The organism is Peribacillus sp. SIMBA_075, assembly GCF_046534585.1.
In genome coordinates this window covers 1-57,671 of sequence record NZ_JAWRYN010000002.1, presented here as the reverse complement: position 1 = coordinate 57,671, position 57,671 = coordinate 1, and the positions used below count along the sequence as shown (strand labels likewise).

65 protein-coding genes and 2 riboswitches (1 of these 67 running past the window's edge) are annotated in these 57,671 nt (G+C 40.7%); of the genes, 13 read left to right on the top strand and 52 right to left on the bottom strand.

The genetic code is table 11. The features are described 5' to 3' along the window. The 14 genes from accC to SB775_RS01960 all read right to left on the bottom strand — a co-directional run. On the bottom strand, positions 1-716 hold the 5' portion of the coding sequence (gene accC, locus SB775_RS02025) for an acetyl-CoA carboxylase biotin carboxylase subunit (protein WP_284470244.1). 637 nt of this gene lie to the left of the window's left edge; the window shows 716 of its 1,353 coding nt (coding positions 1-716); it begins with the start codon at positions 714-716; its stop codon lies off the left edge, out of view. Between the two features lie 14 nt (positions 717-730). Next, on the bottom strand, positions 731-1,228 hold the full coding sequence (gene accB, locus SB775_RS02020) for an acetyl-CoA carboxylase biotin carboxyl carrier protein (RefSeq protein ID WP_410860374.1): 498 nt from the start codon (positions 1,226-1,228) through the stop codon (positions 731-733). A 623-nt stretch (positions 1,229-1,851) separates the two neighbouring features. Beyond that, a complete protein-coding gene (locus tag SB775_RS02015) occupies positions 1,852-2,445 on the bottom strand; it encodes a SpoIIIAH-like family protein (protein WP_089361489.1) in 594 nt (197 codons plus the stop codon). 14 nt (positions 2,446-2,459) lie between these two features. Further along, on the bottom strand, positions 2,460-3,128 hold the full coding sequence (spoIIIAG, locus tag SB775_RS02010) for a stage III sporulation protein AG (protein WP_410860373.1): 669 nt from the start codon (positions 3,126-3,128) through the stop codon (positions 2,460-2,462). A 7-nt stretch (positions 3,129-3,135) separates the two neighbouring features. Beyond that, positions 3,136-3,744, bottom strand: a complete 609-nt coding sequence (gene spoIIIAF / locus SB775_RS02005) for a stage III sporulation protein AF (protein ID WP_061466141.1) — start codon at positions 3,742-3,744, stop codon at positions 3,136-3,138. Positions 3,745-3,762: 18 nt separating this feature from the next. Continuing rightward, the gene (gene spoIIIAE / locus SB775_RS02000) at positions 3,763-4,971 is read right to left on the bottom strand and encodes a stage III sporulation protein AE (RefSeq protein WP_089361490.1); all 1,209 of its coding nucleotides are present in this window, start codon (positions 4,969-4,971) and stop codon (positions 3,763-3,765) included. A 33-nt stretch (positions 4,972-5,004) separates the two neighbouring features. Further along, positions 5,005-5,385: a stage III sporulation protein AD gene (gene spoIIIAD, locus SB775_RS01995; protein ID WP_089361491.1), complete on the bottom strand. Its 381-nt coding sequence runs from the start codon at positions 5,383-5,385 to the stop codon at positions 5,005-5,007. A 23-nt stretch (positions 5,386-5,408) separates the two neighbouring features. After that, positions 5,409-5,612, bottom strand: coding sequence for a stage III sporulation protein AC (gene spoIIIAC, locus SB775_RS01990; protein ID WP_034308319.1), 204 nt, complete (start codon positions 5,610-5,612; stop codon positions 5,409-5,411). 21 nt (positions 5,613-5,633) lie between these two features. After that, on the bottom strand, positions 5,634-6,149 hold the full coding sequence (gene spoIIIAB / locus SB775_RS01985) for a stage III sporulation protein SpoIIIAB (RefSeq protein WP_061464004.1): 516 nt from the start codon (positions 6,147-6,149) through the stop codon (positions 5,634-5,636). Then, the gene (gene spoIIIAA, locus SB775_RS01980) at positions 6,142-7,074 is read right to left on the bottom strand and encodes a stage III sporulation protein AA (protein ID WP_061464005.1); all 933 of its coding nucleotides are present in this window, start codon (positions 7,072-7,074) and stop codon (positions 6,142-6,144) included. Before spoIIIAA ends, spoIIIAB begins: the two co-directional genes overlap by 8 nt. Positions 7,075-7,776: 702 nt before the next feature. Beyond that, entirely contained in the window at positions 7,777-8,334 is a 558-nt protein-coding gene (gene efp / locus SB775_RS01975) for an elongation factor P (protein ID WP_034308328.1), read from the bottom strand. A gap of 26 nt (positions 8,335-8,360) precedes the next feature. Then, positions 8,361-9,422 (bottom strand): M24 family metallopeptidase, encoded by a 1,062-nt coding sequence (locus SB775_RS01970; protein WP_410860372.1) that lies wholly within the window; start codon positions 9,420-9,422, stop codon positions 8,361-8,363. After that, positions 9,423-9,869 carry a type II 3-dehydroquinate dehydratase gene (aroQ, locus tag SB775_RS01965; protein WP_061464007.1) on the bottom strand — a complete coding sequence of 149 codons (447 nt, stop codon included), beginning with the start codon at positions 9,867-9,869 and terminating at the stop codon, positions 9,423-9,425. A gap of 95 nt (positions 9,870-9,964) precedes the next feature. After that, complete coding sequence (locus SB775_RS01960) at positions 9,965-10,474, bottom strand: YqhR family membrane protein (RefSeq protein ID WP_410860371.1); 510 nt, start codon at positions 10,472-10,474, stop codon at positions 9,965-9,967. Positions 10,475-10,807: 333 nt separating this feature from the next. On the opposite strand from SB775_RS01960, the gene SB775_RS01955 reads away from it, so the two are divergent. Both SB775_RS01955 and SB775_RS01950 read left to right on the top strand, forming a co-directional pair. Further along, the gene (locus tag SB775_RS01955; protein WP_410860370.1) at positions 10,808-11,770 is read left to right on the top strand and encodes a DUF1385 domain-containing protein; all 963 of its coding nucleotides are present in this window, start codon (positions 10,808-10,810) and stop codon (positions 11,768-11,770) included. A gap of 138 nt (positions 11,771-11,908) precedes the next feature. Beyond that, positions 11,909-12,283, top strand: a complete 375-nt coding sequence (locus SB775_RS01950; protein WP_061464010.1) for an SA1362 family protein — start codon at positions 11,909-11,911, stop codon at positions 12,281-12,283. Between the two features lie 21 nt (positions 12,284-12,304). Here SB775_RS01950 and SB775_RS01945 read toward each other — a convergent pair whose 3' ends face one another. Then, on the bottom strand, positions 12,305-13,186 hold the full coding sequence (locus tag SB775_RS01945; protein WP_061464011.1) for a patatin-like phospholipase family protein: 882 nt from the start codon (positions 13,184-13,186) through the stop codon (positions 12,305-12,307). An 83-nt stretch (positions 13,187-13,269) separates the two neighbouring features. Continuing rightward, a complete protein-coding gene (gene splB / locus SB775_RS01940) occupies positions 13,270-14,295 on the bottom strand; it encodes a spore photoproduct lyase (RefSeq protein ID WP_061464012.1) in 1,026 nt (341 codons plus the stop codon). Between the two features lie 136 nt (positions 14,296-14,431). On the opposite strand from splB, the gene SB775_RS01935 reads away from it, so the two are divergent. Then, positions 14,432-14,614 (top strand): hypothetical protein, encoded by a 183-nt coding sequence (locus SB775_RS01935; RefSeq protein WP_289320071.1) that lies wholly within the window; start codon positions 14,432-14,434, stop codon positions 14,612-14,614. 131 nt (positions 14,615-14,745) lie between these two features. Here the strand turns inward: SB775_RS01935 and SB775_RS01930 are convergent, their stop codons facing one another. Beyond that, positions 14,746-17,316 carry a vitamin B12-dependent ribonucleotide reductase gene (locus SB775_RS01930; protein WP_410860369.1) on the bottom strand — a complete coding sequence of 857 codons (2,571 nt, stop codon included), beginning with the start codon at positions 17,314-17,316 and terminating at the stop codon, positions 14,746-14,748. A 391-nt stretch (positions 17,317-17,707) separates the two neighbouring features. Further along, a complete protein-coding gene (locus SB775_RS01925) occupies positions 17,708-18,544 on the bottom strand; it encodes a lipoate--protein ligase family protein (protein WP_089361497.1) in 837 nt (278 codons plus the stop codon). Between the two features lie 204 nt (positions 18,545-18,748). Here SB775_RS01925 and SB775_RS01920 point away from each other — a divergent pair, with 204 nt between their 5' ends. Next, positions 18,749-19,132, top strand: coding sequence for a rhodanese-like domain-containing protein (locus SB775_RS01920; protein ID WP_076365383.1), 384 nt, complete (start codon positions 18,749-18,751; stop codon positions 19,130-19,132). Between the two features lie 161 nt (positions 19,133-19,293). Here the strand turns inward: SB775_RS01920 and gcvPB are convergent, their stop codons facing one another. From gcvPB to gcvT, 3 genes are read right to left on the bottom strand one after another with little or no spacing between them, the layout of a single operon-like run. Continuing rightward, positions 19,294-20,751 (bottom strand): aminomethyl-transferring glycine dehydrogenase subunit GcvPB, encoded by a 1,458-nt coding sequence (gene gcvPB / locus SB775_RS01915; RefSeq protein ID WP_061464017.1) that lies wholly within the window; start codon positions 20,749-20,751, stop codon positions 19,294-19,296. Further along, positions 20,744-22,090 carry an aminomethyl-transferring glycine dehydrogenase subunit GcvPA gene (gcvPA, locus tag SB775_RS01910; RefSeq protein WP_089361499.1) on the bottom strand — a complete coding sequence of 449 codons (1,347 nt, stop codon included), beginning with the start codon at positions 22,088-22,090 and terminating at the stop codon, positions 20,744-20,746. The genes gcvPB and gcvPA overlap by 8 nt, the downstream gene beginning before the upstream one ends. Positions 22,091-22,107: 17 nt before the next feature. Further along, positions 22,108-23,214: a glycine cleavage system aminomethyltransferase GcvT gene (gene gcvT / locus SB775_RS01905; RefSeq protein WP_377381726.1), complete on the bottom strand. Its 1,107-nt coding sequence runs from the start codon at positions 23,212-23,214 to the stop codon at positions 22,108-22,110. Positions 23,215-23,350: 136 nt separating this feature from the next. Continuing rightward, positions 23,351-23,433, bottom strand: a riboswitch (glycine riboswitch). Positions 23,434-23,436: 3 nt separating this feature from the next. Further along, a riboswitch (glycine riboswitch) is annotated at positions 23,437-23,524 on the bottom strand. Positions 23,525-23,896: 372 nt separating this feature from the next. On the opposite strand from gcvT, the gene SB775_RS01900 reads away from it, so the two are divergent. Then, entirely contained in the window at positions 23,897-25,585 is a 1,689-nt protein-coding gene (locus SB775_RS01900; RefSeq protein ID WP_089361501.1) for a DEAD/DEAH box helicase, read from the top strand. Beyond that, positions 25,563-26,360: a YqhG family protein gene (locus SB775_RS01895; protein WP_289320067.1), complete on the top strand. Its 798-nt coding sequence runs from the start codon at positions 25,563-25,565 to the stop codon at positions 26,358-26,360. Before SB775_RS01900 ends, SB775_RS01895 begins: the two co-directional genes overlap by 23 nt. Positions 26,361-26,409: 49 nt before the next feature. On the opposite strand, the gene SB775_RS01890 is transcribed toward SB775_RS01895, so the two are convergent. From SB775_RS01890 to SB775_RS01850, 9 genes are all read right to left on the bottom strand, one after another. Further along, complete coding sequence (locus SB775_RS01890; RefSeq protein ID WP_061464022.1) at positions 26,410-26,595, bottom strand: YqzE family protein; 186 nt, start codon at positions 26,593-26,595, stop codon at positions 26,410-26,412. A 122-nt stretch (positions 26,596-26,717) separates the two neighbouring features. Further along, positions 26,718-27,104 carry a competence type IV pilus minor pilin ComGG gene (comGG, locus tag SB775_RS01885; protein WP_410860366.1) on the bottom strand — a complete coding sequence of 129 codons (387 nt, stop codon included), beginning with the start codon at positions 27,102-27,104 and terminating at the stop codon, positions 26,718-26,720. Continuing rightward, complete coding sequence (gene comGF / locus SB775_RS01880; protein ID WP_061464024.1) at positions 27,097-27,576, bottom strand: competence type IV pilus minor pilin ComGF; 480 nt, start codon at positions 27,574-27,576, stop codon at positions 27,097-27,099. Before comGF ends, comGG begins: the two co-directional genes overlap by 8 nt. Continuing rightward, on the bottom strand, positions 27,524-27,862 hold the full coding sequence (locus SB775_RS01875) for a hypothetical protein (RefSeq protein WP_089361505.1): 339 nt from the start codon (positions 27,860-27,862) through the stop codon (positions 27,524-27,526). Before SB775_RS01875 ends, comGF begins: the two co-directional genes overlap by 53 nt. Next, positions 27,849-28,292, bottom strand: a complete 444-nt coding sequence (gene comGD / locus SB775_RS01870; protein WP_410860365.1) for a competence type IV pilus minor pilin ComGD — start codon at positions 28,290-28,292, stop codon at positions 27,849-27,851. Before comGD ends, SB775_RS01875 begins: the two co-directional genes overlap by 14 nt. 7 nt (positions 28,293-28,299) lie before the next feature. Continuing rightward, positions 28,300-28,608 (bottom strand): competence type IV pilus major pilin ComGC, encoded by a 309-nt coding sequence (gene comGC, locus SB775_RS01865; protein ID WP_286140731.1) that lies wholly within the window; start codon positions 28,606-28,608, stop codon positions 28,300-28,302. Positions 28,609-28,685: 77 nt separating this feature from the next. Further along, the gene (comGB, locus tag SB775_RS01860) at positions 28,686-29,738 is read right to left on the bottom strand and encodes a competence type IV pilus assembly protein ComGB (RefSeq protein WP_410860364.1); all 1,053 of its coding nucleotides are present in this window, start codon (positions 29,736-29,738) and stop codon (positions 28,686-28,688) included. Further along, positions 29,704-30,780: a competence type IV pilus ATPase ComGA gene (gene comGA, locus SB775_RS01855; RefSeq protein WP_410860519.1), complete on the bottom strand. Its 1,077-nt coding sequence runs from the start codon at positions 30,778-30,780 to the stop codon at positions 29,704-29,706. Before comGA ends, comGB begins: the two co-directional genes overlap by 35 nt. 102 nt (positions 30,781-30,882) lie before the next feature. Then, positions 30,883-31,263, bottom strand: coding sequence for a Spx/MgsR family RNA polymerase-binding regulatory protein (locus tag SB775_RS01850; RefSeq protein WP_410860363.1), 381 nt, complete (start codon positions 31,261-31,263; stop codon positions 30,883-30,885). 214 nt (positions 31,264-31,477) lie between these two features. Between SB775_RS01850 and SB775_RS34665 the strand changes: the two genes are divergently transcribed. Both SB775_RS34665 and SB775_RS01835 read left to right on the top strand, forming a co-directional pair. Then, the gene (locus tag SB775_RS34665) at positions 31,478-32,179 is read left to right on the top strand and encodes a helix-turn-helix transcriptional regulator (RefSeq protein WP_089361509.1); all 702 of its coding nucleotides are present in this window, start codon (positions 31,478-31,480) and stop codon (positions 32,177-32,179) included. 85 nt (positions 32,180-32,264) lie between these two features. Next, positions 32,265-32,507 (top strand): DUF2626 domain-containing protein, encoded by a 243-nt coding sequence (locus SB775_RS01835; RefSeq protein ID WP_053346950.1) that lies wholly within the window; start codon positions 32,265-32,267, stop codon positions 32,505-32,507. A 56-nt stretch (positions 32,508-32,563) separates the two neighbouring features. Here SB775_RS01835 and SB775_RS01830 read toward each other — a convergent pair whose 3' ends face one another. After that, positions 32,564-33,661 carry a class I SAM-dependent methyltransferase gene (locus tag SB775_RS01830; RefSeq protein ID WP_089361510.1) on the bottom strand — a complete coding sequence of 366 codons (1,098 nt, stop codon included), beginning with the start codon at positions 33,659-33,661 and terminating at the stop codon, positions 32,564-32,566. A gap of 328 nt (positions 33,662-33,989) precedes the next feature. Further along, the gene (locus tag SB775_RS01825; RefSeq protein WP_061464054.1) at positions 33,990-34,616 is read right to left on the bottom strand and encodes an MBL fold metallo-hydrolase; all 627 of its coding nucleotides are present in this window, start codon (positions 34,614-34,616) and stop codon (positions 33,990-33,992) included. A gap of 231 nt (positions 34,617-34,847) precedes the next feature. Between SB775_RS01825 and SB775_RS01820 the strand changes: the two genes are divergently transcribed. Then, entirely contained in the window at positions 34,848-35,021 is a 174-nt protein-coding gene (locus SB775_RS01820; protein ID WP_081108857.1) for a DUF2759 domain-containing protein, read from the top strand. A 41-nt stretch (positions 35,022-35,062) separates the two neighbouring features. Here SB775_RS01820 and SB775_RS01815 read toward each other — a convergent pair whose 3' ends face one another. The 5 genes from SB775_RS01815 to SB775_RS01795 all read right to left on the bottom strand — a co-directional run bounded on the left by SB775_RS01815 (position 35,063) and on the right by SB775_RS01795 (position 40,964). Beyond that, positions 35,063-36,235 carry a YqgU-like beta propeller domain-containing protein gene (locus SB775_RS01815; protein ID WP_410860361.1) on the bottom strand — a complete coding sequence of 391 codons (1,173 nt, stop codon included), beginning with the start codon at positions 36,233-36,235 and terminating at the stop codon, positions 35,063-35,065. A 166-nt stretch (positions 36,236-36,401) separates the two neighbouring features. Then, complete coding sequence (locus tag SB775_RS01810) at positions 36,402-37,568, bottom strand: M14 family metallopeptidase (RefSeq protein ID WP_410860359.1); 1,167 nt, start codon at positions 37,566-37,568, stop codon at positions 36,402-36,404. A gap of 158 nt (positions 37,569-37,726) precedes the next feature. Continuing rightward, complete coding sequence (locus SB775_RS01805; protein ID WP_410860357.1) at positions 37,727-39,580, bottom strand: LTA synthase family protein; 1,854 nt, start codon at positions 39,578-39,580, stop codon at positions 37,727-37,729. Between the two features lie 188 nt (positions 39,581-39,768). After that, positions 39,769-40,740 carry an ROK family glucokinase gene (locus SB775_RS01800; RefSeq protein WP_410860517.1) on the bottom strand — a complete coding sequence of 324 codons (972 nt, stop codon included), beginning with the start codon at positions 40,738-40,740 and terminating at the stop codon, positions 39,769-39,771. A gap of 14 nt (positions 40,741-40,754) precedes the next feature. Next, the gene (locus tag SB775_RS01795) at positions 40,755-40,964 is read right to left on the bottom strand and encodes a YqgQ family protein (RefSeq protein WP_061464059.1); all 210 of its coding nucleotides are present in this window, start codon (positions 40,962-40,964) and stop codon (positions 40,755-40,757) included. Between the two features lie 238 nt (positions 40,965-41,202). On the opposite strand from SB775_RS01795, the gene SB775_RS01790 reads away from it, so the two are divergent. Beyond that, complete coding sequence (locus tag SB775_RS01790; protein ID WP_410860355.1) at positions 41,203-42,060, top strand: hypothetical protein; 858 nt, start codon at positions 41,203-41,205, stop codon at positions 42,058-42,060. On the opposite strand, the gene SB775_RS01785 is transcribed toward SB775_RS01790, so the two are convergent. The 6 genes from SB775_RS01785 to SB775_RS01760 form a co-directional block, all read right to left on the bottom strand. Beyond that, a complete protein-coding gene (locus SB775_RS01785; RefSeq protein ID WP_410860354.1) occupies positions 42,055-43,593 on the bottom strand; it encodes a rhomboid family intramembrane serine protease in 1,539 nt (512 codons plus the stop codon). The two genes, SB775_RS01790 and SB775_RS01785, sit on opposite strands and share 6 nt — an antisense overlap. A 172-nt stretch (positions 43,594-43,765) precedes the next feature. Continuing rightward, a complete protein-coding gene (locus SB775_RS01780) occupies positions 43,766-43,954 on the bottom strand; it encodes a hypothetical protein (protein ID WP_061464062.1) in 189 nt (62 codons plus the stop codon). A gap of 78 nt (positions 43,955-44,032) precedes the next feature. Continuing rightward, the gene (locus SB775_RS01775; protein WP_061464063.1) at positions 44,033-44,605 is read right to left on the bottom strand and encodes a 5-formyltetrahydrofolate cyclo-ligase; all 573 of its coding nucleotides are present in this window, start codon (positions 44,603-44,605) and stop codon (positions 44,033-44,035) included. Between the two features lie 197 nt (positions 44,606-44,802). Further along, entirely contained in the window at positions 44,803-44,952 is a 150-nt protein-coding gene (rpmG, locus tag SB775_RS01770; RefSeq protein ID WP_028391797.1) for a 50S ribosomal protein L33, read from the bottom strand. A 117-nt stretch (positions 44,953-45,069) separates the two neighbouring features. Further along, positions 45,070-45,678: a hypothetical protein gene (locus SB775_RS01765; protein WP_061464064.1), complete on the bottom strand. Its 609-nt coding sequence runs from the start codon at positions 45,676-45,678 to the stop codon at positions 45,070-45,072. 161 nt (positions 45,679-45,839) lie between these two features. After that, entirely contained in the window at positions 45,840-46,019 is a 180-nt protein-coding gene (locus SB775_RS01760; RefSeq protein WP_410860352.1) for a hypothetical protein, read from the bottom strand. A gap of 78 nt (positions 46,020-46,097) precedes the next feature. Between SB775_RS01760 and SB775_RS01755 the strand changes: the two genes are divergently transcribed. Next, positions 46,098-46,487 (top strand): hypothetical protein, encoded by a 390-nt coding sequence (locus SB775_RS01755; RefSeq protein ID WP_089361517.1) that lies wholly within the window; start codon positions 46,098-46,100, stop codon positions 46,485-46,487. Continuing rightward, entirely contained in the window at positions 46,480-46,935 is a 456-nt protein-coding gene (locus SB775_RS01750) for a hypothetical protein (RefSeq protein ID WP_317777839.1), read from the top strand. The genes SB775_RS01755 and SB775_RS01750 overlap by 8 nt, the downstream gene beginning before the upstream one ends. A gap of 70 nt (positions 46,936-47,005) precedes the next feature. Here SB775_RS01750 and phoU read toward each other — a convergent pair whose 3' ends face one another. The 9 genes from phoU to SB775_RS01705 form a co-directional block, all read right to left on the bottom strand. Beyond that, positions 47,006-47,659: a phosphate signaling complex protein PhoU gene (gene phoU, locus SB775_RS01745; protein WP_089361519.1), complete on the bottom strand. Its 654-nt coding sequence runs from the start codon at positions 47,657-47,659 to the stop codon at positions 47,006-47,008. Positions 47,660-47,679: 20 nt separating this feature from the next. After that, positions 47,680-48,507: a phosphate ABC transporter ATP-binding protein PstB gene (gene pstB / locus SB775_RS01740; protein WP_061464069.1), complete on the bottom strand. Its 828-nt coding sequence runs from the start codon at positions 48,505-48,507 to the stop codon at positions 47,680-47,682. A gap of 15 nt (positions 48,508-48,522) precedes the next feature. After that, entirely contained in the window at positions 48,523-49,401 is an 879-nt protein-coding gene (gene pstA / locus SB775_RS01735) for a phosphate ABC transporter permease PstA (protein WP_089361520.1), read from the bottom strand. A 3-nt stretch (positions 49,402-49,404) separates the two neighbouring features. After that, a complete protein-coding gene (pstC, locus tag SB775_RS01730; protein ID WP_410860516.1) occupies positions 49,405-50,304 on the bottom strand; it encodes a phosphate ABC transporter permease subunit PstC in 900 nt (299 codons plus the stop codon). A 138-nt stretch (positions 50,305-50,442) separates the two neighbouring features. Next, on the bottom strand, positions 50,443-51,405 hold the full coding sequence (locus SB775_RS01725; RefSeq protein WP_410860351.1) for a PstS family phosphate ABC transporter substrate-binding protein: 963 nt from the start codon (positions 51,403-51,405) through the stop codon (positions 50,443-50,445). Positions 51,406-51,605: 200 nt separating this feature from the next. Further along, positions 51,606-53,774, bottom strand: a complete 2,169-nt coding sequence (locus SB775_RS01720; protein WP_410860350.1) for a peptidoglycan D,D-transpeptidase FtsI family protein — start codon at positions 53,772-53,774, stop codon at positions 51,606-51,608. A gap of 191 nt (positions 53,775-53,965) precedes the next feature. Then, positions 53,966-55,186: an MFS transporter gene (locus tag SB775_RS01715; RefSeq protein WP_289320054.1), complete on the bottom strand. Its 1,221-nt coding sequence runs from the start codon at positions 55,184-55,186 to the stop codon at positions 53,966-53,968. Positions 55,187-55,390: 204 nt separating this feature from the next. Further along, a complete protein-coding gene (gene sodA, locus SB775_RS01710) occupies positions 55,391-55,999 on the bottom strand; it encodes a superoxide dismutase SodA (protein WP_034308436.1) in 609 nt (202 codons plus the stop codon). 145 nt (positions 56,000-56,144) lie between these two features. Then, positions 56,145-56,630, bottom strand: coding sequence for a DUF456 domain-containing protein (locus tag SB775_RS01705; protein WP_089361524.1), 486 nt, complete (start codon positions 56,628-56,630; stop codon positions 56,145-56,147). A 165-nt stretch (positions 56,631-56,795) separates the two neighbouring features. Here SB775_RS01705 and SB775_RS01700 point away from each other — a divergent pair, with 165 nt between their 5' ends. Next, positions 56,796-57,563: a DUF1189 domain-containing protein gene (locus tag SB775_RS01700; RefSeq protein WP_410860349.1), complete on the top strand. Its 768-nt coding sequence runs from the start codon at positions 56,796-56,798 to the stop codon at positions 57,561-57,563. The last annotated feature ends 108 nt before the right edge of the window (positions 57,564-57,671 follow it).

The window sequence follows — 57,671 nt, the reverse complement described above, 5'->3', positions numbered from 1 at the left end:
ACAAGTTTTTGCAAACGGCGCTGAACCGTACAATCACGCTCGCCTAAATGTATGGCGTTGCCATGATTATCTGCCATGACCTGGATTTCAACGTGACGGAAGTCCTCAATGAACTTTTCAATATACACGCCTGGATTCCCAAATGCCGTCGCGGCTTCCTGTTGCGTGATGTTTATGCCTTTGATGAGATCCTCTTCGGTCCTTGCAACGCGGATACCTTTACCGCCACCGCCGGCAGTAGCTTTGATGATGACTGGATAGCCCATTTCGTTAGCTAGGGCTACACCCTCATCCGTATCTTTAATTATGCCTTTAGAACCGGGAACGATCGGTACACCGGCTTTGCGCATGGTTTCCCTTGCTACGTCCTTTGTTCCCATTTTATTGATGGCTTCTGGGCTAGGACCGATGAAAATGATATTACATTCACGGCATAGCTCAGCAAAGTCGGCATTTTCAGCAAGGAAACCATATCCAGGGTGAATCGCATCAGATCCCGTTTTCTTGGCTGTACTGATTATGTTTGTTGTATTTAAATAACTGTCTTTTGATAATTTAGGACCGATGCAATATGCTTCATCAGCAATTTGAACATGTAATGCTTCTTTATCCGCTTCTGAATAGACCGCTACAGTCTCGATCCCTAACTCTTTGCATGCCCGGATGATTCGGACTGCAATTTCCCCACGATTGGCAATCAATACCTTTTTAATCATTTAGAAACAGCTCCTCATTCCGGCTTTACTAAAAATAATGGTTGGCCATATTCTACAAGTTGACCTTCTTTTACAAGGACTTCAACGATTTCACCGGTTACTTCGGCCTCGATTTCATTGAAAAGTTTCATAGCTTCCACGATGCAGACAATGGAATCCCCTGTTACTTTATCGCCTGCTTTTACATATGCAGGAGAATCCGGTGATGGAGATTGGTAGAAGGTCCCTACCATCGGAGAAGTGATTTTATGTAAATTTTCCTGTTCCGTGACGGCAGCAGCCGGTTTTGCAGGTTCAACAGCTTTTGGCACTACAGGGGCAGGGGCCGCTGCGGGCTTGACCTCTACAGCTCCATTGGCTTGAACAACTTCTGGAGCAGCTGCTGGGTGTAATACTGTACCCGCTTCAGTTTTTTTCAATTTAATTTTCGTTCCTTCATTTTCAAAAACGAATTCACTGATATTTGATTGATCGACTAGCTTAATTATTTCACGAATTTCTTGCACTTTCATTTTGTGGCACCCCTTGTCTAATTTAATATGAGTTTGTGAGGCAATAATATTTTATGTAACCTTTTACCTTTAGCTTATCCTACCTTGTCCATTTATGCACAAAGTAGTCGCTTTCTCCATGCGAAAGCGAATAAACTGAATACACTCTCATCTGTATTATAACAGATGTTTCACTTTCTCAAAATATTGTTTCCTTTAGAAAATTGAAAAGTTTATGACCAGCTTCTAACATCATACAATATTAGCTTATACAAATTCAATGATAGATTAGTTGCAGCTTGAAATCCATACTTCTATATTACACCTATATTATAATATTGTGAATAATTATAAACTGGATCCCCTCAGCGTTTTCACCTGATTTTTGCGAATTACCCCTGAAATAACAGCTATAAATTTTAGTATAATTACTTTTCTAGAATATTACTGAGAATTATAGTCACCATTTCTATTTGAGTTCTTGATATAAATAGACATAAAAAAACTTTTCCTCTAAAGTTTCCCGATTGGATGATCGCGAAAAAAGCTTAATAAAAAAAGCCACCCTTTTTTTATTAAGGGGGACTTTCACATTTTCATGATTATGAACTGTTGTGCATCAGCTCTTTCATCTGTATGTGAGATTACTTTTCCGGTTGAAAATCGACCACTACATTTTGTGCATCGCTCACTTCTTTCCTTACGAGGCGGATAATGTTATTGGCCTCTGTTTTCGTCTGTTTATCGGCCTTGACACTCACCTTTACATCCGTTCCATCCACACGGACAAGTGCGGCATTGTAATCCATGGCCACTATTAAGTTTTCGATGATATTTTCTTTTACCTTCGTTTCACTTAATTGTTCGATTTTCGCATAGGCCTCGTCCCTTTCCTCAGAGGAAAGCTCTGTGTTGCCCATCTTTGCAGTCAATTCTTCATTCAGCTTCGCCCGTTCATCTTCAATCTGCAACCTTAACGATTCAAATTCATCCCCTGATGCAATGGTTACAGAAGAACCTTCTGTATTTTTGGCCGTTTCTTTTTCACTTTTATTTTCCCCTTTTGGATCAGCTTTGCTTTCTGTTTTACTTTCTGTTTTATTTTCTGCCTTTTCCATTTGTTCTGTTGCCGTCATATCTGCGGCATTTTCCTCTGGAGCGGTTAAATAATAGACTGAAAGTACAACGACCAGACTTAGCATAGTCAATAACCAAACGGTTTGTTTTTTTAATAACATGTAGATTTTCCCCCTTATTTTTTAGGCATGACAGAAACCCGGTGACTCGGTACATCCAGTGAACGTGTGACAGCTTCGATGATCCACTTCTTTATTTGAATGTTTTCGGCTCCTTTAGCGACTACGAGGACTCCTCGTACACTAGGCTTTTTCGTTTCCGAAATGATCGGTCCTTCTTTTTCACCGCTTTTTACCAAAACGAGCTGTTCATCAACCGATAAGTCTTCGACCGTCCTTTTGCCGCCTTCCTTGTCGGTTTCTTGTGTGACTTGTTTTTGGGTGACTTTGTTTCTTTCATATACTTTTTTCTCGGATGCATCCACATAGATTACGACTTTTACATCTTGGACGCCTGCGATGGATTCAAGCGCTTCCTTCATTTCATTCTGAAGATATATTTCATAATCTTTTGTCGTCTTGAATTCGGATTTCTTCTGACCGAATGTTTCAACCTCCCCTTCATCGTCCTGTTTATCATTATTGAATACAGTCTTCACTTCAGGTGTTTGTCCCGTCTGGTTGGTGGTTAACAAATTCCCGGCCATCATAATTCCCGCTCCCAAAAGGACAACTATTAGAGCATAGACATACAGGGAAGGTTTTTTTTCCTTAGGTTCTTTTTGGTCAGGGTCTTTATTTAATAGTTTTTGCAGCCAGGATAACGGACCTTTGTCTTTGTTCAATACTCAGTCACTTCCTTTCCCCGGCGATTTCAATGATCTCTTCATCAACGGACCAACTTGTTGCCAGAAACCTTTTCACAGCATCAAGATTGGCATCATTCGAAGAGGATAGTTTCTCTGCATTGATATCAACCTTCGCTACTGCCTCTATCCCCGAGTCTTCTTTCCCTTCTGCCTTTTCCAATGATATCGTTATGTTTTGCAAATCATCAGCGCTCGGTTCTTCCTCATTTTTGACCCCTACATCAATTGAACTAATCTTCATGTTATAATCCACCATCAGCTCCTCTTCCACTTCTGCCTGTAAGTCAACAGCCATTTGTTTTAAAATATATGCACCCTGGGTAGCTTGTATTTCTTTTTTCTTCATTTCTGTCAAATTTCCTAAATCTTTTTTTTTCTGCTCTTGAAATTCACTTGTAGCCGCAGAGAGGATTTCGTCGAAATCCTTATTGAATAATCCCAATATAGGAGTGATGATGATTGCAATCAGTAAAAGTCCGATTACCATTTTGGCATACTTCTGTAAAGCTGAATTCGGAAGAAGCATATCGATCACAGTAGCCAGCAATACAAATATGATGATGTTAGATACCCAGCCAGCTAAAAAACTCACCAAAGCCCTCCTCCTTTCTTAACGAACCATCAGTGTAATGTTTCCAGAAGCGATAATTACAGTGATACTTAAAAAGAACATGAGTGAGACAATGGCCAGTGCTGCGAAAATATAGATCATGCTTTTACTTATAACATCAAGACATTTTATTACAGGCCCTCCGCCCAGCGGCTGCAAAAGACTCGCTGCCAACTTATAGACAAAAGAAATCATCAAGATTTTTATTGCTGGAAATGTGGTTATGAGCAAGAGAATTATGACACCTGACAAGCCCACTGTATTTTTCAGCAGAACGGAGGCACTAATGACCGTATCCGTTGCATCAGTAAACATGCGCCCTATTACCGGTATAAAGTTACCTGTCACGAATTTGGCCGTCCTGATCGTCACTCCGTCTGCTACAGCGGAGGATGCTCCTTGAACGGATATGACACCAAGGAATATGGTCATGAATGCACCTAGTATCCCGATAGCAAAATTTCGGAGAAGTTGTGCCAACTGTGTCACTTTATAATGTTCGGTCAATGTGCTGACAATGCTTAAAATCGCTGCAAAGAATAAAAGAGGGAGGACGACAAACTGGATCAAGATTCCGCTTGTATTCATTAAAAACATTAAGACCGGGTGAAAGAAAGCTGCTGATACAAGTCCTCCTGAAGCGGCAATTAAGGCCAAGAGTAAAGGGATGAGCGCCATTAAAAAGGAAATCATCAAATCTATCGTATCCTTTGTATATTCAATCGCCACATGAAAACTGTTAAGTGCCAAAATGATCAGCACCATATAAACGATTGCATAAGCGACCTTACTAACGGAGCTTTGTTCGAACGCGTTCTGCAAAGACTGCAGGAACATGCTGAAAACGGTTAATAAAATGAGTGAGCCCAGCAGCTTACCATTCACAAGCAGTTCATGAAAAATGAATTTTGTAATTCCCTTTATCCATTGGTCAAAGGAGAATTTCTTATCACCGCTTACAAAATCCATGAAGCTCCCCTTCTGGCTTTCCGGTAAGAACCCTCCATATTCCGTAACGATGTCATCCCAATATTGTTTGAGCTCATCGACACCCAGCCTGTCTATTTGGGCTTGTACCAATTCGGTCTGCATGATCGGCTCTTGATCGATTTCACCATTTTCTGGATTTTCGGCGGCTTGTCCAATAGATGGATGCAAAAAAAAGAGTAAAACGAATAGAATGGATAAGTAAGGCATCCGCTGCTTCATACATTCACCTCATTGACTAGTAGGAGTGATCCGTTAACTTGGGAGCATCTGCAAAATCGTTTCGATAATGACCGTCAAAATCGGAATCGCCATGGCAAGAATCAAGATTTTCCCGCTCAATTCTATTTTGGAAGCGAGCGACCCTTGCCCTGCATCTTTTGTAATTTGAGAAGCGAATTCAGCAATATAGGCAATTCCGATTATTTTTAAGATGGTCTCTAAATACACGCTATTTACATGCGCATTCACTGCAATTTTTTCTAACATTAAAATGATTTCGTATATTTTATCCGCTAAAAAAAGAAAAATGGAGCAGCCTACAAAAATGACGAGCAGGAATGCGAAATTTGGTTTTTGCTCTTTGACGATCAAGGCCAAAAAGGTGGCAACTAGGGCAATGGCCACGATTTTTATGATTTCAATCGCGAATCCCTCCCTTACTGAAATAGGAATACAGATTTAATTTTTTGAAATAAATCCTCCACTACAGAAGCTACCATGAATAAAATATAGATAAATCCGAAAAGTGTCACCCACTGGGCATATTCCTTCTTCCCAACCTGATCGAGTATTGTGTGAAGAAATGCCACAACTAGCCCCACACCTGCTATTTTAAATATGATGTCCACATCAATGCCCATTTTCATTCCCCCCACATATTCCTACATCAGCAAAATGATCAATAATAGCCCTGATAAAAAACCAAGACTTTTCATCATTTTTTCATACTTTACCTGTCGGTCGAGCGCATCGCTCTCTTCTCTTTCCAAGTGTGCCATCGTTAGCATGATTTGCTTTTGCTGATGATATTTATCGCTTTTTCCAAGCGTCTCCCCAAACTGTGAAAGTATCTCGAATTCCCCCTGTTTTAAAGCAAGGGATTGCCATATTTTCTTCAAACTATCAACCCATGCTTCTTTGACGGTGGTCTCACCTGACTCGAGTCGAGTTGCAAAGGTCTCGAAAAAGATGGATAAAGGTTTGGCCATCTGCTTAGACAGTTTCCTCGCTGCCTCTTTCAAAGGTGTATGACCATACATGATTTCAGCTTCGAGCGATTGCATGGCGACTTTCAGCTGTCTCAATTGACGAGGCCTCATACTTAATTTTTTCGCAGCTTCGAAACCCGCCCATGTCGTTGCTATAATGATTATCGCTGCTCCAATTATCTTAAACATGCGGGTTCACACCTTCTCCCAAGAAAATAGGAACCCCCGCTGCATCAAGGACTTTATAGCTCCTTTTTCCGGATTTGCTTCTCTGTAATTCTATAAAACGTTCAAAGATGTTTTGCTTTAATATTTCGGCGATAAAAGGACGCTTCTTAATTTCATCCAATGTATGGCCATGTGTAGTTATCATGAGTTTAATACCTGCATTAACTGCTTCGAGCACAGCTTGTGTATCCTCAGCGCGGCCTATTTCATCCACGATCAATACATCCGGGGACATCGAACGGATCATCATCATCATCCCTTCCGCTTTAGGACATCCATCGAGCACATCCACCCTTGTTCCAAATTCGAGCTGCGGCACGCCATGAACACATCCGGCAATTTCTGAGCGCTCGTCCACTATTCCCACCTTTTGAGGGGGAATTCCCCGTTTTTCATTTCCACTGGATATCATTCTTGCAATATCACGCAATACGGTCGTTTTTCCTGTTTGCGGAGCACCGATCAACATTGTATGTTGCCATTCCCCATTATATAAATAAGATGTTAGCGGTTCAGCAGCACCTATTTTTTCACGTGCAATCCGAATATTGAATGAGGAAATGTCCCTGATCGCTTTGACCGACCCATTTTCCAGGATCACCTTGCCAGCAAGACCCACCCGGTGTCCGCCCGCTATAGTTATATATCCCCGCTTTAATTCTTCCTCAAGTGTATATAACGAAAATTGACCGATTTGATTCAATAATTGATCTGCATCCGAATGGGTCACTTCATAGGAAAAGAAGAAAGGTTCCCCACCCACAATGACCTCAAGCGGCCTTCCAACTCGAATCCGCAGCTCTTCCATCTTCTCGATCATCATCGGTGTCATGCCCCGGAGTTGCTCGTATAATTTTTTAGGTAAAAATGAAAGAATCGTTTCCATTTTGACAATCCTCCTGTATACACCACTTTCAATAAAATATATGCCGACCAAACCGTAATGATGACAGGCTAATAAAGAAACAGACCATTTATTGAACTTTTTTATATCCTTCGGAATAAGGACCAAAAAAAGACCGAGAAATTAATCTCGATCTCAAGCTGTAGACAAATTCGAAGAAAGCGAGTTTGTCTAAGTTTTTTTATGACTTGTACAATTTGGACGTTGATTAAACGTAGGGCACTCGCTTTCCGCGGGCGGTCCACCCTCGGCGCCATTGCGCCTGCGGGGTCTCCCTTGGACACGCTTTTCCCTTAGTAGTCTCGTACCTTCCGTTCCCAATCAACTTTGGTTTAACATTAAGATAGACCTACAGTCTTTTAAAATAGATGGATGAAAAAACTTGAGGTGAAAAGGATTCTTTTTAAGCAGCGGCTTCAGCTTGAAATGATTACTTTAGACCGACTGGTGCCAGCTTGTAAAATGGAGATTAAACTGATGGTCTTTACTTTCTGTACACTGTGATAAAAATGAACAAGTTGCACAAAAGGTAGTGACACGCCATATTTGGCAAGAAGAAGCAGATCATCTGCGTCATCATGAAGTCCAATCCAATAAAAAATCAAAAAGGTTTCGGAATGAGACCATTCCGAAACCTTTTTGTCTACAACTGAAACCGAGATATTAATCTCGGCCTTCTTTCATTTATGCACGTGATACGTAAGAGCCTTCATTTGTATTGATCAATAATTTGTCACCTTGGTTGATGAAGAATGGAACTTGAACCGAAAGGCCCGTCTCAAGTACGGCTGATTTCGTTCCGCCTGAAGATGTATCGCCTTTTATTCCCGGCTCAGTTTCCGCCACTTCCAGTTCTACAGTGTTCGGAAGCTCTACCCCAAGTGTTTCGGCTTGGAAAGTCATGATATGGACTTCCATATTTTCTTTAAGGAATTTCAATTCACGTTCAATGCTTGAAGCTGGCAGCTCGATTTGGTCATATGTTTCGTTATCCATGAATACATGGCTATCACCACTTGCATAAAGGTACTGCATCTTGCGGTTTTCGATATGTGCTTTAGCGACTTTTTCACCAGCACGGAATGTTTTCTCTTGGATTGAACCTGTACGAAGATTACGAAGTTTAGAACGTACAAAAGCTGCACCTTTACCAGGTTTAACATGTTGGAACTCAATAACCTGCCAAATTCCATTATCTACTTCAATCGTAACACCCGTGCGAAAATCGTTTACAGAAATCATAAATTTGTCCTCCTACATGTACATGTTTACAGAATGATTAACTCTTTCGTTGAATGAGTAAGTGCTTCGTTACCTTCAATTGTAACGATTGTATCATCTTCAATCCGAACTCCGCCAACACCCGGTAGGTAAATGCCCGGCTCGACGGTTACGGCCATACCTGGTTCTAAAATGATATCAGACCTTAAGGATAATGCAGGACCTTCATGGACTTCCAGACCGATTCCATGTCCAGTCGAATGTCCAAAATACTGCCCGAATCCCTTTTCTTCAATTAAATTACGAGTTAGTGCATCCGCTTCCCTGCCCGTCATCCCAGGTTTAATCCCAGCCATTCCGCGCAGTTGCGCTTCTAAAACAATGTCATAAATGTTAATAAGTTCTTCACTCGGCTTGCCAACTGCTAATGTCCGAGTTATGTCAGACACATACCCGTTATAGTATGCTCCGTAATCCAATGTGACAAAATCGCCTTTTTCAATGATTTTATCCGTAGCCACTCCATGCGGGAGAGCTGACCTTACGCCAGATGCTACGATAATATCAAAGGAAGAGGAAGTTGCCCCCTGTTTCCTCATAAAGAATTCAAGTTCATTGGATACATCCAGTTCTGAAATCCCTGGACGCATGTAATCCAGAATATGTGTAAAGGCAGCGTCAGCAATAGCAGCCGCTTCCTTTAATATCTTAATCTCTGATGAAGTCTTTATCAAGCGTAAATTCTCAATAACTCCAGACACCGGCAAAAGTTGTCCTTCAATGGCCGCTTCGTATGCCTTATATGTGGCAAAAGTCAGATGATCTTGCTCAAAGCCCAGTGTGCCGATCTTCATTTCTTTAACTTGCTTACCGACCTCTTCGGTGATGGTTCCTTTGTGCTGGACGATTTCATAGCCCGTAGCCTGCTTTCCTGCTTGTTCCACGTATCTGAAATCAGTGATGAATTTAGCTTCATTTTGGGAAATCAGGACGACGCCTGCACTTCCGGTAAAATTGGTCATGAATCGGCGGTTATATGTATTGGTGATCAATAAACCATCAATGCCCACCTTTTCCATTGAGGCTCTTAAGCGCATTAGTTTATTCATTTACTTTCTCCCCTTTGCAATCTTTGTGATCGCCTGCAACGCCAATTCATATCCGTGTATCCCCAAGCCGACAATCTGTCCCGCCGATACCGGCGCGGTCACCGATTCATGCCGAAAGCTTTCACGGGCATGTATGTTCGAAATATGCACTTCCACAACTGGAACATCAATTCCGGCTATTGCATCACGAATCGCATAGCTATAATGAGTAAAAGCTCCAGGATTAATGATAATCCCGTCGATCCCCTGATCCTCTGACCAATGGAGCTTGTCGATAATCGCCCCTTCATGGTTAGTTTGAAATGAGGTTAGTTCCACATTTAACCCTTGAGCTTGCTGATGTAATAGAGCTTCCACATCCGCAAGTGTCGAGGATCCATAATGCGCAGGTTCCCGCTTCCCCAAGCGATTTAAATTCGGACCATTGATTAGTAAGATTTTTGTCATCATCAAACACCTGCTCATCATTAAAAGAATGCTTTCCATGAACATTCTATCATAATTACAAATTGTCTTACTACTTTTTTACAACCAAGAAGCAATCAGCTTTCCGATTGCTTCTCGGCCTTGTTTTTATGACGTAGATATTCCTGATGATCATATGATATGGAATACCCTACAAAAAGACCGTATAAAATAAAAATGCAGACACTGGTTATAATCGAATTTGACGACATTTTTGAAATGGTTGGCAAATCGGCGAACATCGGTTTCAGGACAAATACCAGCAAAAACCAGCAAACCACTCCAAAAAAAATACCCGAAAAGATACTCTTCACCCTTTTAAAAAGACTATAGTAGATAAAAGCGATCCCCACGGATAAAATTCCGAACAAAAGTATGGTCATTACCGTACCAAGCCAGTGATCGATCCAGGCCATATTCGACCACGACGTAAGTATGAATTTTGGGCTAAACCCCATAAAATTGACATAATGGGCTATGATTCCAATTAAACTGGCTGCAGCCCCCCCAACGAAACCGATAGCTAGTACATTGTAGATCGCACCTTGATTTTCCTGTTGAATTTGTCCATTTACATTAGAAGACATATCAAGCACCTCCGCTACGTAGTATGCCCTTTGTTAAATAGAACTATTTTTTTTTATTCTTAGGGAGGAGAATCACTAGAGGTTTTGTGATTTATTCTGTATGATTAAATCATAAATAATGTACTTTTTTCAGAGGAAAATACCCATCCTCTGTTGAAGTTTATAATGTACACAGGATACTACCTTCCTGTGATTCAACATTCATAAAGTAATTGCAGGGATAAAGCCGCCATTTAAATTTTGGAGACCGTCTTTATCCCTTGTGATACTTGATAATAAACATGTTAGCACCCAAGAGAGAGCTACGTGAATAACTATTAGGTTGGTGTAGAAATGTCTGAGGTCCAAAAACCCGTTTATGGAGGGCAGGCTGTTGTGGAAGGCGTCATGTTTGGCGGCAAACATCACACAGTCACTGCGGTACGCCGCAAAGATTCAACGATTGTATATTATCATCTGCCGCGTGAAACGAAACCTGTTGTCAACCGCTTAAAAAAAGTACCGTTTCTAAGGGGTCTCGTATCACTGATTCAGTCAAGTGCCATCGGTGCAAAACATCTGAACTTTTCCACTGAACAGTATGAAGAAGAAGAAGAAGAAGAAGGGGAAAAGCGGGACGAAAAGAAAAAAGAAACTAAAGAATCTTCTAAATTAAGTGTATGGCTTGGAGTTGCCGTAATCGGTGTCCTTTCCTTCCTATTCGGGAAGCTGCTTTTCACTTTGATTCCCGTATTTCTTGCCGCATTGACAAGACCCATCTTCAGTGGCCAAATAGAACAGGTTTTAATCGAAAGCTTGTTCAAGTTGATATTATTGCTGGTATACATTTACTTGGTATCCATGACTCCATTGATCAAGCGGGTCTTTCAGTATCACGGTGCAGAGCATAAGGTGATCAATTGCTTTGAAAGCGGAAAAGAATTGACCGTAGCAAATGTGCAGGCAAGTTCACGCCTTCATTATCGCTGTGGCAGCAGCTTTATTTTATTTACAGTCATTGTTGGCATGTTTGTCTATATGCTTGTTCCAATCGATCCATTATGGCTCCGTGTCGTGGATCGCGTTTTGCTTATCCCCGTAGTGCTTGGCATAGCCTTCGAGGTATTGCAGTTGACCAACAAAGTAAGAGATATTCCAATTCTGCGTTACCTTGGCTACCCTGGCCTTTGGCTTCAGTTATTGACAACCAAAGCCCCTACCGACGATCAAGTCGAAGTTGCATTGGCATCCTTCCATGAACTGTTGAGGATGGAAAAAAAGACCGAAAAAGGTTTAGAATCCGATGTTATTGTGTAAAACACCTATACACATTTTGATGATGAAAAGTCATATACTAAATTAAGGGAATAATCTTCATTAATTTCTAGTATTTTACATGGGTAATGTTTAAAATAAGCAAAAAATGCTTATGATGCTCTTAAGGAGGTGTCTTTGTTGAAACGTTTCATATCTTTCATGATATACGGAATCATTGCCCTCGGAGTCCTCGGACTAATGAGCCGACTATTTAATGACCCGATTGGCTTTTTTAGAAACATTCTCATAATAGCCATTGTCGCAGGGATTATTTATATGATTTATACCGGATTAACAAAGGGAAAACCAGTAAAAAAAGAGCAGCAAGCATTCCGAAAGGCTGCACGCCAATCGAAAAAAAGGCTAAAAAACCGAACTTCGAAAAAGGATAATGTGGCTAGCTTTTCTGCAGCAAAATCATCAAAAAAAATAAAAGTGAGAAAGAAAACGGATAGTCACTTAACTGTCATTGAAGGAAAAAAAAATAAAAAGAAAAATCGGGCTTCTTTTTAAGAGCCCGATTTTTTATGATTATTAATATGACCATCTCTTAAGGAATTCTTTCGTACACTGTCTGCCCTGATTCATCAATTCTCCCTTTTTTTCATCATTCAGATTGAAATCCATTGCCGAAATTCCCCTCATCGGGATAAATACAATATTCTGGACGTGTTTCTTGGAAATATAACGTGCATCATGGGCATCTTTCATCGTTTTGAATAGTGCGGAGAACAATTCAAGCGCATTATCCACCACATGCGGTTTCCATATCTCATCGACACTTAGTCGCAAGCCTATGACCGGTCGTTCCTTTCTTACATGATCTGAATTGAATAACCACATTGGAAAATTGCTTAACACACCTCCATCAACAAAAAGGACCCTGCTTTTTCCGACATCAAGTTTGACTGGCTCAAAGAAATAGGGGATGCTACAACTCATTCTTACTGCCTTTGCCACCGGAAAAGTCATCGGATCAATTCCATAGTTAGATAAATCATCAGGCAGCACCACCAATTTCCCATGTGTAATGTCAGAGGTTATGATACGGAGAGATTTCGGCCGAACATCCTTAAAGGTGACTACATTCCTTTCGGCAAGTTTAGCGGCAATCCATGCTTCCAAAGCGTCACCTTTATAAAGGCCCAGTTTCCAGTATAAAAGGAGCCACTTGGCAAGCGGGATAGGCAAAAGACCACGCCTTTTATCCAGCATGCCGATTAAATCTATATCAAGAAAAAGCTGTTCCATTTCTTTTCCTGTGTACCCAGCGGCTACGAAAGCTGCAATTATGGAACCTGCACTTGTACCGGCTGTCCTATGGAATACAAATCCTCGCTCCTCTAATTCCTGCAGGGCACCCACTAAACCGTAGCCTTTTATCCCGCCTCCGGAAAAAACGCCGTCAATAATCATAGCTGCCCTCCCCTAATCCGGTCTTTACATTTCTAAGCAGGATTAGAGCGATTTATGACAGTTTTATATGGAAAATGCCTTCATCAGGTAAAATACTGAATTTCCGCTTTAGGGAAAAATTCCGCTATATACCCACGAATGGTCGTTTCCAGTTCTGCGGCTTCTTCGGTTTGGTAAACATATTTGCCAATTCCATATCGGCCCCATTTATATTTGCGCTTCGTTTCGTCCAGTTCCAATTTTGTTTTCGGATAGTTTTTTTGAATTACTTTTTTAGCAGGGCCCGTAAATCGATGCTGGATTAGTTCAAAAGTCAAGTCAGGGATATCCACCCCTTTTAACGCCTCACTTAACCGTTCGAATAATTCATGGTAGCCCTCCTTCCACGCTTCATGACGATATATTGGAGCTACGATAAAACCTAAGGGATATCCGGCACCTGCCACTTTACGTGCCGCTTCCATTCTTTCCTCGAAACTCGAAGTTCCGGGCTCGAAATTCTTTATTACGTAACGTGAATTTATACTGAACCGAAATCTCGTTTTTCCATTATGTTCAGCATCCAACAGGTGGTCGACATGATGAAATTTAGTTACGAACCTCAAAACCCCATATTCACTTTTTCCAAAATACTCTATAGCCCTTTTTAACGAATGTGTCAAATGATCAATTCCAACGATATCTGACGTACAGGCCGCCTCAAAACGAGTAATTTCAGGCTTTCTCTCATTGATATATTTTTCAGCTGCCTCAAAAATCTCCTCGAGATTCACATATGTCCTAATGTATGGCTTTGTTCCGAGAGTCGTCTGTAAATAACAATAATGACAATGCCCCATACATCCGGTAGCAAGAGGGATGGCATATTCAGCGGATGGCTTTGAAGAATCGAATTTCAATGTTTTTCTGATGCCCACCACAAGCGTCGACTTGGCGACACGATATTTTTGCTGATCATTTTCTCCAGGAAGATCCCTAATTTGGTTATGTGATGTGGTCTCACGGATTTCAATGTTCAAATCCTCGAATTTCTTTTTCAATTCCCGGCCAAGCGGGTATTCCAATGCCCTAGGCTCGATATATACTAACTGTGGCATAAATGGTTTCATTTCGTTCTCCATTCTTTTATGGATTTGTTCATACTTTCAATCGAACTAGACAATCTAATTAATAAGGATAGTTTTTCTTTATTCTGTTATCCTCATGATTGTTTTTAATTGGAAATCCAAATGAAGGAGATGCAAAATGGCTAATAAACGAGAATTCTTGACAAACGGGGGGAAACAAACGATTACCGTCCAAACAGATAATAAATATCCTAATCCTAGGAATATTCCTGGAGACTCGGTCGATGAATTTTCGGTATTGAAGGATGGAAACCAATACCTGGCCGAAAAGGAAATAGGCCAACAAAATGAAAATGGTTGAATGAACTTAAAAGAGAAAGCCGGATTCGGCTTTCTCTTTTAATAAGTTTAAAAACTACTCGCCCGCTCTTTTAAAAAAAAAGCCGTTAAGATTAGCTTTTCAGCATACTTAACGACTTCCCTTCTATTAGCTTATAGCCCACATTTTAATTGTGCTCCGCAATTCGTGCAAGTATTACATCCGCCCATTTCCTGGACTTCGCCTTTACGGCAGACCGGACAAGTGTTGCCCACTTCCGACCCAATCGTAACATTCGTCGAACGCAGTTCATTTATCGTATCGACCAATACGACTTTTTTCTTTACTTCCACATCTGTCAATTCGTCCATTTCGAGCTGCTCGTCCATTTGGTTTTCTTCCGCTTTGAGCGTGAGAACCTGACTGTCACGGCTGCCATCCACATATACTGTACCGCCTTTTGCTCCGCCTTTATATAGACGTTCATATACTTTTTCAACTTGTTCGACAGTATATCCTTTTGGAGCATTGACCGTTTTACTGATCGAGCTGTCAATCCAGCGTTGAATGATGCATTGAACATCTGCATGGGCTTCAGGAGCTAATTCCATAGCGGAAATGAACCATTTTGGAAGCTCTTGTGTATCAGCTTCTGGATGACGGTCCAAGTATTCCTGAACAATATCAGCCTTAACTTCAATGAATTTGCCAAGACGGCCACTGCGGAAATACGTGAAGGAAAAATATGGTTCAAGACCTGTTGATACCCCAACCATCGTTCCTGTGCTTCCTGTAGGAGCCACTGTCAATAAATGAGAGTTACGGATGCCATATGCAGCAACGCTTTCCCTGATATCTTCCGGCATTTTTTCCATAAATCCAGTTTGTGTGAATCGTGTTCTAAGCTCATCGGTTTCTTTATCCGTTGATCCGATCAGGAACGGGAAACTGCCTTTTTCTTTAGCAAGTTCCACGGATGCCTTGTAAGCTGTAGTCGCAATCGTTTCAAACACCTTGTCAACCAGAATATTTCCTTCTTCAGATCCGTATTCCGTTTCACAGTAGATCAACAGGTCATGCAGACCCATTACACCAAGTCCAACCCGTCGCTCGCCCAGTGCCTGTTTTTTGTTTTCATCCAAGAAATAAGGAGTTGCGTCAATGACATTGTCCTGCATACGCACACCGACTTCGACGGTCTGCTTAAGTTTCTCGAAATTAACGGTTTTGCTATCTTTATCAGCCATTTCAGCCAAATTGACAGCAGCAAGGTTACATACTGAATATGGGGCCAATGGCTGTTCGCCACATGGGTTCGTAGCTACGACCTGTTGACCGTAGGCTTTGGCGTTTGTCATTTCATTAGCATTATCGATAAAGAAAATACCTGGTTCTGCAGAGTATGTTGCACAAATGTTTATTAAGTTCCAAAGCTCTTTAGCTCGGATTTTACGGTAAACACGGACTTTGTGCCCCATTTCCTCCCATTTACGAACATCACCGACTTTATGCCATTCTTGATTATAAGTAGCCATTTCTTCGGCATCATAGCTTTCAACATCAGGAAAACGCAATTCGTATTCCGCATCTTGTTCTGCCGCTTCCATAAATTCCTTTGTCAAGCATATCGAGATGTTGGCGCCCGTAAGAAATTCAGAATTATGGACACTGTACGTTCCGCCTGTACGGATCTTTTCCTCTGCATCCCTAATGATTTTTTCGCTAAATCCACCTAGACCGGGAATTTCCTTATAGTTGATGATTCCTTGATACATAGCCGTTTCCTGTTCGGTGTGCGGCGTGAATTTCAATTTATCCGTTGCATATTTCTTGATTGCTTCATCTTTAGTGTTTTCCACTAGGTATCGAAGGATCCTTGGATTTTGCATTTTAGAAATGATGAATTCTGCAATATCCGGATGCCAATCAGCCAGCATGATCATTTGTGCACCGCGTCTGCTACCGCCCTGTTCAACAAGATGCGTCAATTTCGCGATATCATCAAGCCATGATACTGAACCAGAGGATTTTCCATTAACCCCTTTGGCCAAAGTGTTTCTTGGACGCAGTGTCGATCCGTTCGTACCCACTCCGCCTCCGCGGCTCATGATTTCCATCACTTGTTTCCTATGTTCTGAAATCCCCTCACGTGAATCCGGTACGAATGGCATCACATAGCAGTTGAAATAAGTAACATCCGTATTGGAACCCGCACCATATAATACGCGTCCTGCCGGAACAAAATTAAGGTTCTTTAGTTCTTCATAGAATTTATTGAACCATTCCGTTCTTTTTTCTTCCGTGGTTTCCACTGAAGCCAAGCCCGTTGCATTACGTTTCGCAATTTGTTCATAGTATATTTCAAGCGGCTTTTCGATAATATCCAGCGGACGGTTTACAATCCCCGTCTCCACTTCTTCCGGATTATCCAATACGCCACGGAATTCTTCATCCACCAATACTTTGGCTTTTTTCATTTCCCAATCTATTTCAACGATGTAACCGAGACCCCTTGCCGGGAATTTCGGATCTTCCTTAATCGTCAACACTACGAAATCGCCTGCCGAGAGTGTGATTTTTTCAGTATCCTTAAAAGAATAGCGGTCAAGCATGACTAGACGGGACACGCCCTTATGCGCCATTTTCATATCAGCAGTTACAGGGTGAACCTGGGGAAATAAAGAAATATCCTTATTCAACCTTTCTAGATCAACCTTTAAAGCTTCTTTTATTACAACCGACATAATTCCCTCTCCTTTATATGTTTCAAGATCCGTTCTTGCTGCCGCAAAAATCTATATGTAGCCTTACATGTCCGTTTCGCTTAACAAGTACCCTAAATTTATCATAGCGAAACCCAAAAATCAACATATAGTGTCGCATTAAATATTTCAACTACTATATATTGTGTTTGTTTTGAATAACATTTAATTTTGTCAAACGATAAATCAATTAATATAGTTAGCAAAAGGGAGGAAAATGTCGATTTATAATAATTTTTCATCAGATTTCAATTAATTTGGGCCTTGCTTTTTCCCCATGCCTTTTAGGGCTTATCCCTGCAAGGAATAGCTTATTTGGTCAAACAAATCTGAAAAAACTTTTTTATTATCCACTTTAATTATCCTGCTTTTTCTATCTCATGAAATTCCATTCATCGCTTTCATATTTACTTTCTGCAATGGCCTTCACTTCCTGCAATTGCTTTTCAGTTAGGACGTATGGCTCTAACTCGATCGAAAGTCCTTCGGCAAAACCTTTTTCAAAAGCTTCTTTCGCTTCAGGAATGGTAACCTTTCTTCCGGCAATGTCATTTATGGCCACAGCTTTATTTTTTAAGCTTTTTTGCATTCTCTCCTTAACCCTGTCATTTGAGAATTTAAATACGCTAAAGAGCTTATCATCATCAAGTTCAAGCAAAATGGAACCGTGCTGAAGGATGACGCCCTTTTGCCTGGTTTGAGCGCTGCCAGCGACCTTCCTGCCCTCGACGACCAGTTCATACCAGCTTGGAGCATCAAAGCAGACGGAAGACCTGGGCGTTTTTAAAGCCGCTTTTTCCTGATCGGTTCTAGGCACGGCAAAATAAGCATCCAATCCCAGATTCCTGAACCCCATTAATATTCCTTCAGAAATGACACGATATGCTTCAGTAACGGTAGTTGGCATTCCCGGGTAGGATTCTGGAACGATTACACTATAAGTCAATTCATGCTCGTGCAGTACCGCTCGTCCTCCTGTTGGTCTGCGAACAAAACCAAGGCCCTGCCTTTTGACCTCTTCCATATCGATTTCCGCTTCTGCCTTTTGAAAATAACCAATCGACAATGTCGCTGGGTCCCAACCGTAAAAGCGTATGATTGGCGGAATTTCCCCTTTGCTTTGCCAGTTTAGCAGTGCTTCGTCCAGCGCCATATTAAACGCCGGTGAACAATATCCAGAATCTATAAAACCCCATTTTTCTTTAGTCATCCTTACCCCTCGTTTCAATAGACTGTTTTTCAATACCCCACAAAAAAACTCACATGTAGTAGTTTAACAGACTTTAACACTCTAAAAAAGAAAGTGCTATCAAGTCGATGAAGAATTTGATGAAAATTCTTTTTGATTATTGGGTAAAGCAATTATATAATAAAGATTGTCTGTATTCGTTAAGGTAGAAGGGAGTTTTTATGTTTGGAAATATTATATACACTGCTCATCATCTTAGGAGTGGTTATTGCGTATTCACTTTTTAATTGGTACCGCCAGCGTAAAATCGTTAAAACATTAACACAGGACGAATTTATCGCTAACTACAGAAAAGTGCAGCTAATCGATGTGCGGGAACCGAATGATTTCGATAATGGCCATATCTTAGGCGCAAGAAACATCCCTATGACGCAAATGAAAACCCGCTTGGTCGAAATTAGGCCGGACAAGCCTGTATATTTGTACGCTCAAAGCGAAATCATCAGCGGAAGAGCTGCAGCCATGCTATACAAAAAGGGCTACAGGGAACTTTTTCACTTAAAGGGCGGTTTCAAGATGTGGACCGGGAAAATCAAAGCAAAGAAATAAGACCCCATCTCCGCATGGGCTCTTTTAAATTAAAAAGCCTTCATACGCATCATGCGTGCTCCAGGAAAATGAAAGTTAACTGTTCGACTTTAATGAATTCTTACATAAACATGAAAAATCCCCGCCGGCAGGCAGGGATTTTTTTCGTGTAAGCTATCAGTCTATGCTTGATAGCGCAGAATAGGTTTTCTTGCAGCAAGAGTTTCATCAAGCCGCTTAATAACGGTTGTATGCGGAGCTTCCTGAACGATTTCCGGGGTTTCTTCCGCTTCCTTGGCAATCTGGATCATTGCATCGATGAATGCATCCAGCGTTTCTTTTGACTCGGTTTCAGTCGGTTCTATCATCATTCCTTCTTCCACGTTCAACGGGAAGTAAATGGTTGGAGGATGATACCCGAAATCCAGCAATCTTTTTGCTATATCGAGGGTCCTTACCCCTAATTTCTTTTGCCTGCGTCCGCTTAATACGAATTCATGCTTACAATGACGATTATATGGTAAGTCAAAAAATGGTTCCAACCTACGCATCATATAATTGGCATTGATGACCGCATTCTCTGTGACGGCTTTAAGGCCATCAGGACCCATTGAACGAATGTACGTATAAGCTCTAACATTTATCCCGAAGTTCCCATAGTATGGTTTTACCCTGCCAATGGATTGCGGGCGGTCATAATCAAGAACGAATTGCTCATCTTGTTTTACAACAAGCGGTTTAGGCAAGTAGGGAATCAAATCCGACTTTACCCCTACAGGGCCGGAACCCGGACCGCCGCCGCCATGCGGACCTGTGAATGTTTTATGGAGATTTAAGTGAACCACATCAAAGCCCATATCACCCGGGCGTGCTTTTGATAGGACTGCATTCAGATTGGCTCCGTCATAGTAAAGCTTCCCACCTGCATCATGGACAAGTTGTGCCATTTCCAAAATGTTCTCTTCAAACAATCCCAATGTATTGGGGTTCGTCAGCATCAAGGCCGCCGTATCCGGTCCGACAACACGCTTTAAATCTTCAAGGTCGACTAACCCATTTTCATCGGACTTCACTGTAATCGTTTCAAGTCCGGCAACAGTTGCAGATGCAGGATTCGTACCGTGTGCAGAATCAGGTACGATCACTTTCGTCCGTTCTGTATCGCCATTCGCTTCGTGAAAAGCGCGAATCATCATCAACCCTGTCCATTCACCGTGTGCACCTGCTGCAGGTTGTAATGTCACTAGATCCATTCCTGTGATTTCCGTTAAATGTTCCTGCAAATCAAATAATAGTTCCAAGGCTCCCTGGACTGTAGTCGGGTCTTGATATGGATGGATATGGGCGAAACCGTTATAGCGTGCCACATTTTCATTTATTTTCGGATTATATTTCATCGTGCATGAACCCAGCGGATAAAAACCCGAATCCACCCCATGATTCCGTTTGGAAAGTGCTGTATAGTGACGCATGATATCCAGTTCGGACACCTCAGGAAGCTCTGCCTCTTCTTCACGGATGTAGTCGGCAGGAAGAATTTCTTCGAGCGGAATAGTTGCAACATCCATTTCTGGCAGACTGTACCCGATTCGACCGGAAGTGCTGATTTCAAAAATGAGTGATTGATCTTGATTATTCATGTTGATCCCCCAATTCCTGCGCAAGTGCATCGATTTCTTCTTTTGTTCTAAGTTCCGTTACCGCAACCAGCATATGGTCTTTCAGCTCAGGATAAACCGTCCCTAAATCGAAGCCGCCAATCATCCCTTTTTCAAAAAGGTTTTTATTGATTTCTGAAAACGAAGCAGGCAGTTTAATGACAAATTCATTGAACGAAGGACCGTCGAACATCACTTCTATCCCTTTTGCCTTTATAGCTTTTTTCGCATAGTGTGCTTTTTGAATATTTTGCACGGCCATTTCTTTGACACCCTTTTTCCCAAGCGCCGTCATTGCAACAGAAGCTGCCAAGGCATTCAACGCTTGATTGGAACAAATGTTGGATGTGGCCTTATCACGGCGAATGTGCTGTTCACGAGCTTGAAGCGTCAACACAAAGCCCCTTTTTCCATTTTCATCCACCGTTTGACCGACGAGCCGGCCCGGAACTTTCCGAACAAGTTTATTAGTAACGGCAAAATATCCACAGTGAGGTCCCCCGAATGCCGCTGGAATGCCGAATGGCTGAGCATCTCCCGTTACGATATCTGCACCGAGTGAACCTGGGGGTGTCAAAGCCCCCAGTGCAAGCGGATTACTGGAAACGATAAACATGGACTTGGCGCCATGAATGATTTCTTCCATTTCTTTCAATGGCTCTATCCGTCCAAAAAAATTCGGATATTGCACAATCACTCCTGCAATGTCATCATTCATTAATTCCTTTAAAGCAGCCATGTCCGTCACACCGTCTTTATAAGGAATTTCAATCACTTCCACGCGTTGCCCTTTCGCATATGTCTTCACAACTTCTCTTGATTCAGGATGAACTGCTCCTGAAATGAGAATCTTCTTGCGCCGAGTCTGACCTGAAGCAAGCATGGCCGCCTCAGCCAGCGAAGTCCCGCCGTCATACATGGAGGAGTTAGCTACGTCCATACCCGTCAACTCACAAATCATCGTTTGATATTCAAAGATGGCCTGCAGCTCACCCTGTGAAATTTCGGGCTGATAGGGAGTATAAGCCGTATAAAATTCAGAACGGGAAAGAACGTGATCGACGATGACCGGTGCATAATGGTCATAGACACCCGCACCAAGGAAGGAAGCATAGTTTTTAAGATCCGCATTCTTGGCAGCAAGCCTTGATAATTCTTTCATTAATGCAGGTTCCGATTTAGCAGGTTTGATATCGTATTCTCCTTGAAAGCGAACACTTTCAGGGATATCATTGAAAAGTTCTTCAACAGCAGGTACCCCTATAACTTCCAGCATTTCTTGTTTATCTTGCTCTGTCATGGGTAAATAACGATGTTTCATCTAATGACCATTCCCCTCTATTTACGTGGTTTTTTATAAAAAGGTGTTTGTATTATAACGGCTTTCAAACGTTTGGAACGGATTTCCACTTCAATTTCCGCATCCAGCACCGAATATTCCTTATCGATAAGTACCAATCCTACGTTTTTCTTCAACGTTGGTGATTGGGTACCAGTCGTGACCTCCCCAATGACTTTGTCCCCGCTGTAGACCTTATACCCATGACGAGGAATGCCACGGTCAATCATTTCAATTCCCACAAGCTTCCGGGGTGCCCCTTTCTCCTTTTGTTCAGCAAGAACGGCTTTCCCGAAAAAATCGGCTTCCTTATCCACTTTTACCGCAAAACCAATCCCGGCTTCTATTGGAGTAATGTCCGCTGAAAGCTCCTGCCCATACAGCGGCAGTTTCGCTTCAAAACGCAGGGTATCACGAGCACCTAAACCAATCGGCTGTATCCCTTCTTCCTTTCCGGCATCCATTATCGCCTTCCAAAGGGCAGGGCCGTTTTCACTGTCGCTATATATTTCAAAACCATCTTCACCAGTATATCCAGTACGGGATACCAATGTGGAGATACCATTTATCATGACATTCTCCTTGAACTTGAAAAATCCAATTTCACTTAAGGCAGTATTTTCTGAAAGTTTTTGCAATATCTTCTCTGCAGATGGTCCTTGAAGTGCTAGCTGTATATAGTCACTCGATACATTCGTAATCTGGGCATCTTCCGTTAGATTAGCTTGCAGCCAATCGAAATCTTTTTCTGTATTCGCTGCATTGACCACGAGCAGATAGTCGTCTTCCGCCCTTTTATAAACGATGAGATCATCAACCGTCCCGCCGTTTTCATAACACATGGCCGAATATTGGGCACCGCCCGTTTGCAGCTTTGATATATCATTAGTCAGCATCTTCTGTAAAAAGGAAAGGCTCCCAGGACCCTTAACATCAACTTCCCCCATATGCGATACATCGAACAGACCCGCTTTTGTACGTACGGCTTCATGTTCGTCCTTTATACCCGAAAATTGGACAGGAAGTTCCCAGCCGCCAAAATCAATCGTTTTCCCTCCGTATTCACGATAAACCTCAAATAGTGGTGTTCTTTTTAAATTGGTCAAAAAATGACCCCCCTCAGATTTTTTAAAATTAAATTGGCTTCATTATCAAAGCTTTTTGTCCTTACGCATCAGATATTCTGATTCATGATGTAAAAAAAGCACAAAAAAGGACAGAGAAAGCCCGTTTGAGCTTTTTCTCTGTCCTGAAACCTGAAAGTTTACCTATATAATAGGTTTTCCCCTTTGGTGGCCGTCCCAAACGGGCGGCGCTCTCCAGAGTTGCGTCCAATAAGAGTTCTTTTGCCTGAGAGATTCACTGCTAAGTTTGCTCCTTCGGCGCTACATCCGTAGTCTCTCCCCTTATCTTCACCCGCATATTATGGTCTACCAATGAAATTAAGCGAATAAGCCCCACCCATTAGTAAAACCTTTGAGCATCATAGAATGCATTCTCTGCCAAATCTCCAAAAACTCCAGAAAAACGTTTAAATGATCTCCTTCGGTAATCTTGGATAAAGCAGGTACCTATAGCCCATACTAAGAAAACGCGAATTGCAAATCGATACAAAAATTCTTTTTAGCGTTTGGAAATTGGAATTTTCTAAATATACTTATATCCTACCCTAAGAAACTTATCTCTGCAATATCTTTTGAAGAGAAATATTTTTCTTACTTCACATATGAAATGTTCGGTTTTTGACCTTATATTAAGGAATTTATGATTTAAGAGGGAGTTATTTCTATGAAAATCAATATATCCTTCAATTCTGAATGGAATGACGAGTTTTTACAAAAGGTGGAAAATGATGGTCCATGGGGAAATTGGGAGCTTTATAAGTTGGCGGTTAAAATGGAGGAAAATCTCATCATTCCTGATTTTGAAGGTTTACAGGCACCCAAGCACCTTCCTCAGTTAACCCCGCTTCCCCATCAATTGGAAGCTGCAAAGCAAGTGGTGGAAAAGATGAATGGAAAGGCCATTTTAGCAGATGAAGTAGGTCTCGGAAAAACAATTGAAGCCGGCTTGATCCTAAAGGAGTATATGATCAGAGGCCTTGTAAAGAAGGTATTGATCCTTGTACCAGCTTCCCTTGTAACACAATGGGCTTTTGAATTGAATACGAAGTTTCATATTCCGGCAGTCGTTCAGAGAAAAAGTTATGTATGGGACTCCTGTGATGTGGTCATTTCATCCATTGATACAGCGAAACGCGCTCCACATCGTGATATCATTTTCAATCAGGAATATGACTTCATCATCATTGATGAAGCTCATAAACTTAAAAATAATAAGACGAAGAACTATGAATTCGTCCAAAATCTGAAAAAGAAATTTTGTTTACTCCTGACAGCTACTCCCATTCAAAATAAAGTCGAGGAAATTTTTCACCTCGTTTCGTTATTGAAACCAGGCCACTTGGGAAATGCCTCACTCTTTTCGGAAAAATATAAAGGGAAAGGACGGAACATAATTGAAGATGAACACCTAAAGGAATTGGTCAACACTGTGATGATTCGAAACCGGCGGGCCGATACTGGTATTGAATGGACAAAAAGGCATGTGGAAACCATCACCATTGAATTTTCTCCAACCGAGCAGGCATTGTACGATGCAGTTTCAAAATTCAAACCTATTTCTGATGGAACAAAAGGAAGCGCCTTTTCAGCTCTCACTCTCCAAAGAGAAGCCTGCAGCAGCAGAGAGGCGGTCTTTTATACTTTAAAAAACATGAAAGCCAAATACGACCAGCCTACCCCTGACTTTTTGGCAAAGCTTGATGATTTATTTACAAAAGTGAATGAAACGGTTCAGAATTCAAAGGCTGAAAAAGCTTTGGAATTGATCAAGAAAATTGATGACAAAGTGATTATCTTTACAGAATACCGAGCGACTCAGCTTTATCTACAATGGTACCTTCAACAGAATGGAATTTCTTCAGTCCCATTCCGAGGCGGATTTAAACGTGGAAAGAAAGACTGGATGCGAGAATTATTCCAAAAGAAAATTCAGGTATTAATTGCAACAGAAGCTGGCGGGGAAGGGATAAACCTTCAGTTCTGCCATCACTTGATTAATTTTGACCTGCCATGGAACCCCATGAGGCTTGAACAAAGAATTGGGCGGATTCACCGCCTTGGACAGGAAGAGGATGTCAGGATTTATAACTTTGCCACGAAAAATACTGTTGAAGAACATATTCTAAAGTTACTATACGAAAAAATTAATTTATTTGAAAAAGTAATTGGTGAATTGGATGATATTCTAACCAAACTGGATATTAACAACATTGAAGAATATTTAATTGATGTGGTCGGCGAGTCCAAAACAGAGGGCGAAATGAAAATCAAGATGGATAATTTTTCATCGATGATCCAATTCGCTCAATCCATGAAGGAAGGTGAGGTTCATGCAGCAACAGGAAATTCATGATTTTTTAATAACTTACTTTAAAGCCAATGAATGTGAAATACTGGATAATAAACCAACCCACCTTACAGTTCAACTAACGATAGAAATGGATAAAGAATTAATGAACCGGCCCTTTTATTGGCACTACCTGGAAAAAACGGGTGGCATTCCGAACCCAGCCCAGATGACTTTCATTACCGATCCAGAACAAGCCCCACCCGACCTAAAGGGAGAAATGATTCATTTTGGCTCCCCTCGGCTCCATCAGATTATTCAATCAACAAAAAAGCTGGCAGGGTATACTAGACTTTTTGAAGATACTCCTCCATCAATGGGCGGGAATAATCCATTGTTCCCATGGCTTACCCTGAATGTGAAAATATCCTACCAATGCGATCGTAAAAAAGATACTTTTATGTCCATCGGATTGAATTTAATTTCAGGAGAAATCATGGAAGGATTTCACCATCGGGTTTTACCGGTTAAGGTCACCCCAAAAATACCGGATTACTCGTTTACGCTTTCACCGCTCATCATGCCGAAGAGTGGATTGGCAAGACTGGATACATACATTAGAAGGAGCTTCGAGGATGATGACCATTCTTGGGCGGAAGAAGCCATGCTGCGCTGGCAGAATGACTTGAACTTATTGGAGCATTTTTACAAGGACATGGACGAAAAAAGTGAGAGTTATTTTACCGAAAAAGAAGCCTTAAAAGCTCAATACGAACCGAACATCCGAATATCCATCATCAACGGAGGTTTGTTTTACCTTTCAGATAGGGCGTTGGGATAGTAAAAACCATACTTAAAAAAACAGATGTCCTAAGTTTAGGACATCTGTTTTATTTTTTGATATTTTTCCTTACGAACATCGACAAAGCAAAAGGGACAATGCCAAACCAATGGGATATACCATGATTTTTATCCTCTTTTCTATGACGGCGCTTTTCTTTTCGTTCTTTTTTGGTCAGATTAAAATACTCGACAAGCTGTTGCGTCAGATATTTAATATAAGCGTTTGTAGACATTTAAAATCACCCTATGCAAAGTATGCCCGGCTAGCGCTTCTTTTAATCCTTCTCTTGTTCGTTAAACACGTAAATCGTTGAAAATGGGTCAGCGTTTTAAAAAGAGAGTTGATCTTTGAGTATTACATAGCCTGCTTTTCTATCCATTCTATCACTCTCCCCGCTTCTTTATCATATTGAATGATGACCCTGCCAACGCGGCCATTTTTAGTTGTGGAAGAAAATTCGAGATAGACGTAAGGACCGTCTTGCTTCGTTAAGGAATACTTCACCACACCATTTGGGTATGAGATTTCCCCCTGAATGATGTCCAGGATCACTTCCCCCAGCTCTTCCGTCACATCCTTAACGGCGAGATGTACAAGATGGTCGGCCACAAGCGATTCTTCCACTTCTTTATAAAACCTTTTATCGAGGATAAATTGATCGATCATCAATATCGTCAACATGATGAAAACACTTGCTACAATCATTACCATCGGGAAAACGACTCCTTTTTGATTATTCATCGACTTTCTTCACATTTTTAAAGAAAGGATGAAATCTTCGACTGAAAGTAGTCCCTGCTTTATCCGTTATATTTAAAACAATGACACCGCCATCCTTCTCGACCTGGAATTCCGAAATGTTCTGCAAGATGACCTCATGCCCCATACCATTCACTCGCCTTCGGACCTTATCCTCATATTGTTCAATGGATGATAATTGCTCACCTGAAAGCAAATATAATTTATTTCCCATTACATCCTGATCTATTGAACTCCGGACCTCCTGCTGCATTTGCATAGTAAAGACCTCCCACTCTTTAGGATGTAACTTGTCAATGGACCTCACCTGGGTATGAATGGTTGAAAAAAGTTCTAATACAAAAAGAGACGTCGTCATTAAGATCATTAAAGAAAAAAGCATTTCGATCATCGTAAAACCATCATTTTTTCGCAGCATCACAAATGGATTCATATTTACCAGATTCATCTTCATAACATACACACCCTTCAATCATCCCAGGGAAATCCCCATGGTCCCTCCATATCAATTCATAGGATTTTCTTCGGTAAATGATATCCTGTCCAACAGCTTGTATCTCCCCATCGATGAACGCCGTCAATCTTTCATATAATAAATGGTGGGCTTCTGTCCTTATGACAATATTTTTACGATGTGTCATCAACTCTTCAAGAATCGGTAAAATGGAAAGGACCACGAAAATACAAATGGAAAATGCGGCAATAATCTCAAGGTAGACGTAACCCTTACAATTTCTCAATCCTGAACCTCCCTTTACCGATATTGAGGACCAATTTGTACTTTCCTTTTGAAGTGTCAACCATCATCGTTCCAGCTTTTGAAGCATTTCCATACTGATTAAAATGAAAGCTGAACCCTAATGTTCCACTTAAGAACTGTATATCCTCTGGTATGCTTCTCTCTAGAAGAGTTCCCTCCTTATATGACGAAACACTATAAAACTTATTGGTATTATCAATATGGAGGTAAATCAAGCTCTCATGACTGATGGCATACTGTTGTGCGTAGAAAAGATCTTCATGGAATTGAGAAAGAAATAACCTGATTTCCATCCCTTTTGTGAAGCTTGGATATAAATTTGGGCTGATGGAAATCAGGAGTATAAAAATAACGAGGACAATAAGGGTTTCAGACAGGGTATACCCCCCATTGGAATGCCGTATATTCACTTTTCTCCTACTCAACGACCGTTACCTTTCCTTTGTTATCCAAACTAATAGCATTCCCATTAGGACAAGATGTCTGTTTGAGATAGCCTTGACTTTCCAATTCATCGATACTTGCGGGCAATTTAGCATTGTCGATCTCATATGCCTGAACCTGTGCTTGAGCCATCTTAACGAATGCTTCACACCCTTTAGACTGGATTGTAGATTGATTCTTCGTGATATTTGGGATTGTTATAATCAAAAGAATGGATATTACAAGTAAAACAATAAGCATCTCAATTAGTGTAAAACCTCGTTCATTCATCATTTTCTTCATCATATCATCCTGCCCTGAAACCATTTGGCACCATTTGATTTCAGGGCAATTTCACCTCCTGAATGCAGTGCTAAACACTATATACCTTCGAGCAGAGAGAACATTGGCAGCAAAACCGCTAAATAAATGGAAACGATCAAAAGACCTATCAAGGAAAACATAAGAGGCTGAATGATTTTCAAGATTGCATTCATTCTCTCTTCAATTTTCTCGAGTAAAAAACGACTGTAATGATGCAGCTCTGCATCAAGTCTGCCGTATTTTTGACCATTTGCAGCAACCACCGGTAAGTTTCCATCGAAATAGGGGAGCTCCTTAAAGATCATTTCAAGCGATCTTCCCTCAGTCAGATCATCCTTGATGATAGAGCATAGTTTTTGGTAAAAAGGCTGTTGCTGGTTTTTAGAGAATAATTTGATGCTTTCGTTAATCGAAAGCCCTCCGGAAAGCAAACCGCTGAATTGGCTTGCAAAGAAATAAGTTTCGTATAACTTGATGAAGGTCCCGAATATCGGAATGCCCATCAAAATCCGCCGCTGCCTTAATGGGCATAATTCATTGAACCAAAATCGTTTGAGCACATACAGGAATAGGAGCAATCCAAGCAATATGAAGGGGAGGACTGGGAGAATGAATGTAGAAGCTGACATTAATTTCAAGATTGCATTCTGATCGACATCCATCGTGAAATAGATTGCCTGAAATTTAGGAAGGAGAACACTCTGAAGTATATAAAAAACGATGCTTACAAAAATGACTAAGAATACGGGATAGACCATTAACTTTTTTACTTTATCCATATCCTCCGTTCTTTTCTTCCAATATTGCCCTCCTTCTATCAACGCCCGATCCAGGTCGCCGTATTGCTCTCCATAAAATATATAACTTACAAGCTGCGGATGAAAATTAAGGTGAATTAGCACCTGGTGCAACGGATATCCATTCCTTAAATCCTTTATGGCCTGAGCGAAATCTTCCGCTTTCTTCTTCGATTCCTGGAATTCCAGAAAATGTAATGCGTCCACCAAGGGATAACCATGACTTAATAATTCCCCTAGTTTCGAAATAAAGACCGCCTGTTCTTTTAGCTGCCATTTACTTTTTTGCTTCATCGTATACCAGCCGTTCATATTCCAGGGAATCCACATAGCCCATTGCAACCGCTTTTCCTATTTCATCCTTCAATTGGCGGTAGCTTACCGTACCCCTTCCTTTTTCATCCCCCATCATCCGAAGGACATTGGCCATGCTTTTTCCATAAAGCAATTCATACACACTTGCCCTTTTGTTCCTGGCAGTCATTTGGCAAGCAATAGCACAGTCGCCTTTACATGGTACACAGCTTAATTCAACCAGCCGCTGTGCTGTCACGCCAATCAAACTCTGTTCAATTTCAAGCAGGCTGACACCAAATTCAAGTAACCTGGAGATAGCGCCCTGTGCATCCCTTGTATGCATGGTTGTAAGTATCAAATGACCGGTTAGTGCAGCACGAACTGCAATTTTGGCCGTTTCGGCATCCCTGACCTCCCCAACCATGATCACATCGGGATCATGCCTTAGCACAGCTTTTAGTCCGACAGAATAAGTAATGCCTGCCTTTTCATTGATTTGGACTTGCAGTACCTTTTCGGATACATTTTCAATGGGATCTTCAAGTGATATGATATTTCGATTGATCATCTCATGGGCATGATGAAGCAGGGAATATAGTGTGGTGGTTTTTCCACTTCCGGTTGGACCGGTAAATATGAGCATGCCATGGGAATGCTTCAAAAGTGCAATCAATTTTTGAACGGTGTTTGGAAATAAGGATAACTGTTCTAGAGGAAGGATATTCTGTTGGGGTATTAAGCGGATGACCAAGCTTTCAAGATAGGCAGTGGGTAAAGTGGAAAGGCGGAGTCCAACCACTTGGTTAGCCAAATTGATGGTGATAGCACCACTCTGTGGCCTCCTTTTCTCGCCTATATCCATTGCGGCAAGGAACTTCAAATGGGCTATCAGCCTTTCAGCTTCAAAGAATGATATGGTTTCCTGAGGAACGAGCTTATTGTCTATCCTGAATTGGATGAGGGGCCCCTCCCTGCGAAAAAAAATGTGGATATCCGAAGCCGATGACCGTATGGCACTGGTAAGTATTTTTTCTGCGGTCTTTTCAATCGATATCAAAACATTCATCACCTCCTATGTTTCTTGTGGATGAATTCGACAATCCACGACAAATTCCTGCTTAAGAATAAAAAAATCCTCGAAAAAATTTCGAGAATCGATTTACATGCTCATTTTCAAACCAAGCCTTTGTGAAACCAAATTTCTTAATGCGTCCTCATTATGACCAATCACCAGTTTTTTCCCGTCGATGAGGATGGGCCTTCTTAATAACTTCGGTTCATTTGTTAATAATTGGATGACATCAGAAAGCATCATTTCGTCAATATTAACATGTAAGCTTTTGTAAGCTTCACTTCTTGTTGCTGAGACTTCATCAAGTCCTTCCGTTGTCAATTCAAGAATTCGTTTTAATTCTGCTTCTGTTGGAGTCTCTCTGAATAAATGTCGCTCATCGAAGGAAACATGATTGGCTTTTAACCATTTTTTTGTTTTTCGACAAGATGTACAACTTGGGTACGAAAAGAAAGTTAACTGTTCCATACTAATCCTCCCCGTTCACATTTTGTATATATTTATAATCTTTATAATGACTGTATAACATTTGTATAATTATTGTACATCCATTTACCTTATAAGACCGTTTAAATTGTGAATTTTTTTTAAACTAAGGGGAGTTTGCCATATCTTTTATTCCATTTTTTTCTGCCTGCATTATAATGAACATAGTTAAACTATGGAACCGCAGGAGGAAATAATGGAACAAACGTTAAAAATAACAAACGTGTTAGCAGATCCCACCAGATATTATATATACCAACATATTGTGGACAATCATGGGGATGTATCCGTACAGCAAATCGCCGATTCCTTTAAAATCCATCCAAATGTTGCCCGCCTACATTTGTCAAAACTGGAGGATGTGGATTTGTTGACATCGGATGCCCGTAAGACAGGGAAAGGCGGCCGCCCTAGCAGACTTTATCGTTTGTCTGATAAAGTCATTCAGCTTCATTTTCCATATAGGGACTATCAACTGCTTTCAAGGATTGCAATCCAGACGATGATGAAATTAGGGGAAAAAGGAAAACAAGCTCTTTATGAAACGGGAAAAGTATTCGGAGAGGAATTGATCAATCAGCAACTAGCATTGAACTCAACGCCGATTGATAGACTTGCTTTTGCGGAAAGAGTCAACATGCTTAAAAATGCTGCCACCATTGCTGGTTTATCACCCGAAATACAAGCTAGCGAAGAAGAAAATAAAATATACTTTCGTATCTTCAATTGCCCATTTAAGGAAGTTACCGAAGTAGAGCCAGGTACAATCTGTTCCATGCACAATTCATTTTTAAAAGGTATGTTCGAAGCCTTGTTTGACAATGTCAATATTGTGGAATTAGAAAATATGATGTCTAATTGCACAACGTGCTCATATCAGGCATCGGTTCTCACATAGAAACAAAAGGCATCCTTTACATTACCTTACAATTTCATTTATAATTATTTAGAATGTACACGACTAGACATAAGGAGGGATTCGGATGGAACGCATGTTCAGAGTATGTGGATTTTGGACAGGGATTATGGCAATTTTCTTTTATCTTGGCCATATGCATCAAACGTCTTTACTTTTCTTTGCACAAACCGGCTTTTTTGTACTTTTAAGTTATTTGAAATTATCTGAGCGCATGTATATTTATGTTTTCGGCGCCTATCTTACCGTTTTCTTTGCAGGATTTTCCTACTGGAGCGTATTTATGATGACTCCGGGTACTGCCCATTAAGAACAAGCAATATTACATAACCCATGAATTTTGAATTCATGGGTTTTTACCTGTCCTCATTCAGGAAGGATCCTTGCTTCTTCAGCTAAATTCTTCGATTGAAGCAACACTCTGAAATGTTCACTATATCCCCCTGGAAGGATCAGCCCCCGAATTGCACGGTTACGCTTCGCCGTCTTGGAAAATGGATCAGTCTCTTTGTGGTCCTTCAATTCCTCAAGGATCCCCGTTTTAAGCAGGAATTCATTTTGAATATAAAGCCCCTGATCAAAAAATCCCCTTCTTTTTCCAATTTCAATTAATGTGTCAAAATGGATATGTGTCGTCAAATCCATATCACCTGGATACATAAGTGCATCTTTAATCATTTCATGCTGATAATAGCCCCTCAAGCTCCCTTGAAGATGAGCTGGCTCCTTCCATTCCCTTTCGATATAACCATAATCAATTGTAAGGAGAATACCCGATTCGATACGGGAAACGATCTTCTCATATTCCTCGACCATTTTTAGCGGAACTTCGTATCGTTGTTTTTCAATTAACGTGATAGCCCGATCTGTAAGGTAAGCGAGTATATCAGGGTTGACCAATGGTTCCCTCACTTCCACCAAATCGCCATCCTTTTCAGTGACGAATATCTCTACAAGGGCCCCCTCATACTTTTCAATGACATGTACAGGCAAAGCATCGAAAAGTTCGTTTGAAAAGACGATTCCATTTACATTCGTCCAATTTTCCAAACTGGCAGCAGAAACTGCCTGTTTGAACATCCCCACACGTTCTTGCTGAATCTTTCTGTGATACGGACTGCCATCCACAAGGATATAAGTCAGAGATTCCCATATCAGCGGTTCCGTTTCTTTAATGAAAACGAGGATATCATAAGCCAACTTACCGTCTCCTGCGCCTACTTCGATGATTCTTGGCGATAGTCCGCACATTTTTATCAAATAAACGAACCATCTGGCCAGTGACCTCCCAAATGCATCCCCAACATTACCGGACGTATAAAAATCCCCTTTTGAGCCAATCTTCTTTTTTTGACGCACATAGTAGCCTATATTTGGTGTATACAAAACAGCATCCATATAATCATGATAGGAAATTCCCTTTTGGGGGCTGCTTGCAATCAATTCCTTCAAGTGACCTTTCAACACAATGCCTCCGTCTCTATTAATTCATACTATATATTTAAAGTTCATAAAATGTTCAATTTTTCATGACAACGTTCATAAAAGGTGCACCACTATCAATGAATGTTTCCCCTTTAAAATAGGCATTTTTCAAAGTAAGAAATATTCCACTCCCAGGAAGGCCCTTAAATTCCCGTGAGCCTTTTCATCACCCGCCATTCCCAAATCACCAAAAGAGACAAAATGTTTTTTATATTCAGTATAGTCCCGGAAATGATCCATTTTAATATTTTTACATTATAAGGACTTAAAATAAAACAGGTGCCATCTATGGCACCTGTCATAGTCATTATCTCAAAAAGGGATTGGTATTCTTTTCATCTAAAATGGTCGTGACCGGCCCATGACCGGGAAAAACGATGGCATCATCAGGAAGTGTCAGCAGCTTCGTATCAATGCTTTTCAACAGCACTGCCTCGCTTCCGCCTATTAAATCAGTTCTGCCAACGCTTCCCTGGAACAAGACGTCCCCTGAAAAGAGGAGACGTTCCTCCTTCACATAATACGAAACGCTCCCTGGAGAGTGTCCGGGGGTTTCGAATACTTCAAAAGTGAATCCACCAATAGTAAGTTCCTGCTCATTTGCCAGGATATGATCGGCAGGCTTCATTCGCATTGGATTTTCAGGGAACCAGTTTTGGGAACCATTCAAAGCGGGATCAAGCAGCCACTTAGCCTCTTTTTCGTGAATATATGCTGGGATCTCATAATAATCCCTAATAGCATCAAGGGCACCGATATGGTCAAAATGTGCATGCGTCAATAAAATCGCTAAAGGCTTTAATTTTTTTGTCTGTATGTACTGTATGATTTTCTGAGGCTCTTCACCCGGATCGAAAATGATGCAATCCTGTCCATTGGAAACTACATAACAATTCGTTTGCAGCGGTCCTAGAGGAATTTGTGTCCATTTCATTTCCATCACTCCAATATGATTTTCTATCTACATCTTACACCAATTCACGCACTAATGTTAATCCAGTTTACTCAAGTCATAGAAGTATCACCTTTTAAACCTCGACAAATAATTAAAAAAATATTAAGATATTAACAAATGCAATCTTTTCTACATATTTTTGGTAGTTGCTTTATTCTCTGGGTATATTATTAGAGATTAGGTATTCATTACGAAAAAGGGGGTTTTGATATGATATTAATGGTTGTTTTCGGACTTGTGGCTATCTTAGGGCTGGCAGCTGTATTTACCACATTAAAAAAGAGAAACTTCTTAGGATTCATTTTTGCAGCCGGCAGTGCAGTCGTGTTTGGCTGGTTCACTGTCATGACTGTCATCAACAGCGGTTTTCCTGTTGCCCATTAAAGAAAAAGCTCGCCATCCGGCGAGCTTTTGTATTTAGGTCATTATGTTTGTTTGAACAATCTTTGTATTTGATGGGTTTTCATATCAATCATTTTCTCAAATTGATATCCATATAAGCAGAGGTTGCCATCAAGCGAACAGCTTAATGGTTCATTTTCCATGTCCTTCATCAATTCTTCTTGTGTGCCTTTTGCCCAATTAAATTTAGTTAAGGTAAACCTTCCCTCATATTGGTCTGCATCTTTTGATTCATTAGGAATAAACGTTATGAATTCCTTGTTTTTTTCAATGATATCATAAGATGGAATCACCCAATCTGAAAAGCTTTTCAATAGTGGCACGGAAAAAGAGTGGATCGGCTTGTTTGTTGAATCATAAAAGGCATATGTACCCCGATCTTGTTTTTCTGTCTCCACTTGAATCGTCATCAGCGCTTGTTTCATTTTTTTAAAGTGAATGACATCGAGCATAAGGCTGTCCGCCCCGTCACCATTCAGCGCCTTTCTTTCTAAGGGAGCCGTCAAAGCAGGTTCTTCCTTATCCCAATCGAGAAACATCAATTCCTTTTCGCCTGCCCATTGTGCAAAGGGCTGCGGAAAGTCCAATGTTTCCATCGTTTGATCATCTGGATTCAACACATAGCTGCTGTAAGTCCAGTCTTCATAAAAACTCGATAAAAACAACATGCCATCTTGATATGAATTCCACTCATAAGCTAATTCATAAGCTGGGATTGAAACCGAATAAAGCGGATTTCCTGTTTTATCAAGTATTGTGATTGATGCTTTCCCCGAAGATGTGAAGGACGATACCAAAATATGCGTACCAGACGGACTGATTGATACTTCGGAAAACGCAAAAGCCGGCTGATAGAAAACGGAAGTGTCATTCGTCTCCAAATTCCATGCCATCAACTGGGATACTTTACTACCATCCCGCTTCACAGAATATAAAATGGTTTTAGAATCCAGCCATCCATAAATGGCTTCGATTTTTTCCGTTTCTGCAGTCGGGACCTTTAAATTGCTTACTGAAGTTTCCAGTTTAGATTGGGATTGTTCTTTTTCCGTATCATTTACGGGTTTACTAAGGTCCTTGGAAGGCTCACAAGCCGTGATAAGAAGGATAGTGGAGATAAATAATGGGATGAAACACAACATCTTACAGATGGAAAGCCGCATACAAAGTGCTGCTTTTGATACTTTAATCCCCACACACCTCCCACTTCAAAAATAAACGCCTGGCATATGTGAGCGAGACATTAGAAAGAGAGTAAGGATTACCAATCGAACCCTTACGACTTTCATTATAAAGTAAAAAAGAGAAAAAGTGGCGATTAATTACCTTGTATTTTTTTGGAAGTATATTAGAAAAATGTCATCACATATACAAGCCTGCCATCAAAATCTTAACGGTATCTTTATATATACCAGGTAAATGGGATAAGGGAAGTGGATTGATGCCTTTTCCCAGCTCAATTGTGAACCCGCCACGTTTAAATTCCTGAATGAACCAATCTTTATACCCAGCATGGCTGTCAATGTATTGAACCGCCCGATATCCGCTGCGCTCCTCAAACTCCCTTGCAACATTCGCCGCCTGTTCAGGTTCATGTCCTTCATATCCCCAATAAAATTCCTTTCCCTGTGTGTGAAGTGCTAGCACTCTTTCAAAATTCCGTCTTTTTGCTAGCTCCTTCATGGCCAATGCTTCTGGCTCTGATAAAGCGGTCTCTCCTGGATAATCCCTCGGAGCAGGGACTTTAGGAATTTTCCTTTGCTTTTCAATCTCCCAATTGGCCGGATATTGATTATTCAGGTCTACACCACGGATATTGGCTTTCCAAGCATAAAAAGCAGGATTACCATTATTCATTTTTAATACATCAAATTTCCCCTCTGCCGCCTCCTCCCCCTTTAGGACTAGCTCGACTCCATCAGGATTCACCATTGGAACCATCGAAATAGTAACTTCCCGATAGAAAGGCATACAATCCATTCCGCATAATGTACGATCATTCGTTACTGCCAACAGCAAATCATTCAGCCATTTCATCAAGACCGCCGATGTGATCCATTCATTTGCATGAAACGAACCATTATAATGTATGAGCTTATCACCTTTACCGACCCTCACCTCATGAAGTTCTTTTCCTAATACACTCCTCCCAATCGATTCAACTTTTATGAAGGGATAATGAAAAGAAAGAATATCAAGGTCGTCAAGAAGTGTTTGATAATCATATGGCTTTTCGGTGACAAGCATGGGATGCATGACTCTGACGGGTACGGAAAATGGTTTTTGTTCACCTTGATTCAACAACAATATCGCATCGATTGGCAATTGAGACTGTAAAGCGATATCGGAAAAATCGATATCTAGCCGGGACTCTTCTTGAATAACGAACCCCGGTATTTGCACCTCCATGCCATTTGGCAAAATCCCTCCCGTAATGGAGGGATTTGCATCCTCAATCAAGACACGTGGAATTTGGAACAATTGACTATAATATGCCAAATCATCCCCGCTTCTGCTTACGACTTTCATTCAGCCTCCGCCCCTTTCATTGTTTAATCTTTATGAAACGAAAGGCCGAAAGATGTTCAGGAAGTCTCCCGTGTTTCAAATTGAATGGTGATCCTCCTTTAATGGTGCCGATTCTCCTCACAAAAACAAAAAAACCTGGATTAGCCAGGTTTCCATTTTCAACGTTGCTCATAAAATCGAAGCAAGTCGCCATATATTACTTTATCGGAGTAATTAAGTTCCTGCTTCGCCTTTTCTAAATACTTCTCACATGGACTCTTGTCCGTCGCCGTTCCGGTCTTTTTATCATAGCAGGTATCCATCGTATACAGATGATCCTTCGTGATGAAGCTGCTATCGCGAAGAACGGTGAATTCTATTTTCTCTTCGGAAAATAAATCTTTGCCGAATTCGATATAATCATCATTTTCAACGCCCAATAAATGCAGGAGTGTCGGCCTTACATCAATTTGGCCGGAAACGGTGGAAATCGTTTTTCCCTTCTGTCCTGGGACATGTATGATCAGCGGGACACGCTGAAGTTGGATGGATTCGAACGGCGTGATTTCCTTACCCAGGAACTGGCTCATGGCAGAGTTATGATTTTCCGAAATACCATAATGGTCCCCATATAGTACAATAATCGAATTCTCATATATGCCATCACGTTTCAAATCGCCAATAAATCGTTCCAAGGCTTCGTCCGTATAACGTACGGTCGGAAAATACCGATTCAAGGTTTTGGAATTTGAATCGTATGGTTCCAATGATCGGTCTGCTTCATTCAAAGTGAATGGGAAATGATTGGTTAACGTTATGAATTTGGCATAAAAAGGCTCCGGCATCCCCTTCAAGTGAGCAATTGATTGCTTGAAGAACGATTTATCATTCAAACCCCAATTGATGGAATTCCTTTCAGAGACCTTGTATTCATCACTATCATAAAACCGCTGGTACCCAAGAGAATCGTACATCATGTCACGATTCCAAAAGCTTTTATTATTGGCATGCAAGGAAGCCGTATAGTAACCTTTTTCCGTTAAGATTTCGGGGGTGGCTTTGTATTCATTTTGGGAATGCGTGAAAAATACTGCACCTCTACCTAAAGGATAAAGGGAATTCTCAATAATGAATTCTGAATCAGATGTTTTCCCCTGGCCAGTTTGGTGATAAAAGTTATTGAAATAATAGCTCTCTTTAATGAATTCATTCAGAAAAGGAGTGATTTCTTCCCCGTTCACTGTTTTATTGATGACAAAGCTTTGAGTGGATTCCAATGATACAAGAATCACATTTTTGCCTTTTGCCAGACCATATAGATCATCATTAACCGCTTTTTGATTGGAACGGATATAATTTTCAATTTCCGCCAATTCACTGCCATCCGCAAGGGCGCGTTGAGCTGATGATTTCGTCTGTAATATTGCATCATAGAGATGATAATGGTACGTACCAATATTCTTAACGAGGATTTCGCGGTCAAACGTTCTTGTCAGGAGTTCAGGACGCTCCGCTTCCGCTAAAGCTAAATTAAAGAATGTCACTCCTAAAGTCATTAACACTAAGAATTTACGATCCTGTGGATTGTATGAACGATCGTGGAATATTTTCGGTTTGTATTTGACCAAAAGCATCAAGAAAAGAATATCGGCAAAATACAAAAGGTCACCCGGATTGATCAATTCATGTACACTGCTTCCAAGGTCGCTCATATTGCTCGTTTGAAAAAGGACGGGGATGGTTAAAAAGTCATTGAAAAAGCGAAAAAAAACAAGGTTGGCAAACAGGACAAGGGTGATGAAAAAACTCATGATCAATAAGTATGCTGTCCGCCTTTTTTCCTTTAAAAATATATTTATGCTAAGGGTAAGTAATAGGAAACTGACCGGATTGATGAATAATATGAACTCCTGGACCCAATTTTCAATATCTATCTCAAAACTCGTTTTATAAGCAATGTATGTTTTAAGCCAAAGCGATATTAATAGGACCCAAAACAATGAGTATCCTTGATTTTTGAAGACCCTTTTCACTACTGGTCCCTCCTCATTGAAGAAGCGCTGGCGCTATGAACCAGAGCGTTTCAATCATGGGTCATGGTTCTTCTCTCCCGCAATGCAAAATCAGGAACGATTGGACCTGCCCCTTAAAGTTGTTAAACTGTCTGAAAATTACGTCTACTTTCATTATACCCCTGTTTGCCACAGGGCCACGCAACGGATCAAGTATTCAATTGGCTTTTGATAAGCCAGGCTGCACCTATTACCCCTGCATCATTGCCTAGTGTTGCCAGGCTGATTTTCGTTGATTTATTAACCCGTTTGAATGCATACTTTCCAAAAGCAGAACGGACAGTATCAAGCAGAATGTCCCCCGCTTGTGAAACGCCCCCGCCAATGACGATTTTATCTGGATTCATCACATTTCCAACATGTGATAGTGCTAACCCTAGGTAATTGCCTACCTTATCTACCACAGCTGTGGACAAAGGATCACCTGCTGCAGCGCATTGGAATAACAATTTGGAAGTAACCACATTTCCCTCGTCGACTTTCTGCTGAAGCATTGACTTTTCATCGGCATTATTCAAGGCCTCTAAAGCCATACGGACGATTCCCGTTGCTGAAGCGACCGTTTCCAAACAACCTGTCTTGCCGCAATTGCACGGCGCCCCGCCGTCTGTTATGACCGTTATATGGCCCACTTCTCCAGCAGCACCACTAATACCATGGACAATTTGCCCATTATGGATGATCCCGCCGCCTACACCCGTACCTAAAGTGACACAAACGAGGTCTTTGGCGCCATTACCCGCACCTTTCCACATTTCTCCCAAAGCTGCCATATTGGCATCATTATCGATCACCGCAGGGAGAGATGTCTCCACTTCCAATAAATCTTTTAAAGGATAATCTTTCCAGCCTAGATTGACGGCTTCATATATGGAACCACTTACAAAATTCACAGGGCCGGGGGCACCCATTCCTATCCCAACTATCTTACTCTTCGGTTCATTAAGTTCCACGAGCTTCGCATCAATCGCTTTTGCTATGTTAATCGTAATGAATTTGCCCTTTTCGGAGATGTCCGTGCTGATTTCCCATTTATGAATAATCTCTCCGTATGAATTGATCAGAGCCAGTTTGGTAGTTGTACCGCCTAAATCTACACCCATCAGCCACTTTTCCATCATTCTCACCTTTTTTATCATTTTTTTTTCTTTTTTTCCCTTTCAAGAGACAATTGCTGCCTAATTAAAAGGATTGCCATTTGATAATCTTTCGTATCCATCATCTGCATACGGTGGATTTCCCTGATTTCAGCTTCCATCAGTTCAAGCTCGGCTAGCCGATCACCAATATAAATAAATGTACCGAATCTTTTCAAGTATTGTTGAAGATCATAATATGTTTTCATTGTTAGCCTCTTTAGTCTTTTATATAGGAAAGTATATCGAATCAGCCTCTTTACAACAAGCGTCCATTTCCTCTTTTGATAATTTTACCCATCCCCCTCATACATGTCCAACTCTATTCATATGATGAAATATCAAGAATGTGAACGCCTAATGAGGACTCACTCGATTTGATTTAAAAATTTGGAACAACTTAATATTTTTAAAATCATTCATCGTACGTGAAAACGGAGGGGAAAAATGAAACTACAATTGAAGTATACCGTCTTTTTAGTCTTAACCACCATTTTTGTCATCCTTTACTTTTCAAATAATAGACAGGCAGAGGAAACCATTATTTTTTTTCCCATCGATTCCTCGCTCCATTTTGAACATGCTTCAACCCACCTGACACCGAAGGGTACCGGGGGTTCCACCTATTCCATTACTTGGAAGGTGGATTCTGCGTTGGACCAGCCTGCTTATTTACGTCAGGACGTATCGCTCTTATACAAAAATGGAAAATTGGCCGGAGCTTTAAAAAATTGGCGGCAAAATAAACAAGAACTCTCTCAAAAAGCGGAATCTAAAGAAAGGGAGAGCGGGCGTTACGAAGCGGTAACATTTCATTATGCCGAGGTTCATCCGGCTGACACAATTTTCACCAGTGCACAGCAGCTCAGTAAAGATAAACTTTATACAGTAACATCACCAGTTTTTCAATATTTCCATCGTCCCCTTTCAGAAGAACAGGTTCAATGGAAAAAAACGCTGGACGGTTTGACTGATCAAACGGTTCAAAATGGTTTGGAGAAAGCAGGTCAAGCATTTCAAGTTAATCTGGATCAGTACAATATCATCTCATTGACGGATCTGCCCTCAAAAAAAAATCAATGGCTTTCCGCCTTCCCCCAATTCAAACGGGAAGAAATTGTGGGAAAGCTATGGGAGGGGCTTTATAAAAATTATGTGTTAGGCATTAAAAAGGAGGATGGATCCACTGTGAGTCCACAAGGAAGCACCATCCCCCAATTGCTTATGGCGAAGAACCAGGGTGAAATACTTGTCTTGTTTACCCTGAAAGACGGTACCCCAATCATGCTACGTCAAAAGTTATAATCGCTTTTCAATTTCTGCCAACAGTTTAACATATGACTTTTTATCCGGGGCTAGCTCAATAGCCTTTTCAGCTTGCTCCTTAGCTTTGTCGAATGATTCGAGCTTCATGTAGACTAAGGCCAGATTGTAATGCGCCCCATGCAAATCCGGATTACTTTCAATTGCTTTTTCATAATAATCCCTTGCTTTGTATAAGTCGTCTTTATCAAAAGATAAATTCCCAAGCATAAAAAGCGATTGTGGTGCATCTGGGTTTTGATCCACATAATTGAATAACATCTCTTCTGCTTTATCTTCTTCTGCATCATCAATATACTTTTGGGCTAGCATGGCCATGGTATTATCATCTATAGCTGCATCGCTCTGATGTTTAAAACCAAATTGAAGCATGCCATAGGTCAGTATCGCAGTTCCTATTAAAAAAGCCAGCTGCCGAAAGAGATTCCTGGTTTTTGGCAGATGGACCACTCCAGCAGCCAAGAACCCGCCAACCAACCCTCCGATATGCCCTGCATTGTCAATTCCCGAAACGGTGAAACCATATATCAGGTTAATGATAATTAACGCGATCACCGTTGAGCCCATCGAGCGCATGAATAATTTTGGATAGACGATGCCAAAGTACAGAAGGGCCCCAAAACAGCCAAAAATGGCGCCGCTCGCCCCTGCCGAAAGATTCGGGGTCATGATGAAGCTGCCTAGAGTTCCGGCGAAACCTGCGAATATATAGATAAAAAGGAACCTGGCATTACCGTAAATCCTTTCTACTTCAGCACCGATCAAATACAATGAAAATGTATTCATCAGTAAATGAATGAACCCAATATGGATGATCATCGGTGTAAAGAACCGCCACCATTCCCCTTGTATGATATAAGGGGAATATTTAGCGCCAAACTCAATCAAAGTATTGGAGTTGGTGCTGCCTCCATTAAACTCCATCAAGATGAACATAGCTATTTGTATCGCTATGAATATATATGTAAAGAATGGCTTATTTGCATTTTGAAATACTTTCTGCTCAGCCTTAGCCTTTTTGACTGACTCCGAGATGGCGTCTTTCTTTACTGCGAGAACCTTTTCCTCATCTATTTCATTTTCTTTAAGAACTTGAATTGAAAGTGGTTTTTTCAAAACATGCTCAAGGTTTTGCAACGAATCATGAAATGATTCACAAGTAAGAATAAACGTGTTAACATTCGTTTTTTTAAAGGAAGCCACCTGTAAACTAAAGTCATGATCATCGACCGGGGCAAATTTACTAACATAGATACTTAGTATGTCTATGGGCTTTTTGTATAATTTCCTCCTGATCCTTTCCCCATTCTGCAGCGTTCGGTCGATATCACGTTTCAGCCAATTAGCCCAATCCAAATCATGTCGAATGAGCCTGATGACTGGAAACTCCTTATTCTTATCGCTCTCAAGCCAAATCTCCTGATGGTTTTCCGTGACAGTGATCATTCGATAATCATAATGGGCCGACAATTCCCTTATGGTTTCCCAAAACAAATAATCCTCTTTAAATCCCAATGCCTTCCCCACTTTCCAATGAATCTTAAGCTTCTAAAATTCCTGTTTCTATAATTAAAACTATAGACGAAATGATGAAAAAAGTAAAAAGGAGACTGTTTTCCCCTCCACTCTCCCCCTCCTTATAAAAAAAGGAACCCTTGAGAGGTTCCTTTTTAAGATGCCGGCATCATCATTTGGTCTGACTGAACATGCTTTGCATCATTTTATCCCTGAACATTGGCATATCCAAGGACTTAGTCACTAGAAATCTTCTCAGTATGCCGTTAGAAAGCACAGCATTTATCAGGCGGTACCGGTTTTGATAACCTGCATAAACCACTAAACCAACCAAGAAGATTTGAATAATTAATCGAAGCATAACAATCCCTCCTAGCATTAGTTTGATACAGGAAAGGATTTTTATGAGCTAAAAGTGATAATTAATAATTTTCTTCTTCTAATGGGCGTACGTGCGTAAAATCCTTGAAGGGGTAATGAGTTTGCTTACCGCTATATCATGAACCTCTATCGGGAGTTCATCCAAAAATTGAAGGTCGTATGCAAGGGCCATTGTAGCACCTCGGTAATATGAGAGGAAGCGGTCATAATAGCCACCCCCAAAGCCTAGGCGATACCCTTCTTTGGTAAAGGCAAGACCGGGTACGATCAATACGTCCAATTCCTCTTTGAGAGCCTTGGCAGTTTCAGCCACTGGTTCAAGCAATCCATAATAAACAGACTCCAGCTGATTGAAGGAGGAAATCTTTTTGAATTCCATTGTCTTTTTTTCAGGGTCACACTTGGGCACTGCCACTTCTTTCCCTTCACTCCATGCTTGTTCAATGATCCGTACCGTTGGAACTTCAGGTGGAATGGAGATGGTGATGCCAATGGTTTTAGCTTTTTTCCATTCCTCCAGTGAAAATAAGTTTTCAGCGATTCTGCTCGATAGTTCTTCATGTTCCACTTTGGTCAGTTCCATTAAACGGGACCTAACTTCTTTACGGAGCTTATTCTTGTTTTCTCTCATCTCTTCCGACTCCTTTAGTCTACTTCTATTATTATCTCATAATATTTGTTCAATTACGAAAATACGAAGCGGGAAGTTGCTTAATCATTAGTACATTCTGAAAATATTCACTAAATGGGCAACGGACCCAAAAGGAAAGATAGAAAGAAGGTATTAAAAAAATGCAAAAAAAAAAACAACAGGAAAAATCCTGTTGCTTACTTTGTTTCACGGTGAGTCGTGCTGCGTTTTTCTCTTGAGCAGTATTTTTTAAGCTCAAGACGGTCTGGATTGTTACGTTTATTTTTTTTAGAAATATAGTTACGGTCTCCACATTCAGTGCAAGCTAATGTAATATTTACGCGCATTGTGTATTTCCCTCCAAACATATTGACTTTTTCACATAGGACTTTTCTATAATATCATTATTCAATGCGAATTGCTAGTATGTTTTTTGGGAAAACCAACATTAACTTTTTTTAATTTTAATTGTTCACGTTTTGCATCGTCAGAAGAAGCTGATTATTTATGACTTTCGCTTCTTCTTTCGTTTCAGCATGAATGACCCAAGCCACAGCTTCTATACATTCCTTAGGTAAGATTTCCGTCTCTAATGTAAACACGCTGGTAACTTCGCCTTTGGCAAGCGGTGAATAAGCCAGGAGCCCTTCTTTCAGTGATTTGAAGCATCCCTCTTGATAAAGGCTTCCCTTACCTTGGATGCAATATTGAGAGATGCTTTTCCCTTTCACCAATCCACCCAGTAAGGCAATCGATTGAGGTGCTACATGTAAAATCGCCCTTTCATTCGGGCTGTAAAAAGCCACCGCCTGCCTTTCGAAAGCGTTTTCATAGTGAAAAAACACTTTAGGACGCTTAGTCTCAAATGAAGTATTCCTAATCGTGAACTTCGAAAAGGTCACCTGACCCTGGGTATAAGTTTGCGAAAGTGTCCGGATCTCTCCATTAGGATGACTCATCATGTCTTCCTCAGGATACCAATCAAAACTCTCATCCATCCATAACCCAGCCTTTAATCCCTTACGATATAGATCCTGGTTATCCTGCGGCATATATGCGAATAGCGAATTCATATAATCATCCCTTCCCCTTTTTTATCCTTATATAACTTATCATTAGGCGCTGACAGTGAAACTTTCCACTTAGAATCTGCACACCATTTTCTTATCTTATAGGTTCGTTGATTTTTAACTATTCATAATATTTCGTCTTTTCTTTTTATTCTATCTTTATGTTAGCACTGAATTGGCTGATGGACAATAAACACTTTTTGTCGAATTTTATGTAAGTTATCTTTTAAAGGTTTTTTTCCCGTTTTCATGCCTGAATTTTTTTCTTCATCGATAGTCATGAGGCTTTTCGACAATAATTTGAAACCAAACAGACCATTAATGTAGTTTATTGCCATATCCAAGATATAAAAATCTCCAATTTTTTAAAAATATGTGTAAAATATAAGTATATGTCGAAAATTATCTTCTGGGGTGTAAACATGGAAATCCTTATAATCCTTCTTTTTTCATTAGCGATCATCATTCTTATCATTTCCTTTATCAGTAAAGATAAAGTTGCCAAATTAGAAGAAGATTTAGAACAGATGACGATAACCTATATGCAGGATATCTACCAATTAAAGAAGAAAGTGAAAATTCTTGAAGAGGAATTCATTATCCAGGATGACCCGATTCCTCCTTTAAAGACTAAATCACCTGTCACTTCCAATGATATCGAACCCATTCATGAAATTCTAAAAAGCCAGGTTCTATCCTTATATAGCCAAGGTCTTTCTTTGGACCAAATCGCAAAACAATCCTCTTTAACAAAGGAACAAACCATCTCAGTGATCAAGCAACAAAGATTGCGGGTGAATAAAGATGAATAAAGCAAGACTGCAAGGCCTTTCCGCCGGTATCATCCTTACAACAACAATCTTTACAGGATTTTATTACGGTACCGGAATAATCGATGGTACCACTCCGACTACGGAGGAAGCTAAGGAATTGCTAGAGAATGAGGGATTTGTCGTTTCACTTCCTATCGAGGAAGCTAAAAGAACTGTCCATCAGTCAAAGGATGCGGATAAAGAAATAAAAGAGAAAGAAGCTTCAAAAAAAGATCACTCCATCGTCTCCTATACCATGGAAGTGAAAGCGAATATGACCACAAGCGAAATTGCCAATAGGCTTTCAAAGGAAAAGGTCATCGATGATGCTGCAGGATTTGAAGCTTATATGAATGAACATGATTTCGCAAAAAAAGTTCAAATCGGCGAGTTTGTGGTTACGAATAATATGACGTATAGACAATTGGCCCACACTTTGACACATTAATGAATAAGAGAGACTTTTAAATGGACGATGTCCGAGAAAAAGCCTCTCTTTATTTCAATTAGGATTGGGTTCATTCATTCCTGCTGACATATCTCCCTCTTACTAGGAAATAAATATTCTCTGCGATATTCGTTGTATGATCAGCCGTTCTTTCTAAATATCGGGCAATTAAGGAAAGCTGTGTGATCTGCTGAATGTTTTTTTCATCTGAAAGCCGAAGGAGACCTCGAATCATCTCTCCATAAAAGCGATCGACCTCATCATCCATTTCAATGATTTCTCTTGAAAGTACAACATCTTCCTTCTCAAATGCTTCTATCGAAAGTTCAATCATCTTTAGGGTAATATCATGCATCTGCTTTAAAGGTGTTAAAGGCAGAATAAATGGCTGGTCACCGATTCGGATGGCCGATTTAGCGATATTGACCCCAAAGTCCGCCATCCGCTCAATATCTGAAGCTATTTTTATGGCAGCGATGATACGCCGTAAATCAATCGCAACTGGCTGTTGCTTAGCAATCAGTAAAATAGCAAAGTCATTAATTTCCTCTTCCAGCAAATCAGCTATTGTATCATCATCAATAACTTCAAGAGCCTCTTCAACATTCTTGTTTTCCAGTGCGGTAAATGATTTTGAAATGGCGCCGGAAGCTAAATTGGCCAGTTCCACGATTTTCCCTTGTAACTCTTTCAATTGAAGCTCGAAATTTTCACGAACGATCATTATCGCATCTCCCTTTCTCTTTAACCGAAGCGTCCGGTAATGTAATCTTCTGTTCTTTTATCATTCGGATTAGAGAAGATGGTATTGGTATCAGAGTATTCGATGACTTCTCCATTTAAAAAGAAGGCTGTTCTATCAGAGATACGTGCTGCCTGCTGCATGTTATGGGTAACGATTATGATGCTGAATTCCTTTTTCATTTCTTGGACCAATTCTTCTATTTTCAAAGTGGAAATCGGATCAAGAGCAGAAGTCGGTTCATCCATTAAAATGACATCCGGCTCGATTGCCAAACATCTGGCGATACAAAGTCGCTGTTGCTGTCCACCTGAAAGTCCATATGCATTTTCATGAAGGCGGTCTTTCACTTCATTCCAAATCGCTGCACCTTTTAAACTTTTTTCAACGATTTCATCAAGGATTTTTTTATTTTTGATACCATGGATCCTTGGTCCGTATACAACATTTTCATAAATTGATTTAGGAAAGGGATTAGGCTTTTGAAAGACCATCCCCACCTGTGTCCTTAAATCTTCCACCTTATAGGACTGATCGAGGATATTCCTGTTCCTGTATTTAATCTGACCTGTCGTTTTAACATCCGGAACCAGTTCAATCATTCGGTTCAATGTTTTGATGTAGGTGGATTTCCCACATCCTGAAGGCCCGATGATGGCAGTCACTTCATTTTGATGCATATCAAGATTAATATTTTTCAAAGCATGGTTTTCACCGTACCATAAATTGAGATTGGACGTTTCATACACCTTTTCCGTCAAGACACCGGACTCGACATTTTCGATCCCGATTGCCGGTGACTTTTTTTCTCTCGTTAAGGTCATATTCATGCTTCCTTCCTCCCATCAATATCTTTTCTGGAATTTATTCCTAATTAAAACCGCTATTGAATTCATGAAAATTAACAGGAAGAGCAAAACGATGATTCCCGCTGCAGCAACCTGCTGGAATTCCTCCTGTGGACGAGATGTCCAATTATAGATTTGCATTGGCAGCACTGTAAATGTATCCATGACCGTTTGAGGCAAAAAGGCGATGAACATCGGTATGCCAACCACCACCAATGGCGCCGTTTCACCGATTGCCCGCGACAAGGCAAGTATTCCACCAGTTAAAATGCCAGGTATAGCAGCCGGGAGGACCACTTTCAATATTGTCTGCCACTTTGTTGCACCCATTCCAAATGAAGCTTCCCTTAAATCACGAGGTACGGCACGTATGGCCTCTTGGGCAGCTACTATGATGACCGGGAGAACGAGAAGACTCATGGTCAAGCCTGCTGCCAATATGGACCGGTCCAAGGCTAGCGCCCGGACGAAAACCGTTAAGCCCAGCAATCCAAATACAATTGACGGGACACCTGCCAGATTGGAAATATTCACTTTGATAAAAGTGGTGATCCAATTCTTTCTCGCATATTCCTCTAAATAAATCGCCGTTCCGACACCAAGCAGCAGGGAAACTGGAGCCACGACTACCATCAACCATATTGAACCGATTAGAGCTGCTTTTATACCAGCGTCCTCTGGTCTCCTGGAAGCGAAATTCTGAAGGAAATCCCCATTCAGATGACCAATTCCTTGAGTGAATATCCGATAAAATAAGATGGCCAATACAATGAGGCCAACCAATGTTGCCAAGAAGAATAATCCTTTACAAATCGTGTTAACAGCCAGCCTAACGGGCATTTTTTTTGCAACATGACTTTTGTTTATCAGTTTCATGTCTTAATATTCCTCCCTGAACTTGCGAGAGATGAACTGCGCCAGTAAATTCATGACAAGCGTAAAGACGAACAGTGTCATTCCAACCGCATATATGCTGTAGTAAATCGTTGTCCCATACCCTGCATCCCCCGAACTGACCTGTACGATATAGGCGGTCATCGTTTGGATCGATGAAGTGACATCCATGCTCATATTTGGAGTCGAGCCACCTGCAACACTCACAATCATGGTCTCCCCGATCGCTCTGGATAGAGCAAGAACGATGGATGCCACAATTCCTGAAATGGCTGCTGGCAATACCACTTTAATTGTCGTTTCAAGTTTCGTTGCCCCTAAAGCATATGCACCTTCGCGAATCGACTTCGGCACTGATACAAGGGCATCTTCCGACAAAGAGGCTATCATCGGCATGATCATGATCCCTACAACGATCCCAGGACTTAAGGCATTGAACATATCAAGGGAAGGAAATAAATCCCGCAAAACCGGTGTTACAAAAGTTAAGGCAAAGAAGCCGTAAACGATAGTAGGAATCCCAGCTAAAACTTCTAAAATCGGCTTGATGATTCTCCGCGTATTCTCTGATGCATATTCACTCAAGAAAATGGCTGTTGCAAGCCCTATTGGAACTGCAACCACCGCTGCTATCACTGTTATCTTCAATGTTCCAACGACAAGGGGCATAATCCCATACGAAGGGGTGGATGCAAATGGCAGCCATTTAGCCTCTGTAAAAAATTCGACGATGGAAACTTTGTCAAAGAAGATGAATGTTTCAAATATAAGCGTCAGGATAATCCCGATTGTAGTAAAAACAGAAATTGCCGCAGTAAAGAACAATAGCTTAGGTATGATTTTTTCTATATTTATTTTTTTCTTCCTTTTCTTTTCAAGGATCATTTGCTGTACAGAATAGCTTTCTGTTTTTCTCAGTTCCAACTTGCATCCTCCATTTCAGACACGCAATATTTGGATTTACAAGCTGTTACCCCCGCCTTAAACGAGTCAAGACGGGATTTCAGTAGCCTGTAATATCGATTATTTTTCAAGTTCTTTCAATTTATCAAGATCTTTCTTGTACTCTTCTTCCGGTAGGCTGATATAACCCACTTCTTCAGCAAGATCTCCAGCATTTTCAATGACGAATTGAGTATAATCTGCCACTTGTTCTTTTTCAGCTACGGACTTATTAGCTACATATGTGTATAGCGGACGTGACAATGGGGCATACTCCCCACTTTTAATTGTTTCATGTGTTGGCTCAACAGCACCTTTGCCGTTGTCGATGGAAACGATCTTTAACTTATCTTTATTTTCTGCATAGTAGGCATAACCGAAGAACCCAATCGCATTTTTATCACCTTCTACACCCTGTACAAGAACATTATCATCTTCTGAAAGCGTAGCATTTTCCACCATTGGTTTTTCGTTAAGGATCACTTCATTGAAATAATCATATGTGCCTGAATCTGTTCCCGGAGAGTAGAATTTTATTTCTTCATTCGGCCATTCGGGACGTATATCAGACCATTTCTTCACCTTGCCATTATCAACCCACAGTTTTTGGAGTTCTTCAACTGTTAGTGAATCGATGAAATCATTATCTTTATTGGCGACGATTGAAATCCCGTCAAATGCCAATTTCAACTCTGTATATTTAACTCCCTTTTCATCAAGCATCGTACTTTCTTCTTCCTTGACAGGTCGGGATGCATTGCTTAAATCCGTCTCACCAGCGATGAATTTCTTAAATCCTCCGCCTGTTCCTGATGATCCAACTGATACTTTTACATCAGGTTGTGTAGCCATATATTCTTCTGCAACTGCCTCCATGATTGGAAAGACCGTTGAGGAACCATCCGTTATCACTTCTCCCTGCAGTTTGCCTGATCCTTTTCCTTCACTGCTGCTTGTCTTAGTATCATCGGATCCACAACCCGCCGCAACTGCAATTACTCCACCCATCATTACGGTCATTGCCATACCCTTGAAACGTCTCATTTGTAAATCCCCCTAAGAATTTTATATGAATATTTTGTCCTACAAACACATCATACTTTTATACTGTGAACCCCATTTGAAGCAAATGTAAATATTCAGTAAATTATTGTGTACGAATTGTAAAGATGCCAAAACTGGATTCATCGCGACCTAAAAAAAACACGTTTTCGGTTTTACCCAAAAACGTGTTTTTAGCCTTTTTATTCATTTTCCTGGCTTTTTCTAACTTCAGCCTGGTCTTTTTGAACGTCTTTACCATTCTCCACTTTCAAATCAGTCGAGGTTTCAGTATTTTCCTTTTTAGCCCGTTCTTTTTTCAGTTTGAAATAAGTATCCATGATTTCTTCACCTATTTCTTTGCTCATGCTGTGGCCCGTATGTCCTTGATATGCCCACGGAACAACGACAGCAAAAGCAACCTCCGGATTTTTAGCAGGTGCATAACCGACGAGTGTGATATTCATCGTATCTTGAGGCTCGCTATAATCCGTTCGGTTCGGACCATCATAGAACGCTTGCGCCGTTCCAGTTTTAGCCGCTACCGTATATGGTTTCTTACCAAAATACGTATAGGCTGTTCCGCCTTGTTCCATCGTTACTTTCTCGAAACCGCTCTGCACACGCTTTATCCAATCTTCCTTCATATCCAGACGATTCATGACTGTCGGTGAAATTTCTTCATCGACAGGACCCAATTCTTCGTTATCATCAACCGGTTCGCGAATTTCCTTAACCATATGCGGCTTCATGCGATTTCCACCATTCGCAATGGTTGAAACATATTGCACAAGCTGCATTGGTGTGTACGTATCATACTGTCCGATTGCGAGGTCAAGCAGCTTACCAGGAGATGTTTCGGAACCTTTGAATCCGCTCATTTCATTCGGCAAATCAATCCCAGTGCGTGTACCCAAGCCAAACTGGGCAAATGAATTCCGTATGGTTGAAAAGGCGCTTGAACTAATATTCAATGGCTCATTCGGAACATAATGTGCACCGGCAATATTAATCGCCGTTCTGAACATATAAACGTTCGAGGATACCTTTAAGGCAGTCAAATCATTAATGTTCCCGAAGTTACTATATGATCCTTTTGCTTTTGTTCCCTTGATCTTAAGTTTTGTATCATAAAAGTATGTACCTGGCTGGATCGCACCTTGCTGATAACCAGTTAAAACGGTAGCACCTTTTACGGAAGAACCCATCGTATAGGAAGTCGTGATATTTCCTAATGCAAAGTCCTCTATGGAAGATCTCCCTGTTTTCGGATCCTTCTCATATTTCTTACCAGCCATCGTTAAAACTTCTCCTGTATTGGGATCCATCATGACGACAAAGGCCCTATCCAAGAATTTGGTGTTACCCATTTTCTTCTTGGCAATCAATTGCTTTTCAATGATTTTCTCTGTTGCTAGCTGTAAATCCATATCGATTGTCAATATAAGATCTTTTCCGCGCTGGCCTTCAGTAATCACTTCTGAATCGACTATATTTCCTGATTTATCGGTCACATTCCTTACTTTTGCTTTCTGCCCTTGGAGGATATCTTCATATTGCTGCTCGATATAGCTCTTTCCTACACGGTCATTCCGGCTGTAATCACGTGCCAGGTAATAGTCCAGACTTTCACTAGGCAATCCTTCTTCAGACGAAGAAACTTTACCCAATACAGATTTAAGGGTTTTATTATACGTATAAAAACGATCCCAATCCGTTGATATATCGACCCCAGGAAGCGAATCAAGGTTTTCGCTCACTCTGGCGAATTCTTCCTTCGTCACTTTTTTGTTTTTCACAATCTGTGGAGTAAGCGCATATCCGCTAGCAAATTCCCTGTATATGGCAAGGGTTTCCATATCCTTTTTCGAAAGCTTTGCTTCATCCTCCGTAATCCTTTTGAGCTGAAGCTTATACAAATCACTCTCTTCCAGCTCGCCCTGTTCGACCTTTTTTCTCTCTTTATCAGTAATTTTTTTGGCGGCCAACTTTGGATGATTTAAAATCCAAAAATCCTTTTTATCACGCTCAGTTACTTTATTCGTATCTTTTTCGATCAACTTCGCGAGTTTCTCAGCCGTTTCCACCATTTCTGTTTGTTTCGTACCTTGCTTTCGTGTATATGTAATTGCATCCAGTGGTTGGTTGTCGACCATCAGTTTTAAATTCCGGTCATACATTTTTCCACGGGGCACCGAATTATTCACGGTCACTTCCTCTGTTTTTTCAATCTCACGCCGGTAATCATCACCATAAACAATTTGTACAACACCCAAGCGTAAAATGAGAGCGGAAAACAAAACAAACACTAAAAAGAAAAGAATATTCAATCTGAAAGGCACATGCGTCTTTTTCTTTTTCTTTTTATTCACACTAAGCCACACATCCTTTTTACATAGTCATAATAGTCCTTTACTATTCTATAGAACATTTATATTTTTTTCTACCTTAGTGTTCTAGAAATATTAAACATCTAATGAACATTACACAAAAAGTGACTTACGGCTCATAATATCTAAACCGTAAGTCATGGATATTGAAAAGAGGCCTTTATGGCCTCTTTTCAATCTTGGTCAATGATATCGATTTTTCGTACAAACCAATATATGGCCGTATGCCCTGCCCCGACGATTAACAGATAAATCGGAAGCATTTGCTTTAGGTCGAAAAACATGACCGAAAGAATGAATCCTGATATGGATACTATCCTTCCAAAATGTACGAACAGCTCCCTGACTACGATATATTCAATCCTCATTTCCGCTGCTTTCCAAGCGCGGCCTATAATGTCATAAGTCAATGATATATATGGGACCAAAAGAATAGGATAAGCGGTAGCAACAATCGCCCCATAAATGAGAAGCTTTCCGAATGTGATATCAATTGCAATCAATAAGACTCCTGCATACAACAGGATTCCTCCAATAAGAATCGCTTTCTTTCGCATCGGCTGTTTTATATATCGAGAAGCAAAAAAATACGCAACGAATGATATGGCTGAATTTAACAGACCATAGCTCCCTAAGGCAAGTTCACTGCCCGTCTGAATGAAAACGGTGATTGAAATGATGAACATGAATGTGCCCTCTCGTATCCCTTGAAAAAAATGTGCACGAGTGATCAAGAGCCAATTACGATTTTTTTTACGTTCTTGCAATATCCGAAGAAAAAAGTATTTCCCATGGGCTGGACGTCTTTTCAACGAAAAACTAAGAAATACCGCAACGGAAAACAATAACAAAGACAAGCCGAATACAATGGAATATCCCGTGAATTTTTCAAGCCTTGAAATGATGAACCCTGAAAGAATAGGACCCACCATCCCCCCAAGGGATGATAAAATCCCTAAAAAACCATTGAAGAAATCTCTAGTTTCCGGTTCTGTAATTTCAAACGTCAATACATTATACGCTAGCCAATAAAACCCATAGCCCATTCCTAACAGTGCACCGAGCAGCCAAAGAAAATCCGTTGCCCGTGTGCCGACCAAAAGGACAGTTAAATAAAATAGGGCCAAAAAGATTACACCTAGACGCAAAACAATGATTCGATCCACTTTTTTCGCCAGCCTGCCAGCAAAGACAAAGGTAAGCGGTTGAAAAAGCACCACGGTTAGATTATATACGGCAATATCAACAATTTGACCGGATTGTTTCCACAAGTACACATTAACGAATGTATTGGATAAAGCAATGCTAAGGCTGTACAGACCGCCAATAAACAAAAGGAGGTGCAGATCCTTCTTCCCCCCCGTTTCACCCAACCATCTCTCTAAAATACCCATTGTTTTAACTCTCCTTTAAATTCCACTCTAGTGTTTGAAAAAACAAGGGTATTTATGTAAAAAAAAGTAAAGAAAACTCTTCGGCCGGCGAAGACGGAGAAGTAGTTGCATTTACACTGGTTACCTTATAGATACTGCCATCTATATATAAACAAAAAAAAGACAGGATTTCCTGTAAAGGAGTTCCTGTCTTTTTCTTACTAATTATTTTGCAGCGCTGTAACGTTTTGCAACTTCATCCCAGTTTACAACATTCCAGAAAGAATTGATGTATTCAGGACGACGGTTTTGATAGTTTAGGTAGTAAGCATGTTCCCAAACGTCCAATCCAAGAAGTGGAGTTTTACCTTCTGATAATGGATTGTCTTGGTTCGGTGTACTTGTTACTTCCAATTCGCCGTTGTTGACAGCAAGCCAAGCCCAGCCAGATCCAAAACGAGTAGTAGCCGCTTTAGCGAACTCTTCTTTAAAGCTGTCAAAGCTTCCGAATTTAGAAGTGATAGCATCTGCTAATTCACCAGTTGGTTGTCCGCCGCCGTTAGGTGAAAGGATTTCCCAGAATAATGTGTGGTTAGCATGTCCGCCACCATTGTTGCGTACAGCTGTACGTACAGCTTCAGGTACTGCGTCAAGGTTAGCGACAATTTCTTCAACGCTTTTGCTTAGAAGTTCTTGGTTGCCTTCTAGGGCATTGTTCAGGTTCGTCACATATGTGTTGTGATGTTTAGTGTGGTGAATGTTCATTGTTTCTTTGTCGATGTGTGGTTCTAATGCATCATATGCATACGGTAATTGTGGAAGTTCAAAAGCCATTATAAAATTCCTCCCTATGTAAGCTGTTTTTTTTTGAGGGCTTCAGTTCTGGAAAGATACCTGAAGCTCGCTAGCAATAGCGTATCAAATTTTTGTAACCGTTTCAAACCTTATGCCTCAATTTTTCATTTTTCGATTTTATTTCCTATGAGAATACCACGTATATAAAATATCCTATCATCAGAAGTTGAATGATGCCTTTGGTGATTACGCTGCTTATAAAACCTACAACGGAACCAAGGCCGATTTTAGAAGCAGTAACCAGGTCTTTTTTATGGACTAGGATTTCCGCCAAGAATGCCCCGATGAATGGGCCTATTAGAATTCCGACGAACGGAATCACGAATGGTCCGACCAGAAGCCCAATCGTACTGCCCCAAACCCCCGCTTTCGTGCCGCCATATTTTTTGACTCCAACCATGTTTGCTATATAATCAGCTGCGAATAAAAGGATGACGAATAAAATTTGGACAGTCCAGAAAAACCAGCCAAATGGTTCAAAGGAATAAAATAGTCCATATAACAATATTCCGCCGAATATGAATAAAACACTTGGGATGATCGGAAAAATCAGACCGACAAAGCCCATTATGAACATGAGGATAATTATTATCCAAAATAGTGTATCCATAACTAAAAACGCCCTTTCTCATTTCATTTATTATTTTTGCCTCTATCACTCCATAATTGCCTCTTTATTAATGGTTGAAACCATTGAAGCAGAAAACAGGTTGTTTTATTTTTCCCAAATAGTTAAAATTGGTTAGGAATCTTATATAGTTAGGTGCTGAAAACATTGAACATATTCAAACAACTATGGGTAAGCATATATTCTCCTAAAGATATCGCTTCCTTTCAAAGCCAAGGTATCGGGAAAACGATATTATTCGTATTCTTTATAAGTCTCATTGCCTTTCTCCCTTCAGCTTTTTATTTCGGTACAATGGTAGTTGACGGGATAGATGCCATGAATGAAACAGTATCTGAAGACTTACCTGCATTTGAAATCAAAAATGGCACGTTGACGACTGAAGAAGGTGAACCATTTAGCCTGAATAAAAACGGATATCAAATTTTTGTAGATGGTACGGGGACCTTGACCCCGGAAGAAGTAGCTGCAAAAGCTGATGAGGCTGTCGCCCTTTTAAAGTCTAATCTGGTGTTCGTATCTGGCGGCAACGTGCAATCCACTCCATATTCACTTCTGGAAGGAGATAATCAGGAAATATCCACTTGGCTTGAGTCAGTTGAATCTGTGCTACCGATCATCCTTCCACTGCTACTACTTATATTATACCTGTTTACTGCTAGCGGAATCTTCATTAAAGTGACAATCCTTGCCGCTTTTGGACTTCTTTTCAAAAATGCCCTTGGCCGTTCGCTTTCCTATAGGCATCTATGGAGAATTGGTGCATATAGCATTACACTTGCCACCATATTCTTCACCATCATGGATGCTTTTAAAGCAACGGTTCCATTCGCTTCAATCATTAGCTGGTTTGTGACATTGATAATGTTATACTTATCCATTAAAGAAACAGCTGCTAATAAAATCCCAGATTGACCTTAAACAGCAAAAAGACCCGGAACCCATCTGAACTGTGCCCTTCAAAATGGACAGTCTTAAAAAAAGACCTATAATTTAAGCAGCTAATAGATGACTCCCGTATTG

Excerpts from the sequence above, each read along its gene's own strand:
- SB775_RS01800 (WP_410860517.1), bottom strand. The coding sequence starts at position 40,740 with ATGATGGAAAAGTGGCTGATGGGTGTAGATTTAGGCGGTACAACTACC.
- SB775_RS01930 (WP_410860369.1), bottom strand. The coding sequence starts at position 17,316 with ATGTCGGTTGTAATAAAAGAAGCTTTAAAGGTTGATCTAGAAAGGTTG.
- comGB (WP_410860364.1), bottom strand. The coding sequence starts at position 29,738 with ATGAACGGCTGGTATACGATGAAGCAAAAAAGTAAATGGCAGCTAAAA.
- SB775_RS01925 (WP_089361497.1), bottom strand. The coding sequence starts at position 18,544 with ATGACTAAAGAAAAATGGGGTTTTATAGATTCTGGATATTGTTCACCG.
- gcvPA (WP_089361499.1), bottom strand. The coding sequence starts at position 22,090 with ATGAAACATCGTTATTTACCCATGACAGAGCAAGATAAACAAGAAATG.
- SB775_RS01795 (WP_061464059.1), bottom strand. The coding sequence starts at position 40,964 with ATGAAAACATATTATGATCTTCAACAATACTTGAAAAGATTCGGTACA.
- accB (WP_410860374.1), bottom strand. The coding sequence starts at position 1,228 with ATGAAAGTGCAAGAAATTCGTGAAATAATTAAGCTAGTCGATCAATCA.
- sodA (WP_034308436.1), bottom strand. The coding sequence starts at position 55,999 with ATGGCTTTTGAACTTCCACAATTACCGTATGCATATGATGCATTAGAA.
- SB775_RS01970 (WP_410860372.1), bottom strand. The coding sequence starts at position 9,422 with ATGAATAAACTAATGCGCTTAAGAGCCTCAATGGAAAAGGTGGGCATT.
- splB (WP_061464012.1), bottom strand. The coding sequence starts at position 14,295 with ATGAAACCATTTATGCCACAGTTAGTATATATCGAGCCTAGGGCATTG.
- SB775_RS01755 (WP_089361517.1), top strand. The coding sequence starts at position 46,098 with ATGGAAATCCTTATAATCCTTCTTTTTTCATTAGCGATCATCATTCTT.
- efp (WP_034308328.1), bottom strand. The coding sequence starts at position 8,334 with ATGATTTCTGTAAACGATTTTCGCACGGGTGTTACGATTGAAGTAGAT.
- spoIIIAC (WP_034308319.1), bottom strand. The coding sequence starts at position 5,612 with ATGGGCATTGATGTGGACATCATATTTAAAATAGCAGGTGTGGGGCTA.
- SB775_RS01820 (WP_081108857.1), top strand. The coding sequence starts at position 34,848 with ATGATATTAATGGTTGTTTTCGGACTTGTGGCTATCTTAGGGCTGGCA.
- SB775_RS01835 (WP_053346950.1), top strand. The coding sequence starts at position 32,265 with ATGGAACGCATGTTCAGAGTATGTGGATTTTGGACAGGGATTATGGCA.
- spoIIIAE (WP_089361490.1), bottom strand. The coding sequence starts at position 4,971 with ATGAAGCAGCGGATGCCTTACTTATCCATTCTATTCGTTTTACTCTTT.
- SB775_RS01810 (WP_410860359.1), bottom strand. The coding sequence starts at position 37,568 with ATGAAAGTCGTAAGCAGAAGCGGGGATGATTTGGCATATTATAGTCAA.
- SB775_RS01790 (WP_410860355.1), top strand. The coding sequence starts at position 41,203 with ATGAAACTACAATTGAAGTATACCGTCTTTTTAGTCTTAACCACCATT.
- SB775_RS02015 (WP_089361489.1), bottom strand. The coding sequence starts at position 2,445 with ATGTTATTAAAAAAACAAACCGTTTGGTTATTGACTATGCTAAGTCTG.
- SB775_RS01960 (WP_410860371.1), bottom strand. The coding sequence starts at position 10,474 with ATGTCTTCTAATGTAAATGGACAAATTCAACAGGAAAATCAAGGTGCG.
- SB775_RS01705 (WP_089361524.1), bottom strand. The coding sequence starts at position 56,630 with ATGGATACACTATTTTGGATAATAATTATCCTCATGTTCATAATGGGC.
- SB775_RS01945 (WP_061464011.1), bottom strand. The coding sequence starts at position 13,186 with ATGATTATTGACGGCGTTTTTTCCGGAGGCGGGATAAAAGGCTACGGT.
- SB775_RS01955 (WP_410860370.1), top strand. The coding sequence starts at position 10,808 with ATGTCTGAGGTCCAAAAACCCGTTTATGGAGGGCAGGCTGTTGTGGAA.
- SB775_RS01765 (WP_061464064.1), bottom strand. The coding sequence starts at position 45,678 with ATGAATTCGCTATTCGCATATATGCCGCAGGATAACCAGGATCTATAT.
- comGC (WP_286140731.1), bottom strand. The coding sequence starts at position 28,608 with ATGAAGAAAATGATGAATGAACGAGGTTTTACACTAATTGAGATGCTT.
- pstC (WP_410860516.1), bottom strand. The coding sequence starts at position 50,304 with ATGATCCTTGAAAAGAAAAGGAAGAAAAAAATAAATATAGAAAAAATC.
- gcvPB (WP_061464017.1), bottom strand. The coding sequence starts at position 20,751 with ATGAATAATCAAGATCAATCACTCATTTTTGAAATCAGCACTTCCGGT.
- comGG (WP_410860366.1), bottom strand. The coding sequence starts at position 27,104 with ATGAATAATCAAAAAGGAGTCGTTTTCCCGATGGTAATGATTGTAGCA.
- SB775_RS01895 (WP_289320067.1), top strand. The coding sequence starts at position 25,563 with ATGCAGCAACAGGAAATTCATGATTTTTTAATAACTTACTTTAAAGCC.
- SB775_RS01775 (WP_061464063.1), bottom strand. The coding sequence starts at position 44,605 with ATGAGAGAAAACAAGAATAAGCTCCGTAAAGAAGTTAGGTCCCGTTTA.
- phoU (WP_089361519.1), bottom strand. The coding sequence starts at position 47,659 with ATGATCGTTCGTGAAAATTTCGAGCTTCAATTGAAAGAGTTACAAGGG.
- SB775_RS01780 (WP_061464062.1), bottom strand. The coding sequence starts at position 43,954 with ATGCTTCGATTAATTATTCAAATCTTCTTGGTTGGTTTAGTGGTTTAT.
- SB775_RS01725 (WP_410860351.1), bottom strand. The coding sequence starts at position 51,405 with ATGAGACGTTTCAAGGGTATGGCAATGACCGTAATGATGGGTGGAGTA.
- spoIIIAA (WP_061464005.1), bottom strand. The coding sequence starts at position 7,074 with ATGGAAACGATTCTTTCATTTTTACCTAAAAAATTATACGAGCAACTC.
- SB775_RS01900 (WP_089361501.1), top strand. The coding sequence starts at position 23,897 with ATGAAAATCAATATATCCTTCAATTCTGAATGGAATGACGAGTTTTTA.
- rpmG (WP_028391797.1), bottom strand. The coding sequence starts at position 44,952 with ATGCGCGTAAATATTACATTAGCTTGCACTGAATGTGGAGACCGTAAC.
- SB775_RS34665 (WP_089361509.1), top strand. The coding sequence starts at position 31,478 with ATGGAACAAACGTTAAAAATAACAAACGTGTTAGCAGATCCCACCAGA.
- SB775_RS01715 (WP_289320054.1), bottom strand. The coding sequence starts at position 55,186 with ATGGGTATTTTAGAGAGATGGTTGGGTGAAACGGGGGGGAAGAAGGAT.
- SB775_RS01935 (WP_289320071.1), top strand. The coding sequence starts at position 14,432 with ATGGCTAATAAACGAGAATTCTTGACAAACGGGGGGAAACAAACGATT.
- SB775_RS01825 (WP_061464054.1), bottom strand. The coding sequence starts at position 34,616 with ATGAAATGGACACAAATTCCTCTAGGACCGCTGCAAACGAATTGTTAT.
- SB775_RS01750 (WP_317777839.1), top strand. The coding sequence starts at position 46,480 with ATGAATAAAGCAAGACTGCAAGGCCTTTCCGCCGGTATCATCCTTACA.
- aroQ (WP_061464007.1), bottom strand. The coding sequence starts at position 9,869 with ATGACAAAAATCTTACTAATCAATGGTCCGAATTTAAATCGCTTGGGG.
- SB775_RS01890 (WP_061464022.1), bottom strand. The coding sequence starts at position 26,595 with ATGTCTACAAACGCTTATATTAAATATCTGACGCAACAGCTTGTCGAG.
- pstB (WP_061464069.1), bottom strand. The coding sequence starts at position 48,507 with ATGAATATGACCTTAACGAGAGAAAAAAAGTCACCGGCAATCGGGATC.
- SB775_RS01850 (WP_410860363.1), bottom strand. The coding sequence starts at position 31,263 with ATGGAACAGTTAACTTTCTTTTCGTACCCAAGTTGTACATCTTGTCGA.
- comGF (WP_061464024.1), bottom strand. The coding sequence starts at position 27,576 with ATGAAGATGAATCTGGTAAATATGAATCCATTTGTGATGCTGCGAAAA.
- pstA (WP_089361520.1), bottom strand. The coding sequence starts at position 49,401 with ATGAAACTGATAAACAAAAGTCATGTTGCAAAAAAAATGCCCGTTAGG.
- spoIIIAB (WP_061464004.1), bottom strand. The coding sequence starts at position 6,149 with ATGTTTAAGATAATTGGAGCAGCGATAATCATTATAGCAACGACATGG.